Annotated in this window: 51 protein-coding genes, 1 tRNA gene and 1 pseudogene (1 of these 53 running past the window's edge); 27 read left to right on the forward strand and 26 right to left on the reverse strand. The window is 62.7% G+C overall.

The window, feature by feature from the left end; all coding sequences use genetic code 11:
• From AC0L2C_RS27225 to AC0L2C_RS27240, 4 genes are all read left to right on the forward strand, one after another.
• The coding region (locus AC0L2C_RS27225) for a DUF982 domain-containing protein (RefSeq protein ID WP_473524874.1) at positions 1–340 on the forward strand (340 nt) is incomplete at its 5' end.
• Positions 341–809: 469 nt separating this feature from the next.
• Positions 810–1109 carry a DUF1236 domain-containing protein gene (locus AC0L2C_RS27230; protein WP_473524875.1) on the forward strand — a complete coding sequence of 100 codons (300 nt, stop codon included), beginning with the start codon at positions 810–812 and terminating at the stop codon, positions 1107–1109.
• Positions 1110–1177: 68 nt separating this feature from the next.
• Positions 1178–1408, forward strand: a complete 231-nt coding sequence (locus tag AC0L2C_RS27235; RefSeq protein WP_287250089.1) for a hypothetical protein — start codon at positions 1178–1180, stop codon at positions 1406–1408.
• An 84-nt stretch (positions 1409–1492) separates the two neighbouring features.
• Positions 1493–1789, forward strand: coding sequence for a DUF982 domain-containing protein (locus AC0L2C_RS27240; RefSeq protein ID WP_473524876.1), 297 nt, complete (start codon positions 1493–1495; stop codon positions 1787–1789).
• Between the two features lie 65 nt (positions 1790–1854).
• On the opposite strand, the gene AC0L2C_RS27245 is transcribed toward AC0L2C_RS27240, so the two are convergent.
• Entirely contained in the window at positions 1855–2094 is a 240-nt protein-coding gene (locus tag AC0L2C_RS27245) for a hypothetical protein (protein WP_473524877.1), read from the reverse strand.
• A 473-nt stretch (positions 2095–2567) separates the two neighbouring features.
• Here AC0L2C_RS27245 and AC0L2C_RS27250 point away from each other — a divergent pair, with 473 nt between their 5' ends.
• Entirely contained in the window at positions 2568–3407 is an 840-nt protein-coding gene (locus tag AC0L2C_RS27250; protein ID WP_473524912.1) for an ATP-dependent DNA ligase, read from the forward strand.
• Positions 3408–3829: 422 nt separating this feature from the next.
• Here AC0L2C_RS27250 and AC0L2C_RS27255 read toward each other — a convergent pair whose 3' ends face one another.
• The 3 genes from AC0L2C_RS27255 to AC0L2C_RS27265 all read right to left on the reverse strand — a co-directional run bounded on the left by AC0L2C_RS27255 (position 3830) and on the right by AC0L2C_RS27265 (position 7239).
• Positions 3830–4294 carry a hypothetical protein gene (locus AC0L2C_RS27255; protein ID WP_473524878.1) on the reverse strand — a complete coding sequence of 155 codons (465 nt, stop codon included), beginning with the start codon at positions 4292–4294 and terminating at the stop codon, positions 3830–3832.
• A 1154-nt stretch (positions 4295–5448) separates the two neighbouring features.
• Entirely contained in the window at positions 5449–6288 is an 840-nt protein-coding gene (locus AC0L2C_RS27260; protein ID WP_473524879.1) for a universal stress protein, read from the reverse strand.
• Positions 6289–6435: 147 nt separating this feature from the next.
• Positions 6436–7239 carry a MipA/OmpV family protein gene (locus AC0L2C_RS27265; RefSeq protein ID WP_473524880.1) on the reverse strand — a complete coding sequence of 268 codons (804 nt, stop codon included), beginning with the start codon at positions 7237–7239 and terminating at the stop codon, positions 6436–6438.
• A gap of 461 nt (positions 7240–7700) precedes the next feature.
• Between AC0L2C_RS27265 and AC0L2C_RS27270 the strand changes: the two genes are divergently transcribed.
• A complete protein-coding gene (locus tag AC0L2C_RS27270; protein WP_473524881.1) occupies positions 7701–8048 on the forward strand; it encodes an ion channel in 348 nt (115 codons plus the stop codon).
• A gap of 439 nt (positions 8049–8487) precedes the next feature.
• Complete coding sequence (locus AC0L2C_RS27275; protein WP_473524882.1) at positions 8488–9381, forward strand: ankyrin repeat domain-containing protein; 894 nt, start codon at positions 8488–8490, stop codon at positions 9379–9381.
• A 935-nt stretch (positions 9382–10316) separates the two neighbouring features.
• Here AC0L2C_RS27275 and AC0L2C_RS27280 read toward each other — a convergent pair.
• A tRNA-Ala gene (locus tag AC0L2C_RS27280) sits at positions 10317–10392 on the reverse strand.
• Between the two features lie 161 nt (positions 10393–10553).
• Here AC0L2C_RS27280 and AC0L2C_RS27285 point away from each other — a divergent pair.
• A complete protein-coding gene (locus AC0L2C_RS27285; protein ID WP_023800489.1) occupies positions 10554–10844 on the forward strand; it encodes a YggT family protein in 291 nt (96 codons plus the stop codon).
• A 10-nt stretch (positions 10845–10854) separates the two neighbouring features.
• Positions 10855–11205, forward strand: coding sequence for a DUF167 family protein (locus AC0L2C_RS27290; RefSeq protein ID WP_473524883.1), 351 nt, complete (start codon positions 10855–10857; stop codon positions 11203–11205).
• A gap of 60 nt (positions 11206–11265) precedes the next feature.
• Here AC0L2C_RS27290 and AC0L2C_RS27295 read toward each other — a convergent pair whose 3' ends face one another.
• The 6 genes from AC0L2C_RS27295 to AC0L2C_RS27320 all read right to left on the reverse strand — a co-directional run bounded on the left by AC0L2C_RS27295 (position 11266) and on the right by AC0L2C_RS27320 (position 16521).
• Entirely contained in the window at positions 11266–13320 is a 2055-nt protein-coding gene (locus tag AC0L2C_RS27295; RefSeq protein ID WP_473524884.1) for a M3 family metallopeptidase, read from the reverse strand.
• A gap of 93 nt (positions 13321–13413) precedes the next feature.
• Positions 13414–13824 carry a nuclear transport factor 2 family protein gene (locus tag AC0L2C_RS27300; RefSeq protein ID WP_473524885.1) on the reverse strand — a complete coding sequence of 137 codons (411 nt, stop codon included), beginning with the start codon at positions 13822–13824 and terminating at the stop codon, positions 13414–13416.
• Between the two features lie 9 nt (positions 13825–13833).
• Entirely contained in the window at positions 13834–14478 is a 645-nt protein-coding gene (locus AC0L2C_RS27305; protein ID WP_023800486.1) for a carbonic anhydrase, read from the reverse strand.
• A 156-nt stretch (positions 14479–14634) separates the two neighbouring features.
• Positions 14635–15390: a DUF429 domain-containing protein gene (locus AC0L2C_RS27310; protein WP_473524886.1), complete on the reverse strand. Its 756-nt coding sequence runs from the start codon at positions 15388–15390 to the stop codon at positions 14635–14637.
• Complete coding sequence (pdxY, locus tag AC0L2C_RS27315; RefSeq protein ID WP_473524887.1) at positions 15387–16271, reverse strand: pyridoxal kinase PdxY; 885 nt, start codon at positions 16269–16271, stop codon at positions 15387–15389. Before pdxY ends, AC0L2C_RS27310 begins: the two co-directional genes overlap by 4 nt.
• Positions 16272–16278: 7 nt before the next feature.
• Positions 16279–16521, reverse strand: coding sequence for a hypothetical protein (locus AC0L2C_RS27320; protein WP_128248090.1), 243 nt, complete (start codon positions 16519–16521; stop codon positions 16279–16281).
• 162 nt (positions 16522–16683) lie between these two features.
• Between AC0L2C_RS27320 and AC0L2C_RS27325 the strand changes: the two genes are divergently transcribed.
• The 5 genes from AC0L2C_RS27325 to ppa all read left to right on the forward strand — a co-directional run bounded on the left by AC0L2C_RS27325 (position 16684) and on the right by ppa (position 20124).
• Positions 16684–17316 carry a LemA family protein gene (locus AC0L2C_RS27325; RefSeq protein WP_036263057.1) on the forward strand — a complete coding sequence of 211 codons (633 nt, stop codon included), beginning with the start codon at positions 16684–16686 and terminating at the stop codon, positions 17314–17316.
• An 85-nt stretch (positions 17317–17401) separates the two neighbouring features.
• On the forward strand, positions 17402–18208 hold the full coding sequence (locus tag AC0L2C_RS27330; RefSeq protein WP_473524888.1) for a TPM domain-containing protein: 807 nt from the start codon (positions 17402–17404) through the stop codon (positions 18206–18208).
• 8 nt (positions 18209–18216) lie between these two features.
• Positions 18217–18855, forward strand: a complete 639-nt coding sequence (locus tag AC0L2C_RS27335) for a TPM domain-containing protein (RefSeq protein WP_473524889.1) — start codon at positions 18217–18219, stop codon at positions 18853–18855.
• 116 nt (positions 18856–18971) lie between these two features.
• The gene (locus AC0L2C_RS27340) at positions 18972–19478 is read left to right on the forward strand and encodes a GNAT family N-acetyltransferase (protein ID WP_128168610.1); all 507 of its coding nucleotides are present in this window, start codon (positions 18972–18974) and stop codon (positions 19476–19478) included.
• A 112-nt stretch (positions 19479–19590) separates the two neighbouring features.
• Complete coding sequence (ppa, locus tag AC0L2C_RS27345) at positions 19591–20124, forward strand: inorganic diphosphatase (RefSeq protein WP_023800478.1); 534 nt, start codon at positions 19591–19593, stop codon at positions 20122–20124.
• Positions 20125–20369: 245 nt separating this feature from the next.
• On the opposite strand, the gene AC0L2C_RS27350 is transcribed toward ppa, so the two are convergent.
• Together AC0L2C_RS27350 and AC0L2C_RS27355 are read right to left on the reverse strand one after the other, a co-directional pair.
• Positions 20370–20963, reverse strand: a complete 594-nt coding sequence (locus AC0L2C_RS27350; protein ID WP_128248088.1) for a hypothetical protein — start codon at positions 20961–20963, stop codon at positions 20370–20372.
• A gap of 45 nt (positions 20964–21008) precedes the next feature.
• On the reverse strand, positions 21009–21608 hold the full coding sequence (locus AC0L2C_RS27355; protein ID WP_473524890.1) for a TetR/AcrR family transcriptional regulator: 600 nt from the start codon (positions 21606–21608) through the stop codon (positions 21009–21011).
• An 82-nt stretch (positions 21609–21690) separates the two neighbouring features.
• Here AC0L2C_RS27355 and AC0L2C_RS27360 point away from each other — a divergent pair, with 82 nt between their 5' ends.
• On the forward strand, positions 21691–22974 hold the full coding sequence (locus AC0L2C_RS27360) for an MFS transporter (protein ID WP_473524891.1): 1284 nt from the start codon (positions 21691–21693) through the stop codon (positions 22972–22974).
• 277 nt (positions 22975–23251) lie between these two features.
• Positions 23252–24820, forward strand: a complete 1569-nt coding sequence (locus AC0L2C_RS27365) for an alkaline phosphatase D family protein (protein WP_473524892.1) — start codon at positions 23252–23254, stop codon at positions 24818–24820.
• Between the two features lie 274 nt (positions 24821–25094).
• Here AC0L2C_RS27365 and AC0L2C_RS27370 read toward each other — a convergent pair whose 3' ends face one another.
• Positions 25095–25370 carry a hypothetical protein gene (locus tag AC0L2C_RS27370; protein WP_023800473.1) on the reverse strand — a complete coding sequence of 92 codons (276 nt, stop codon included), beginning with the start codon at positions 25368–25370 and terminating at the stop codon, positions 25095–25097.
• 200 nt (positions 25371–25570) lie between these two features.
• On the opposite strand from AC0L2C_RS27370, the gene typA reads away from it, so the two are divergent.
• Together typA and AC0L2C_RS27380 are read left to right on the forward strand one after the other, a co-directional pair.
• Positions 25571–27400 (forward strand): translational GTPase TypA, encoded by a 1830-nt coding sequence (gene typA / locus AC0L2C_RS27375; protein WP_027154593.1) that lies wholly within the window; start codon positions 25571–25573, stop codon positions 27398–27400.
• A gap of 434 nt (positions 27401–27834) precedes the next feature.
• Complete coding sequence (locus AC0L2C_RS27380; protein WP_473524893.1) at positions 27835–28449, forward strand: LysE family translocator; 615 nt, start codon at positions 27835–27837, stop codon at positions 28447–28449.
• Between the two features lie 9 nt (positions 28450–28458).
• Here the strand turns inward: AC0L2C_RS27380 and AC0L2C_RS27385 are convergent, their stop codons facing one another.
• Both AC0L2C_RS27385 and AC0L2C_RS27390 read right to left on the reverse strand, forming a co-directional pair.
• Positions 28459–28782 (reverse strand): YciI family protein, encoded by a 324-nt coding sequence (locus AC0L2C_RS27385; RefSeq protein WP_023800470.1) that lies wholly within the window; start codon positions 28780–28782, stop codon positions 28459–28461.
• A 187-nt stretch (positions 28783–28969) separates the two neighbouring features.
• Positions 28970–29086, reverse strand: a pseudogene (locus tag AC0L2C_RS27390) (peroxidase-related enzyme); the annotation flags it as partial.
• A 135-nt stretch (positions 29087–29221) separates the two neighbouring features.
• Here AC0L2C_RS27390 and AC0L2C_RS27395 point away from each other — a divergent pair.
• Together AC0L2C_RS27395 and AC0L2C_RS27400 are read left to right on the forward strand one after the other, a co-directional pair.
• A complete protein-coding gene (locus tag AC0L2C_RS27395; protein ID WP_473524894.1) occupies positions 29222–34030 on the forward strand; it encodes an NAD-glutamate dehydrogenase in 4809 nt (1602 codons plus the stop codon).
• A 282-nt stretch (positions 34031–34312) separates the two neighbouring features.
• Complete coding sequence (locus AC0L2C_RS27400; protein ID WP_473524895.1) at positions 34313–35689, forward strand: MFS transporter; 1377 nt, start codon at positions 34313–34315, stop codon at positions 35687–35689.
• Positions 35690–35844: 155 nt separating this feature from the next.
• Here the strand turns inward: AC0L2C_RS27400 and purH are convergent, their stop codons facing one another.
• The 4 genes from purH to htpX all read right to left on the reverse strand — a co-directional run bounded on the left by purH (position 35845) and on the right by htpX (position 41814).
• A complete protein-coding gene (gene purH, locus AC0L2C_RS27405) occupies positions 35845–37461 on the reverse strand; it encodes a bifunctional phosphoribosylaminoimidazolecarboxamide formyltransferase/IMP cyclohydrolase (protein ID WP_128248082.1) in 1617 nt (538 codons plus the stop codon).
• Positions 37462–37551: 90 nt separating this feature from the next.
• The gene (locus AC0L2C_RS27410; RefSeq protein ID WP_473524896.1) at positions 37552–39276 is read right to left on the reverse strand and encodes a heparinase II/III family protein; all 1725 of its coding nucleotides are present in this window, start codon (positions 39274–39276) and stop codon (positions 37552–37554) included.
• Positions 39277–39409: 133 nt separating this feature from the next.
• Positions 39410–40810, reverse strand: a complete 1401-nt coding sequence (locus tag AC0L2C_RS27415; RefSeq protein ID WP_473524897.1) for an RsmB/NOP family class I SAM-dependent RNA methyltransferase — start codon at positions 40808–40810, stop codon at positions 39410–39412.
• Positions 40801–41814, reverse strand: a complete 1014-nt coding sequence (htpX, locus tag AC0L2C_RS27420) for a zinc metalloprotease HtpX (protein ID WP_473524898.1) — start codon at positions 41812–41814, stop codon at positions 40801–40803. The genes AC0L2C_RS27415 and htpX overlap by 10 nt, the downstream gene beginning before the upstream one ends.
• Positions 41815–41937: 123 nt before the next feature.
• On the opposite strand from htpX, the gene AC0L2C_RS27425 reads away from it, so the two are divergent.
• Positions 41938–42177, forward strand: a complete 240-nt coding sequence (locus tag AC0L2C_RS27425) for a DUF1674 domain-containing protein (RefSeq protein ID WP_287063409.1) — start codon at positions 41938–41940, stop codon at positions 42175–42177.
• Positions 42178–42357: 180 nt separating this feature from the next.
• On the opposite strand, the gene AC0L2C_RS27430 is transcribed toward AC0L2C_RS27425, so the two are convergent.
• On the reverse strand, positions 42358–43023 hold the full coding sequence (locus AC0L2C_RS27430) for an HAD-IA family hydrolase (protein WP_128173621.1): 666 nt from the start codon (positions 43021–43023) through the stop codon (positions 42358–42360).
• 172 nt (positions 43024–43195) lie between these two features.
• Between AC0L2C_RS27430 and AC0L2C_RS27435 the strand changes: the two genes are divergently transcribed.
• The 3 genes from AC0L2C_RS27435 (at position 43196) to AC0L2C_RS27445 (ending at position 47469) form a co-directional block, all read left to right on the forward strand.
• A complete protein-coding gene (locus tag AC0L2C_RS27435) occupies positions 43196–44065 on the forward strand; it encodes a transglutaminase-like domain-containing protein (protein ID WP_473524899.1) in 870 nt (289 codons plus the stop codon).
• Positions 44066–44406: 341 nt separating this feature from the next.
• On the forward strand, positions 44407–45768 hold the full coding sequence (locus AC0L2C_RS27440) for a TadE/TadG family type IV pilus assembly protein (protein ID WP_473524900.1): 1362 nt from the start codon (positions 44407–44409) through the stop codon (positions 45766–45768).
• 432 nt (positions 45769–46200) lie between these two features.
• Positions 46201–47469 carry an SAM-dependent methyltransferase gene (locus tag AC0L2C_RS27445; protein ID WP_023800100.1) on the forward strand — a complete coding sequence of 423 codons (1269 nt, stop codon included), beginning with the start codon at positions 46201–46203 and terminating at the stop codon, positions 47467–47469.
• Between the two features lie 59 nt (positions 47470–47528).
• On the opposite strand, the gene acs is transcribed toward AC0L2C_RS27445, so the two are convergent.
• Entirely contained in the window at positions 47529–49484 is a 1956-nt protein-coding gene (acs, locus tag AC0L2C_RS27450) for an acetate--CoA ligase (RefSeq protein ID WP_128248075.1), read from the reverse strand.
• Positions 49485–49792: 308 nt separating this feature from the next.
• On the opposite strand from acs, the gene AC0L2C_RS27455 reads away from it, so the two are divergent.
• Positions 49793–50065: an usg protein gene (locus tag AC0L2C_RS27455; RefSeq protein ID WP_128248074.1), complete on the forward strand. Its 273-nt coding sequence runs from the start codon at positions 49793–49795 to the stop codon at positions 50063–50065.
• Between the two features lie 266 nt (positions 50066–50331).
• On the opposite strand, the gene AC0L2C_RS27460 is transcribed toward AC0L2C_RS27455, so the two are convergent.
• Entirely contained in the window at positions 50332–51366 is a 1035-nt protein-coding gene (locus AC0L2C_RS27460; RefSeq protein WP_287294801.1) for an aldo/keto reductase, read from the reverse strand.
• Between the two features lie 38 nt (positions 51367–51404).
• Positions 51405–52583: an MFS transporter gene (locus AC0L2C_RS27465; protein ID WP_128248072.1), complete on the reverse strand. Its 1179-nt coding sequence runs from the start codon at positions 52581–52583 to the stop codon at positions 51405–51407.
• 137 nt (positions 52584–52720) lie between these two features.
• Between AC0L2C_RS27465 and AC0L2C_RS27470 the strand changes: the two genes are divergently transcribed.
• Positions 52721–53629, forward strand: coding sequence for a LysR family transcriptional regulator (locus AC0L2C_RS27470; RefSeq protein ID WP_023800095.1), 909 nt, complete (start codon positions 52721–52723; stop codon positions 53627–53629).
• 49 nt (positions 53630–53678) lie between these two features.
• On the opposite strand, the gene AC0L2C_RS27475 is transcribed toward AC0L2C_RS27470, so the two are convergent.
• Together AC0L2C_RS27475 and AC0L2C_RS27480 are read right to left on the reverse strand one after the other, a co-directional pair.
• Positions 53679–54728 carry an aldo/keto reductase gene (locus AC0L2C_RS27475; protein WP_128248071.1) on the reverse strand — a complete coding sequence of 350 codons (1050 nt, stop codon included), beginning with the start codon at positions 54726–54728 and terminating at the stop codon, positions 53679–53681.
• Positions 54729–54833: 105 nt separating this feature from the next.
• Positions 54834–55496 carry a YggS family pyridoxal phosphate-dependent enzyme gene (locus AC0L2C_RS27480; RefSeq protein WP_023800093.1) on the reverse strand — a complete coding sequence of 221 codons (663 nt, stop codon included), beginning with the start codon at positions 55494–55496 and terminating at the stop codon, positions 54834–54836.
• A gap of 146 nt (positions 55497–55642) precedes the next feature.
• Between AC0L2C_RS27480 and leuS the strand changes: the two genes are divergently transcribed.
• Positions 55643–56912 carry the beginning of a leucine--tRNA ligase gene (gene leuS, locus AC0L2C_RS27485; protein ID WP_473524901.1) on the forward strand. 1355 nt of this gene lie beyond the right edge of the window, so only the first 1270 of its 2625 coding nucleotides appear in the window; it begins with the start codon at positions 55643–55645; the stop codon falls past the right edge of the window.

The following is a 56912-nucleotide window of genomic DNA, read 5'->3' on the forward strand; positions in this document are numbered from 1 at the left end:
TTGCTCAACCCGCGCCATACGGCGTAAAACCCGCCGAGGCTCTAACTGCAGCCGGATGAAAATTCAATGGCAGGTCACAATCTACCTGAATCACAGATCGATGCTTGTTGCGTCGATCCCTGATGCTGAGACGGCGCTTCAGCAACCATGGCCATTCATGGACAACCCGTCGCGACTTGAGGCAATCCGAATGGTTGGGGAATGCCTGGCCGGACATTGCAGTCACCAGGCTGCGTTCGCTGCATTCGAGGCGGCCGCATCTGAACAGGGCCTTCTCAAGCAAGAGCCTCCAAGCGTAGGCCTCAGGAAGTTCGACGGGGTTGCCGAAGACCTGCTGTGAGGTGATGCCGCCCTCGCGACCTTAATCGCTGACAGGCCTCGCCCACCCGGACTGGCCAGCCATAATTGATTGGCGGACCACCCGCCAATCGAGGAATGGCGGGTGGTCCCTTATCAGCGCAGGAAGGGACTTAGCTGCGCAGATCTCAAGTGGGGTGGCCCTACTTAGCTAACGATGATTCCTATCGCCAGGAACGTGATCGATACGGCGAACACCGGAGCGAGCAACCAGCGAGCTTGGTGGACACTATTCTCCATGGTCTCTCTCCTGTGAGCACATGGCGAGCAACGAGTGCTTGCAGTCCGGGTTCCGGGCTGCGCCCCGTCCTAGCCCTATGCGATAGCAAGGTCAGACTTAGGTCCGACCTTGGAGAAGACCGAAGCCCAATCAGGGAACGTTTGCGGCCGCCTGAGGTTGGGTGGGGCTGGCGCGACGAGCCGTTCAGCGGAACTCACGCAAGGAGCCCATTATGAGAATGCATCTTTCAACCTTCGCCGCGGGATTTCTGCTGCTGGCAGGCATCGGCGCCGTTGCTGCTCAGGACGTAATCATCGAGCCTGAACAGGAGACGGTCATCAGGGAATATGTGAAAAAGCAGCCGCTCGCGTCGGTGAAAATCCCTGGAGTGGAGCTCAATATCGGCTCAACCCTGCCCGAAACCGTCGAACTTCATGAAGTCCCCAACACAAAATACCGCACCGTTGTCGTCGACAACCGGACCGTTGTCGTTGACCCAGGCACACGCAAGATCATCAAAATTATCGAATGAGCTAAGCGACTGGACCCGCCGTGCCGAAAGGTGCGGCGGGAAGCCATCAAGGGAGGAATTTGATCATCATGTCGAACCGTGAGATTGGAGCGTCCCAGGCGCTGCGAATGCGCGTGGCCGACCTCAATGAGAGGATGCGCGGCGCCCGGATTACCGAAAGTGAACTGAAGACCTTTCAAAAGGTCGCAGCCGTCATGGAGGACGGCAAGGGCAGAATCCCTGCCGATGATTTGATTGCCGTATCCTTTGTCGTCGAGGCGCTGGACAACCAACCCGGCTTCAATCTCTCCAGAAAGTGACACGCTGCAATGTCCCTCTCTCTCAACCTATTCTCCCCTTCCCGTTTGCCGGCCAATGATAATTCAGGGGTAGGAGAGGTAGCCATGGCTGGCGATCCAACCGTTCTTAACTCAGGCGAAAATGGCGGTGGCACCCTCATGGGTATCCATTGGTTTCACCCTCCGGTCTACATCGGAACCGACCGACCTGAGTTCACCTACGTATGTACCAACGTCGAGGGCGCCGCGGCGGAACTCATGAAATGGACCAAGCGGGGACCTAAGTGGAAGGAGGCCATCGAGGCCTGCGTCGCTCTCATTAAAGGCGAGCGCGCGCCCGACGATGTAAGGAAGGCCTTCGAGGCTGCTGCCGAGGAGGAAGGCTTCCTTCGCTCCTCATGATGAGGCCGGCATTCCGCCTGCTATACGCGTCATCTATGATCGGCCAGAACGACCAAAAGAACATGCTAACGCTTGCGGCCAGGAGGACCAGAGTGGATGCGTTTCTTGCTGCCCCATCCATGTCCGGGACGTGCGCCATGCGATGCGGCAATAGCTTGCGAGTTCAAGCTCGTGCCAAGCAACAGAGCAATGGATGGAGGAGTTACAACAGCAAAACGCCCGGCATTCTTTAGAAATTCACGACGTGCCTGTTCTTCCGGGACAAGTTTATCTGTCTTTCCTTTGGAAGTCTTCCCGCTCTTCATCAAACGGACTCCAAGCCTGTGAATAAGAACTCTAACGCGATAGTCTGACGTATGCGTCTCGAGAAAACAAGGCGCCATCAAGGTACAATTCAGGAAATTAAGTATTACTACACTTTGACCCGAGATCGGCGTCAAGGAGGATGCTAGTGGCGCGGCGTCCAAAGTCGAGCGGACTCCGTCGGCCGAAGCCATCGCCTATTGGTTCTACCTCGGCTCAGGTCGGCCGCTACCGTGCGATTTTCTAGGGGACGGCCCGATAGCAGTTCGGGGTGACTATCGGGCCGCCTGGCCTAGCCAGCGGGCGGGGGCGTGGGGGTCGCCGGCCGGGCGAACTATATGGCACTACATGCATCATTGCTAATTTACTAAAATGGTCATGGTCCGTTCTCCTAGCCATCAAATCGGATGAGCCTAGAGTCAATTTGGTGCCTAAAAGAGTGAGTGCCGGCGTCCGGCTTGAGTTTATTCCTCCGATGATGCCGACCTTGGTAGCCAAGCCGCCCCAAGGCGATGACTGGATGCATGAAGCCAAATTTGACGGCTACCGCTCCCAAATCATCATCGACGCCGGCGGCGCTCGGATTTTCACCCGCCGCGGACTCGACTGGACCTCCAAATACCGCGATCTGGTCGAGGCAGCCAAAGCTCTCAACGTACAGAACGCCGTCATTGACGGCGAAGTCGTCGTCTTGAATGAGGCTGGCCTTTCGGATTTTGCCGCGCTGCGCAAGGCAATCACCAGGCGCCAGCACGACCTCTATTTCGTCGCGTTCGATCTGCTGCATCTCAACGGCCACGACTTGCGCGACATGACGCTTGAGGATCGGCGAGAAATCCTGGCCGGCCTTATAGGGTCTGACAGCCGCATCCAGTTCAGCGAGACGATGCCAGGCGAAGCCAAGGCGATCTATCATCTGATCGACACGGCCGGCCTGGAGGGGATGGTATCGAAGCGTCGAGACAGCAAATATCGCAGCGGCCCAACTACCAATTGGCTGAAGACAAAATGCTTCACCGAAAGCGAGTTTGAACTCCTCGGCGTCGAACGCGAGAGGGGCAAGCCGGCGTTTGCTCTGATGGCTGAGCCAGGCACCCGCAAATATGTCGGCAGTGCGTTCGTGAGCGTGAATCGCGAGATGCGGGAACGACTTTGGAAAAGGGTCCAGGAGCATGCCGGGTCACCGCCCAAGGACATGCCAAAGCGACCGGCAACGCAATGGGTCAAGCCGGGCATCAAGGCCCGCGTCAAGCACCTACGCGGCGAGGAAGACTTGCGCCACGCCTCGCTGCAGGATTTTTGGGATGAAAGCTAGCTTTCCGCGTTCTATGCGCTGCCGCTTGTCTCGCTTTCCTCGTCAAGTGCTGAGGCACCGGCAAATAGGCGTTGGCAATCAGCCAAATTGAGCGGGCTAACGGTTTCCAGCAAAGGACGCGCGGCGTGGTATACCATCACTATCCGGGGAAACATTGGATACGCAGCCGCTCAGAGCCATCAAAATCAACACCAAAAATAGTCGCATCTTTCCCTCCGAATTGGGGGCACTTAGCACGGATGTCATGCTGGTGCCTGGCCGCCGACCGAAAGCGAGGCCCGTTCAGAAACTTATGGAGACCGACATTCCCCGGATGAACCCGGTTTCATGCATGGCCCCCCAAGCCCGCAAGGGCTGCACAAGCGCAAGCTGGGCCCCCGCAAGGGGCGTGCTTGACGATTTCAGCAGGGGCATCCAGCTGGCTAGAACGACAGATAAATGCTCACTCCCGAGCCAGGGTAGTAGCCAGGATAGTAGCCAGGATAGTAGCCAGGGTAGTAGCCTGGGTAGTAGCCCGGATAGTATCCCGGATAGTACGGCTGATAGTAGCGCGGATAGTAGTTACGGTAGCCGTAGTAGCGGCGTGGATAACAAGAACCATAGTAGCCGCAATTTCGCCATGCGTACCGGTTGTTCCAGTGGCGGCCATTCCGCCTTGCGTACCGGTTGTTCCAGTGGCGGCCATTCCGCCTTGCGTACCGGTTGTTCCAGTGGCGGCCATTCCGCCAGTGACGATTACCGTGCCCCTTTTTCCATTTTTTGACGGGTTCGACCACGTTGGCCTGGGCTTGCTCGGGTTTCTGCATGAACATCGGCGCGGCGTTGACCGGCAAGGCGAAAGATACGGCCAAGATTGTGGCTGCTAGTGCTGATAAGAGCCTTTTCATCGCGGACTCCTCTGAATAGGAAGACGCAGTTGCTGGCTATCCAGTTTACGCCAAGGAGCCTGAACCGTCGATGAACGGCGGCGCGTCTACACGATGTCGGGTTTCAGCGGCGCCTCGTGTTTTTGGCCCGCTGCCTCAGGTCGCGGGCTTTTCATCGGGGGCGCTTGAGTTCTGTCGGAGGCGCTTATGCGAGATTCTCGCCAACTGCACTGCTATCAGAACGGACCGGCCTTATAGCGCGGCAATCTCTGCGGTTACCTTCATTCGCCGGCATGAGGCAACTTCTCAGTGAGTTGGCCGCTTTGGCAGATCCAGGTTTTTGGGTCGCGCTAGCGGTTGTTCTGGTTCCCTACGCCATCGGCGTCGCACTGCTGGTCTGGGTGGCTGGTTGACGGTTGGTGTGTCGTTCCCCCGGCCGCCGCCCCTTGCCCTTCTTCGACCGGTAAGATATGGCGCGAACAGCCTGGAGGAACTCAGGGCAGGGCTGGAGCCAGAAGAGCGTCACCGAGCCTAGGCATCACGGGTATCCTTACCCCGTCGCGGCTAGCCTTTCGACCGTCTCAATAATGGCCTTCGCAAGCGCTTCGCGACTGTCTCAGCGTCAACCGTGAAGGCGAGGCCCTGTTCCATCAAAGTCTAACGACTGGGAAAACGCACTGGAAAGCACGTGCGGTAACAGTTGATTCAACCACTACTGGTAGTTTGGAGGAGTGTGGTAGCGGCTCCGACAGTGACGCGGAAGAATCGCCGGAGCCGCCAGCGCAGCCCGTTTGGGGGTTTGACCGCGCCGTCCTATTTTGGGACAGCGCGGTCAACGATTCGTTAAAATTGGAACCTTTTGAGTGTTCGCCCTAGGACACCCATAGAAATTTTCGGCCGCTAATCGGGGCAAGAGGGCTGAAATGCCGTCCAATAAAATAACGGGCAAAAACCCGGCCCCGGCAGGCCCGAAGGGAAGCCCGACGAGGCTTGAATGGCGCGCGATTACGGACAGGCCGGAGAGCTTTGAGAGGGTGGTAAGGATGTCCTCGACGACCGAACTCCCGGGCAGTCCAAGGATCAGCGACTCCTTGAACCGCTTTCCGCAGCTATTTTCGCCATCGTTTCGCGGCCACTGTGCCTGGGCCAAGGCGGTCAACCCGCCAGGTACCGCCTCAAACCTCCAAAGCGGGCACCGCCAGCAGCGGAAGTCGGGCTTGCCGCAAAACTCGCTCGGTGGTGCTGCCTCGCAGCGCATCGAGGAATCCATGGCGGCCAAGGGTCGGCATCACGATTAACTCCGGGTTAAGCTCGTCGGCAAACTTGACGATCGCGTCCGTGACAATGCCTTGACGAGTGTGGCGTCGCAACCGCTGATCGCGTGCGGCGTCAATGGAGATCGCAGGGGCGCCATCGGACGCGCCGACATGCAACAAGTGCATAATCGCATCCGCGCAGCCGTAGGCGTCCGCTACTTCAAACGCCAAGGAAACCGCGGGCCCGGGGCGTGGCGCGCGATCAATCGGAATCAGCACATTGCGGATCAGGCTCGTCCCCGTGGCCGGATCGACGAACCCTGATGAGGACATGGGCAGGAACAGGGTGGGCAAGCGGGCATGATAGGCAAGATCGGCGGCGATCGACCCTTTTAACCAGCGGCCTACGCCTTCGCGAGCGTGGGTCCCCATCACGACCAGATCGCAGGAATGATCCTGGAGCCAGTGCAGCACACCACCGACCGGAGTAGCATCATGAAGTTCCGCCTTCGTGATGCGGACGCCAAGATGGGTGGCAACGGCACTTTGCGGAGCATCGGCATCAATTAGACCCCAGCGAACAAGAGCACTCCGCACGCCGGGGAATGAATGCCAGCCGGCATCCTCGTCCTCCCGCATGGGGGCCGAGTGGAGAATGGAGAAATCGCCTTTGATCGCGAGTGCAAGCCTCAATCCATGCAAGAACGCGGATTCGTTGCCCACACTCAGGTCGCTGGGGTGGAGAATTGAATGGATCATAGCAAGCTCCGGACTGGACTTGGCCACTCCCCCCTCGGAATGGGAACTGAAACAACCATGCTGGGCCGCTATGCCGGCTGTTAAGGAAGCCTGAAGAACAACCCCATTTGACCGCGCAATCACGCGGCCGGGCCCAGACGCCAGGTATTAGAACAAGTCGAACGAGAACCTCTTCGAAATACTCAAGCCGAAAGCGAATTGATCTTCGCTGCCAAACTTAACAATCGGCGAATCGGCGGCGTCGCCCACAAGCTTACTGTACGATGCCTTTGCGTTAAAAAACCAGGTCGGCCGAAATTCATATCTTGCAAGCCCCCTGATACCCACGCTCTTAAAGCCACCGCCTGGATCAAAGGCGTCAACTCTGAAGCCTGTGTTAGCGGATTCTCGAGCCGAAACTCCGAAATAGCTGTCCATATAGTCGGCTGAAGCAACTGTCGCGAAAGGTCCCAATTTGAGCTCGAGCTCAGGCGTAGGCCGGGCCACCGCGTTCACGCCGAATTCACCCACGACACCGTCAGCACCCCCGAAAGCATAGCGAGCCTCTCCCCAAACCTCCGCGTTGGTCCATTCATAGCTGGCCCGCAAACCAGCTTCGAATGTAGCGTCGACATCATCAAGCCCGGACAGGTCTGGATCATCGCTGACGTCCCGATCAGAGGTGTAGTTGAAGGACGGACCGATTGCGAATCCGCCTGCCTGAGCCTCTGGGCTACCGATTGCAAACGAACCGGGGATGGCGAGATAGCCGAAGCCGATCACTGGCCACGGCGAAATCTCATAATCCTTTGAACCTTCGTATTCAGGCTGAATTATTCCGCCAAGGCCGAGTTCAATGACAACGTCGACATCAGTCTGCGGCGCCTGATCCACTCCTGAATTGTCGGCTGACCAGGCGCGCGTCACAAGGAGTACGGTTGCAGCAACCACGCTGAGGCCAATTTTGATCAAAACCTTCCACCTTCGGACGCTAGATATCGTTCCACTGCATGGTGAAGTATCAACCAAGATGCTGCAAGCGAAATTGGCATAGTGAATATCAGCAACCGCGTCGTGTGGCCGAATTTTGGAGTTCGTGGGCGAACAGATCGAGGCATAGCTTAAACACAACCTCGGCCCGTCGTGAATATCACTGGGGCCGCGCCGACGCGGCCTATCTCAAAAGGGCTGGGTGGTGATCCGGCATGACCAAGGCAAAAGCTGTCTGAAATGGGTGTCAAAAGCCCCAAATCTCCTAAGCTGGTCGCCAAGCTGCCCGGAGGCGAGGACTGGATTCACGAGATCAAGCTCGACGGCTACCGCTAGGTGAAAGTCTGACACTTGGTACCGGTGGACGGCAAGAATCGACCCCTCTCTGCCTTTCCGCCGCAGAGCCTGAACCGGAAGTTCTGACCCTGAATATCGCCGGAACGATGAGGCGTCGTTTTTCACTTTCGATGCGGGTTGATCTGCTGCTCTTGGTCGTCGCAGCAATCATTGCTCACGTGGTGGGGATCTGTCTTTTCGCGCTCGCCTACGCCTGGATGAACCACCATCCAGACCTTGGAGGTCTCGCAGGCTTGTTTTCCGGAAGCGCAGCGGATTTCTTCTATTTCTCGGTTACCTGTTACACGACGATCGGCTTTGGCGAAGTCTATGCCACTGGGCCGATGCGAATCGTTGCTGCCTTAGAGGGTCTCAACGGACTCGTCCTGATCGCTTGGTCAGCATCGTTCGCATACGCATCGACTTCGGATCTGTGGAAGCGGAAGCAAGACTGACGCGCGTTGCAGAGGTCGTGTTCCTTCGTCATAGCTGTTCGTGCCGAAAAGGTGGCGGCGGGCTTTTTCGGTTCGGGCGCCAAGGAGCTTGTAACCGTTTACCTGAATGTTCCCCATAGGGGTTTATTCAAAATTCGCCACTGCACCGCTATCAGAACGGCCCGTTGCTATAGCGTGGTAATCGAGGCCATTACCCCCTATTGGGGAGGGTAATTCCGCGACCAGCACGCGCACGCGCGCGATGGGGAGCTAACCCGGCCAGGTGTCGCAACATGCGCTTCATGACCCGGATGAATGGGACCTTACGGCCCGTTACAAGACGGCTAGTAAGGACAATCATTGAGCCATCGATGGTCGCTGTCACGATCAGGGACTTTGAGGTAGACTTTGCCGTCTTAAAATCGTGCCTCGTCCTCCAGTATGACACAGGGATTGCGGAATGCGCGTTTTGCTTTTCATTCTGTTGGTGCTTGGACACGTTCCGACTGTATCGCATGCCGCCGCCATCCACGACGCCGCGAAAACGGGCGATGTCGCAGCGATTACGGCAGCGCTCGACGCAGGCGCCAATGTCGATGAGAGCGATGGGCAAGCGACACCACTCTATCTCGCGGTCAGGGGCGGGCATTTTGCGGCGGCAAAACTGCTCATGGAACGCGGTGCCGACGTCAACGCTGCCCCCGATCCGCGTTTAGGTCCTGCCCTCATGCCGGCTCTGGCAAAACGCAGGATCGATTTGATCGAGCTGCTGCTAGACGGTGGCGCAAATCCAAATGCGCGCCGCAACCGAGAAGCCGTCCTTCACATCGCTGTCAGATCCGGTTGCCTCGATTGCGTGAAGGCACTGGTCGAGGCCGGGGCGGACGTGAATGCGAAGACAAAGGATGGCAAGACACCGCTCCACATGGCGGAATTGAAGGGGCAACGCGAAGTTGCCGAGTATCTCTTGTCGCACGGCGTCGTCTTGCCAACGCCAGCCCCGATCTCGATGAAGCTGGCTTCTGCCGATGTCGAGAAAGGCAGAACCCGGTTCACCGGCTTGTGTTCCAGTTGCCACAGCGTGGAGCCACACGGAGGGATCAGGACTGGACCGAACCTGTGGAACATTGTCGGTCGCGACAAGGCATCCATGGCAAACATGCGTTACTCCGATGCTTTGCTCGGCTGGGAAGGGGTATGGACGCTCGAGGACCTGAACAAATTTCTGTATGAGCCCATGCTCACGACGCCGGGCGTTTACATGGAAGTGCCTGGTGTTCCGGACGAGACTGAACGAACAAACATAATTGCCTACTTGCGCACACTCAGTGACAAGCCGATCCCGCTCCCCTGAATCCATGACGTCTCGTAAAACTACTGCTACGAGCCTGCGCCGCCGCGGAAGCTGAATACCTTTTGAACCTTTTGAGTGTTCCCTATAGGGGCCTATGCAAAAAATTCGCCACTGCACCGCTATCAAAACGGCCCGTTGCTATAGCGTAGTAATCGCGGCCATTACCCCCTATTTGGGAGGGTAATTTCGCGCATGCTCCCGAGGGGTTAGTTCAAGAAGCCTTATAAGATCCAATGGCTTAGGCCACTTAAAATTAACAGATTTACGGTTAATCCACTGCCGCTGATAAAACAGCAGGGAAACAGCGAGAAGGGGGCAAGAGGGCTGACCTGTCCAGCAAAGTAGTGGAATCTGGTGGCGCGAGGGCCATGCGGCCCAGACCTTTTGAACCTTTTGAGTGTTCGCCCTAGGACACCCATAGAAATTTTCGGCCGCTAATCGGGGCAAGAGGGCTGAAATGCCGTCCAATAAAATAACGGGCAAAAACCCGGCCCCGGCAGGCCCGAAGGGAAGCCCGAACCTCTCAAAGCCGAGCAACAATGTCCCGAAGGCCAGTTAATGTGCGGGAGCAGTCGGCCTACGGGGCAAGAGGGCTGATGTGTCAAAAGTAGATGGTGAGTAGATGGCTGCTGGACAGAAATCCGCAGTCGCGAGCCGCACCGCAAAGTCTGGTCGGCCAGGCCACGGGCTCGCTGTCCGACGCTTGCCAAGGTTTTGGTGATGCCACATCGCGCGCGAAAGGATCTGACTTTCCGCAAGTCTGCCGGGAGCCGGGCAAAAAGCCATTCCCCTGGCCGGCCAAATAGGGAAAACTGTTTCATTCCGTCCCACGCTGCTTTCAGGCACTCGCAACGCGCGGAAGTGGGAATAGAAGTGGGGATGAAAGGGAAAGAGAAGTAAATACCACGTCTTATCAGATGCTTATGGTCTCCCGCTGGTGGAGCTGAGGAGGATCGAACTCCTGACCTCGTCATTGCGAACGACGCGCTCTCCCAGCTGAGCTACAGCCCCGTCCAGCGGAATGGGCGCATTTATCGGGCGCGGCGGTTTCCTGTCAAGACGGCGTTTTGCCCAAAAGCCGGGCGGCCAGCCACCGGCCTGCCGTGCCGCGAAGCTGGCTCTTGCCGCCTCCGCCTGCAATGGCTACATGTCGGCAACAATCGGAGACCGGCATGATAGCCCTCATTCAGACCATTGTCCTGGCGCTTGACATTTATTGGTGGATCATCATCGCTTCGGCGATTTTCTCCTGGCTCTACGCCTTCAACGTCGTCAACTCGCGCAACCAGTTCGTCGATAGCGTCAGCAACATGCTGTTCCGGCTGACCGAGCCGGCGCTGCGGCCGATCCGCCGCTTCCTGCCCGATCTCGGCGGCATCGATATTTCGCCGATCATCCTGCTTCTGATCCTGTTCTTCCTGCGGCAGTTCCTGCTCACCACGGTGGCGCCGCTGGTCGTCTGACGGCGGTTCCATGACCGGGCCGTTTCTCCCGCGTAACGACGGCGTCGACCTGTTCGTCCGGCTGACGCCGAAAGCGGCGATGGACAGGCTCGAAGGCATCGAGATCTCGGCAGACGGGCGAAGCCATCTGAAGGCCCGCGTCCGTGCCGTGCCGGAAAACGGCGCCGCCAACCAGGCGCTCGAACGGCTTGTCGCCAAGGCGCTGAGCGTGCCGCGGTCGGCCGTCTCGGTCGTCGCCGGCGGCACGGCGCGGCTGAAGACGCTGCGCATATCAGGCGATCCGGCTGCGCTGGCGAAAGCCATCGAGGCGCTGGATGGCCGCCCAAGCGCGGTGAGGTGGCCTGCTGCGAGGTGCTTTTGATCAGACATCGTCGGTCCGCGGCGCCGAGGTTGGCGATTGGTCCTCCGTTGGCCCCTCGCTCTACACCAGCCCGCGCTTGGCCATCATCGCTTCGGGCGAAGGCATCTTGCCGCGGAAGGCGGTGTAGAGCTCTTCCGGGTCTTTCGAGCCGCCGGCGGCATAGATGTTTTTCCTGAGCAGCTCGGCCAGCGCCGGATTGAACGGGTCGCCCGTCTCCTCGAAGGCGGCGAAGGCGTCGGCGTCGAGGACCTCCGACCACATGTAGGAATAGTAGCCGGCCGAATAGCCGTCACCGGCAAAGATGTGGCCGAAATGCGGGGTGCGGTGGCGCATGGCGATGGTGTCAGGCATTTTGAGCTTCTTGAGCGTTTCGGCTTCGAAACGAAGCGGCTCGTCCGGCGCATCCGGCCGCGCGTGGTAGGCCATATCGACCAGCGCCGAGGCGGTGAACTCGACCGTGGCGAAGCCGGCGCCGAAAGTGCGCGCCGCCAGCATCTTGTCGACCAGCGCCTTCGGCATCGGTTTGCCGGTCGTCACGTGCAGCGCATGCTTTTCCAGCACCGCCGGCACCGTCAGCCAGTGCTCGTAGAGTTGCGAGGGCAGTTCGACGAAATCGCGGCTGACCGAGGTGCCGGCGACCGATGGCCAGGTGACTTCGGTCAGCATGCCATGCAGGGCATGACCGAATTCGTGGAACAGGGTTTTGGCCTCATCGACCGACAAAAGCGCTGCCTCGCCCTCCGGCGGCTTGGCGAAATTCATGATGTTGTAGATGACCGGCCTGGAGCCGTCGCCAAGCTTGTAGCCGGATTTCAGCGCGCTCATCCAGGCGCCGGAGCGCTTTGAGGGCCGCGCGAAATAGTCGGCCAGGAACAGCCCGCGCTCGCTGCCGTCGGCATTCCTGACGACGAAAACGCGCGCGTCCGGGTGCCACGTGGCAATGCCTTGCTTCTCCTCGAAGCTGATGCCGAACAATTTTGTCGCCACGTCGAAACAGGCGTCGATGATGCGGTCGAGCTGCAGATAGGGCTTCAGCTCGGCCTCGTCGAAGGCGAATTTCTCGGCGCGCAGCTTCTCCTGATAGAAGCGCCAGTCCCAGGCGGCGAATTCTTCGTTGCTGCCGGCCTCGGCCGCCAGCCGCTGCAATTCGATCTGATCGCTTGCGGCCTTTTCCACCGCCTTTCCCCAGACCGGGTCGAGCAGCGTATGCACCGCCTCCGGCGTCTTTGCCATGGTGTCGTCGAGCTTCAGCGCGGCGTAGGAAGCGTAGCCGAGCAGCTTCGCCTTTTCGGCACGCAGGCGCAGCATATCGCGCACCACGGCGGTGTTGTCGGTGGCGCCGCCGTTCTGGCCGCGCATGGTGAAGGCGCGGAAGGCGATCTCCCGCAGGTCACGGCGCTCGGAGAAGGTCGAGAACGGCTCGTAGATCGAGCGCGACAGGGTGACGGCATAGCGGCCCTTCTGGCCGCGCATCTCGGCGGCCTCGGCCATCGCGCTTTTCAGGAATTCCGGCAGGCCGGCAAGGTCGGCCGCGTCGAGGAACAGCGCCCAGTCGCGCTCGTCGGCAAGCAGATTCTGGCCGAAATTCGTGCCGAGCGACGACAGCTCCTCATTGATCGCCGCCAGCCGTTTCTTGCCCTCGGCGTCGAGCTTGGCGCCGGAGCGGACGAAATTTTTCCAGGTCTTTTCCAGCACCCGCAGTGTTTCGGCGTCGAGCTTCAGGGCGTCGCGGCGCTGGTAGAGATCGTCGATGCGGGCAAACAGCCTCTCGTTCATCGAGATCGCCGAGAAATGCCGCGACATCTTTGGCGAGATGTCGCGCTCCAGCGCCTGGATCGCCTCGTTGGTGTGGGCGCCGGCCCGGCACCAGAAGATCGACGAGACATGGTCGAGCGCCTCGCCGCCAAGCTCGAGTGCCGCAAGCGTGTTCTCGATGGTCGGAGTCTCGGTATTGCCTGATATCGCCTCGATCTCGGCCTCATGCGCCGCCAATGCCGCATCGAAAACCCCGGAAAAATCGCCGTCGCCGATGCGGGTGAAATCGGGCAGGCCGAGCGGCCCTTGCCAGGTGGTCAGCGGATGGGCGGCGAGGTCGACGGCGGACGGCATGGGCAATCTTTCGTAAGTGAGGGGCTCGCTGAGTGGCGGGATGAGGCGGATCGTCACCGATGTAAGGCGCTGGCTTGCCGCACGCAATATCGCGGCTGGTCAGTAGCTGTCGCAGTTTTCGGCGATCGCCGCCTGCGAGCTGGCAGTGATGCGGTTGTCGGCGATCGCGAAGGTTTCCTGTATCAGCACGTCGTTGTTGGGGAAATCATAACAGGCGATCACCGTGATGACGCCGCCTTCGGTCTTCTCGATCCGATGGCGGATTTCAGCCCCGGCGACTGCGCCCTCCCAGTCGTCAATGGAGGCGATGAATTCCTGCTTGGTCTGGACGACGCCGAGATCGTCGAGTTTTATCCGGACGTCGTCGGCAAGCAGATCCGATAATTCCGTGCGATCGGCGACCAGCAGCGCCGCATACCAGCGGCCGATGAGCGCGCCGTCGTCGGCGCCGGCGGATATGACTGAAAACAGCAGCGCCGCTGCGGCCAAAGCGATCGAACGGCATGCCATGCAACCCTCCTATGTCATCTCCGGCCGCTCGAAGTCGCCGGTGTCCTTGTTCATCACCCAGAGTTCGCCGGTCGAGATGTCGAACCAGGCGCCGTGCAGCGACAGCCGTCCCTTGCCTTCCAGGATCGAGACGCAGGGAAAGGTCCTGAGATTGGCGATCGAATAGCGGATCGAAATGCGCTCGAGCGCGGTCTGCCGCTCGGTCGCCGTCATGAAGGTGCTGGACGACACGGTCTCGGCCGCCGGCGCAATCAGGCTCATCCACTTGCCGATGAAGTCGCCGGGCGACAAGGGCGCGGCCGTACTGTCGAGTGCCGCGCGGATGCCGCCGCAGCGGCCATGGCCCATCACCACGATGTTCTTCACCTTGAGGCTCTGCACGGCGAACTCGAGTGCCGCCGAGGTCGAATGGAACTGGTCGTCGGGCGCATAGGGCGGCACCAGATTGCCGACATTGCGCAGCACGAAGAGTTCGCCGGGACCAGCGTCGAAGATCGCCTCGGGAGCAGCGCGGGAGTCGCAGCAAGCAATGATCATCGTTTCGGGGGCCTGGCCCTCGCGAGCAAGCGAGCGATAGCGACCGCTTTCGGCGAGATAGCGGCCACTCATGAAATTGCGGTAGCCGGTGAGCAGATGGTCAGGGAGATGAGGCATTGGCGGCGTCTGGAGCCTTTCGGGGTTAGGCGGCAGCTCTTTTAGGTCAGGAAGGCTCTAACGGCAAAAGCCGGTCGCGAGCAATGCCGAATCGCAGAAGGACGTGGTTGCCATTCGCCAATGCGATTGGCTCGCCGATAGATGGGCCGAGGAGATTCACGCCCAAATGGCGACAGGGATACCAAAACGGTCGGCGAGCGGCGGATCCGGAAACGGCCTTGCCTCGCCGCTGGCGATGCGGCCGGCGATCAGCATCATCGCTGCGGCGTCGAGAAAGTCGTCGGCAGCAGCGCCTCGCGGCGGCGTCCGGTCGAGAAAGCCCCTGACATAACCGTGCCGGCAAAGCAGCGCCTTGCGTTCCGCCATGCCGGCTGGGTTGACGGCGCCCTTGATCTTCTTCGGCAGGCGCATCGCCTGGTCTTCGTCCAGCCGGCAGAAGGCGACTTCCGGATGCGATTCGAAGACGCGGCGGCGCAGTTCGGGACGCGCGATCAGAACCGCATCGACCTCGCGGATCTTGGCAAAGATGCCAAAAGCCTGGATCGACACGCCGCGCGGCGGATTGGAGGTCGCCTTGGCCACTTCGCTTGCCTGGCGATGCGCGGCATGCCAGGCCTCAATCGTGGTGAAGCCATCCGTATGCGTGTAAAGCGCCGCACGCGAGGGGATGGCGAAGACACTGGATTGCCTGTTGCCAAGCAGCGGCCGCACCAGAGCTTCTGGCCCGCGGCCGCCCTTTTGCGAAACATCGGGCAGGCCGATCGGCATGTCGACGGCGACGGTCGCATCGGCCGGCAATGCGTCGAGCAGTGCTGCGAAGCTTGGAAAAACGGCTGCCGAAGGTGCTGCGCCCGGATCGCGGCGAACGGCGATCCAGCCGGCCTTGCAGCCATCGACGCCGACGACAGTCACGCTCTTTTGTCCCGCCCCGGATGCAGGAGATGGCGAAGCTGCACCATCGCCATCGGGTGCGACAGGCTCTGTGCATCGGTTTCGAGCTGCAATTCGTCGCCGCCGCGCTTGGCGGTGCGCGCCAGGATCTCGTAGACCGCCGCCGTGGTCGACTGCAGTGCCTTGACCGCCGGCTGGCCGGACAGGATGCGCGCCAGATAGACGGCCGCCGTCAGGTCGCCAAGCCCATTGGGCGGCTTGTCGATGAGGCGATGCTCGGCGAGCAGCGCCTGGTTGCCGTTGAGCAGCAGATTGCCGGTGCCGCCGGCCATCATCGCCGGCGCCGAAGTGACCAGCATGGTCGACGGCCCGGCATGAAGGGCGGCCGCCATCACCGCCTTGAGGTCGGGCAGCGGCGCTCCCGCCATCCATTCCAGCTCGTAGCGGTTGGGCGTGGCGATGTCGGCGGTCGGCATCAGCCGGTCGCGCATCGCAATGGCGGTCGTCTCCGGCACATAGAGCCCGCCCGAATCGCCCATCACCGGGTCGCAGATATAGACGGCGTCCGGCGTCTTCGCCTTGACCGCGCCGACCAGCGAGGCGACGGCGTCGGCCTGGCCGCCTTCGCCGAGATAGCCGGACAGCACCGCGCCGACCTCGCCCAGCCATGGCGCGCGCTCGAGATCGGCCATCAGCGCCCTGAATTGATCGAGCGGCGGCACGATGCGCGTCGCCCGTCCATGGCCCGGATGCCAGGGCAGGATGACGGTCGGCACCGCCCACACCGGAAAGCCCAGCGTCTCCAGCGCAAAGACCGCGGCGCGGTTGCCGACCGAGCCGCGCGCGACATGGCTGGAAATGACGATGACCGCGCGCGGCGCGTCGTGTTCTTCGGTGCTCACGAGGTTCCTAACCCTGGATGATGAAAAGCACGAGCCAGATCAACAGGCCAATGCCGACAATGAGCCCCAGTGCCCGGCCGATGCGTGTGCCCCAATATTCGATCGGGTCCGCCCGGTCGGCATCTGCAGCAGTGACGTCATCGCGCGCGCCCTTCGCGGTCCGCGCAACGGACGAGGCCGGGTCGGTTTCACTTGCCACGCGCTCGATGATGCGGCGCGATTCGTCGTCGCTGTCCTGGCGTCCCGCCATGGCTATACCCTGTTTTCGCAGCGACTTTAACCTGTTCGCCCGGCCAGTTACAGGGCCTGAGAGTGAATGCCAAAGCACCAGCAGCACCCCAGGTTGAAGTCATGTTCTTGCGCGCGGATTGTGGTAATGCTTCGCCCGTCAGTCTTGTTGAGGGATTTTTCCATGCCTGCCCTTTCCTCCCCTTTCGTCTTCCGCAACCTGCCAGCCTTGCTGATGATGGCGATCGTGCTGCCGCTGCTGGCCGGCTGCGGCTACAACACCATTCCGACGGCGGAGGAAAACGCCAAGGCCGCATGGAGCCAGGTGCTGAACCAGTACCAGCGCCGCGCCGATCTCATTCCCAACCTGGTCGAGACGGTCAAGGGCTATGCCGCGCACGAGAAGGATACGCTCGATGCCGTGGTCGAGGCGCGCGCCAAGGCGACGCAGGTGACGGTGACGCCCGAGACGCTGAGCGATCCGGAAGCGGTCAAGAGATTCCAGGACAGTCAAGCCGGCCTGACCAGCGCGCTGTCGCGGTTGCTGGCAGTGGTGGAGAATTATCCCGACCTCAAGGCCAACCAGAATTTCCTGGCGCTGCAGGCGCAGCTCGAAGGCACCGAGAACCGCATCTCGGTCGCCCGCCGCGACTATATCGAGGCGGTGCGGGAGTATAATCTGACGCTGCGGACCTTCCCGTCGGTGATTTGGGCGACCCTGTGGTTCCGCGACAATCAGCCATTCGCCAATTTCACCATCGAGGAAGACAAGATGCAGACGCCGAAGGTCGATTTCGGCACGCAGCAGGGCGGGTGATCGGCGCTTAGCGAGCGCAGTTCCATTGACCTTGTACTCCGTCCCACCCCCCTCTGTCCTGCCGGACATCTCCCCCTCAAGGGGGGTGGAACGGAACGCAAGCCTTGCGTTCCGTTCGGTTGCTCTAGCCCTTCTCTACTTAGCCCTCTTCCTCCCCCTCGCCACCCTTGCCGCCGAATTGCCTGCCCTGACCGGGCGGGTCGTCGACAATGCCGGCATCATCGATGCCGCAACCGAAGCGGCGCTGACCCGCAAGCTTGCGGATTTCGAGGCCAAGAACTCTGACCAGATCGTCGTCGCGACGCTTCCTGGCCTCGACGGCGAGGAAATCGAGCCCTACGCCAACCGGCTGTTCCGCGCCTGGAAGCTCGGCCAGGCCGGCGAGGACAATGGCGTGCTTTTGCTGGTCGCCAAGGACGACCGCAAGATGCGCATCGAGGTCGGCTACGGGCTGGAAGGCACGCTGACCGACCTGCACACCAGGCTGATCATCGAAAACGACATGGTGCCGGCCTTCCGCGCCGGCGATTTCTCCGGCGGCATAATGAAGGCCGTCGACGACATGGTCATGGTGCTGGAAGGCAATCCGGAAGTGCTGGAAGCGCGCGGGACCCGCAACCAGCAGCCGCCGTTCAACACCGACGATCTGTTCTTTGCGATCTTCATAAGCATCTGGGCGATCATCTTCTTCGGCAGCATCGCCGCCTCCATCCTGCCGCCGATCTTCGGCCGGAAGATCGGCCCCGGTCGCTATCGCTGGCTGGGCATGATTTTCGAGCCGGGCCGGCAATCTTCTGGCGGCTGGTCGTCGGGCGGAGGCGGCTCAGGCGGTGGCGGGTTTTCGGGCGGCGGCGGCTCGTCCGGTGGCGGCGGATCTTCAGGAAGCTGGTGAGACACGACATGGCAACTCGACCGATCAGCCCCGAGGATCATGACCGCATCGCGAAAGCGATCCGCGTCGCCGAATCGAAGACCGACGGCGAAATCTACTGCGTGGTCGCCTATGCCAGCGACGGCTATTTCTTTCCGGCGGCCTTCATGGCGACGCTGGCGATGCTCGTCGTCAGCCTCGCCGTCAGCTACGGGCTGGAAGCGTGGTGGCTGTCGATCCGCTTGCCGCATTTCGTCATCGCCCAGCTTCTGGCGATGGCCTCGGTGCTTGTGCTGTTGTGGGCGCTGCCCGGCTTGCGCATCCACCTGGTGCCGAGACGGCTGCGTTACCAGACCGCGCACGCCAATGCGATAAAGCAGTTCCTCGCCCGCAACGTCCACCGCACCACGGCGCGCACCGGTGTGCTGGTGTTCGTTTCGATCGCCGAGCACTACGCCGAAGTGATCGCCGACAGCGGCATCGACAGCCGTGTCGGCCAGCATGTCTGGGACGGCGTCGTCCGCGACCTTACCGCGCATGCCCGCGACCATCGTCTCGCCGACGGCTTTATCAAGGCGATCGAAGCGACGGGTGCGGTGCTGGCCGAGCATTTCCCGGTTTCTTCCGGCGACAGCAACGAACTCGACGACCATCTGGTCGAAATCTGAGTCGCTACGAACGGTTTTTTCAGCACTCAACGGCACGTCTATCGTCTGTGCGAAAGCTTGGGAGCGGCTGACCGGACTCTTGCAATCGGGCGGTGCGGGTTTATGGTTAACCAATCATGAAGACGCTGAGCATCGACATCAGGAAAGCCGAGCCGCGCGACGCAGGCGCCATCGCCGACGTGCACCTGCTGGCCTGGCGCGGCGCCTACTCCGGCATCATCCCGCATCGCACGCTGACATCGATGATCAACCGCCGCGGCGCCGACTGGTGGGCGAACGCCATTCGCCGCGCCGCCACCGTCCTGGTCGTCGAGATCGGCGGCAAGGTTGCCGGCTACGCCACGATCGGCAAGAACCGCGCCCGCGAGCTCAAGCAGCAGGGCGAGATCTACGAACTTTACGTGCGCCCGGAATATCAGGGCATCGGGCTCGGCAGCCGGCTATTCTCGGCAGCACGGGCGCGACTGGCAGACCATGGGCTGAAAGGCATGGTGGTGTGGGCGCTGGAGGACAACCAGAACGCGCTCACCTTCTATGCCGGCGCCGGCGGCCGCGACGTCGCCGAGGGAGTCGAGGTTTTCGAGCAGAAGGCTCTGAAGAAGGTCGCCTTCGTCTGGGAATGACGGCTCGACACGCCTCTCGCCAACACCCTCAGCCGATTTCAGTACCATTCGCCGCATTGCACCATGCGCCGCTGCCCGCTATCGGTTTCCAATCGAAAGAGGGACAAAAGCCATGCGCATCGAAGCCATCGCCATCGGAAAGAACCCGCCGGAGGACATCAACGTCATCATCGAGGTGCCGATCGGCGGCGAGCCGATCAAGTACGAGATGGACAAGGAGGCCGGCACGCTGTTCGTCGACCGCTTCCTGCACACCTCGATGCGCTATCCCGGCAATTACGGCTTCGTGCCGCACACGCTGTCGGGTGACGGCGACCCGATCGACGTACTGGTCTGCAACACGCGCGCGCTGGTGCCGGGTTGCGTCATCAATGTGCGGCCGATCGGCGTGCTGGTGATGGAGGACAATTCCGGCCTCGACGAAAAGATCATCGCGGTGCCGTCGCCCAAGCTTACGCTGCGCTACGAGAACGTCACCGAATACACGCACCTGCCCGACATCACCCGCCAGCAGGTGCAGCACTTCTTCGAGCACTACAAGGATCTCGAACCCGGCAAATGGGTCAAGATCGAGGGCTGGCACGACGCCGCCTACGCCAAGAAGATGATCGTCGAGGCGATCGAACGGGCCAAGGCAAGCAAGTAGCCCAGCGCCTGAATTTGCGGGCAAACTGCTGGCGTAGCGCCGCCCCTCATCCGCCTGCCGGCACCTTCTCCCCGTGAACGGGGAGAAGCCCGCTGACCTCGACCTTGGCGCCCATTCAGCAACGGTGGTAATTGGCGAAACCATTGATGGCTGCGTCTTTCTCCCCGTCACTATACGGGGAGAAATGCCCGGCAGGGCAATGAGGGGCAGCGCTGACCGACGTTACTTTTCAATGCGACGCGCTCCTAATTGTCGACGCGGCCGAAAGCGGGCGCGTTGCCGATAACCACGCGCTTGTCCTTGCCGCAGGCAAAGGTCCGCGCCTTCTCGTCGGCGAGCTTGCGTGCCTGGTCGTTGGCGCCGGGGTTGCCGGTGGCCAGCACCAGGCCGACGGTGCAGCCTTCATAGGTCTCCGGCTGGGCGACCTTGGCGACGATCAGCACGTCGGTCGGCTTGTTCTCCACCTCGGGATTGCTGATCGAGCGCCGATGGATGACCGCAAACGGGACGGCGCGATCGCCGTTCGTCTCGATGCGCCACTCGAGTTTGGATGCGGCCGTGTTGAAGGCGACAAAACTTTCCCAGACTGCGGTCATGTCGCTGGGCGGAAAACCATAAAACAGCGATTCGCGGGCGTCGTCGTAGGCGATCAGCACCGGGTAGCCGCGATAGCCCGAACAGGCGAGACTGGCCCAGTCGCCGTCGCCTTCCTCCGCCTGCGCGTAGGTCACGCAGTCCTTCTTCCAGTCGAGATCGGTGTAGGCACTGGAAATGTCGCCGGCCCGGGCAGGCTGGCAGAGGCCGGCGAGGGCAAGCGGGATCAGCAAAAGAGCACGCATCGCGGGCAACTCCGTTTCGGGGCTGCCGCACGGTATCGTCAAACGCTATTTCTTCAAGCTCGCTTCGATCAGCAGGTCGGCATTGTGGGCCACAGACTTCGCCGGTCCGCCGGCCCCGAACAGCTGGCCACTGATATAGGCGCCTTCGATCAGGAGCAGCAGCCCGTCGCCCAGCGTCTCGGCGTCGCCGGCACCCATTGCCGCCGCCATGGCGCGCAGGCGTCGGCGCAATTCCTGCTTGTTGGCCTCGCTCACCACGCGGGCCGGGTGGCCACGTTCGGGATATTCGACGGCCGCATTGGTCATGCCGCAGCCGCGATAGTCGGGCTTTTGCGTGCGCTTGCCGATGCGGGTCAGGAAGGCGGCGATCTGCGCGCGCGGATTGCCGGGATGGGCAGCCACCGCCGCGTCGAAGTGGGCCCAGAACTCGAGGTCGTATTGCCGCAGATAGGACGCGGCCAATTCGTCCTTGGACGGAAAGCTGCGATAGAGGCTGGGCTTGGTGACGCCGGCGCGCCGCACGATCTCGTCGACGCCGATCGCCCTGATGCCTTGCCGGTAGAACAGGTCGCGGGCAACGCGAAGGATTTTTTCGCCCGCGCGGGGCCGTTCATCCGCTTTGATCGTTGGCTCAATGCTTTTCATTCTTGGACGTGCCGTTGCCTGCTTGACAATGTTACCGATCGGTACGTATGCTCCCATGCATTGCAACGTACCGGTCAGTAACATGATAGCTCGATCCCGCCCGTTTGGCCAGCGCTATGCTTTCGTCGTGGTGGCCGTCATTTTCCTGTGCCTGCTGATCGCGGCGGGCCTGCGGTCGGCGCCGGCCGTCATGATGCTGCCGCTGGAGGAGAGTTTCGGCTGGCGGCGCGATGTCGTCTCGCTCGCCGCGGCCATCGGCATCTTCCTCTACGGCCTGACCGGGCCGTTTGCCGCGGCACTGATGGAACGGATCGGGCTGCGCCGCACGCTGCTGGCGTCGCTGGTGCTGATGTCGGGCTCGACGGCGCTCAGCCTGTTGATGACCCAGCCCTGGCACCTGCTTCTCACCTGGGGCGTATTCTCCGGCGTCGGTTCCGGCGCGGTCGCCACGGTGCTCGGCGCCACCATCGTCAATCGCTGGTTCAAGACCAATCGCGGCCTGGTGATGGGGCTGATGTCGGCCTCGGCCGCCACCGGCCTGCTGGTGTTCCTGCCGTTGCTCGCCGCGCTCGCCCAGTCGGGCGGCTGGAAGCCTGTCGCCATCGCCATTGCGGTCGCCACCGCCTGCCTGGTGCCGCTGGTCTGGCTGCTGGTGCCGGAACGGCCGTCCGCGATCGGCATGGTGCGCTACGGCGCGGACGTCGACGACGTGCCGCCGGTTCCGCCGGCCTCGCAGGGCAATTTCCTCACCCACACGTTCAGCACGCTGCGTCGTGCCGCCGGCACGCGGGTGTTCTGGTATCTGTTCGCCACCTTCTTCATCTGTGGCTTCACCACCAACGGACTGGTCGGAACGCACCTGATCGCGTTTTGCGGCGACATGGGCATCGGCCAGGTGCAAGCCGCCGGCCTGCTGTCGCTGATGGGCATCTTCGACCTGATCGGCACGACGCTGTCGGGCTGGCTCACCGACCGTTTCGACCCGCGCAAGCTGCTCGGCGTCTATTATGGCATCCGCGGCCTGTCGCTGATCTATCTGCCTTATTCCGGCTTTTCGTCGACCAGCTTGATCATCTTCGCCGTGCTCTACGGATTGGACTGGATCGCCACCGTGCCGCCGACGCTCAGGCTGTCGAACGAGGCGTTCGGCGACCGCAGCGGGCCGATCGTCTTCGGCTGGGTCGTCGCCGGCCATCAGGTGGGTGCAGCGGCGGCCGCCTTCTTCGGCGGCACCATGCGTGAATTGCAGGGCAATTACGAACTTGCCTTCCTCATCGCCGGCATGACGGCAATAGCCGCAGCCTGCATCTCGCTGTTGATCAACACCAGCCGTCCGGCCTTCGAGCCGAACCCGCAGGCGGCTTGAGCTGTGACGGCCGAGCGCTAATCTCCCCCCTTGAGGGAGATGGCCGCGAAGCGGCCAGAGGGGGTCGGTCCGACCGGGCTCGGCCCCTTATCGCCGACGCAGGAGGTTGGCGCTCCACGCGACACGACCCCCTCTGTCGCCTTCGGCGACATCTCCCCCTCGAGGGGGGAGATTCGCCAGCCTGTTGATCGTCAGAAAACCTTCATGGTTTCGAGATGTGCGTGAAACATTGAGGCTGGACCTTGGCGGCGACGTTTAAGCCATCCAGGAGACAGCCATGAACAAGATTTCGCGCCGCGCTTTTGTCACGTCGGCGAGCGCCGCCGGCCTCGTCGGCGTATCGGGCCTCGCGCTTCCCTATTATTCGCGCGCCAATCAGCGGCCCGCCTTCACCCATGGCATCCAGTCGGGCGATGTCGACGCAACCAGTGGCGTGGTGTGGACGCGGACCGACCGCCCTTCGCGCGTCATGTTCGAAGTCTCGTCGACGGAGAATTTCGCCAATCCCTTGCGCCTTGCGCCGCTCGATACGTCGCCGGCCAGCGATTACACCGTAAAGCGGCTGCTCACCGACCTCACCTCCGACCAGGACATCTTCTATCGCATGGTCGCGGCCGATCTTGCCGACATCAACGCCGTCTCCGAGCCGATCGTCGGCCGCTTCCGCACGGCGCCGGCCTCGAAACGCGACATCCGCTTCGCCTGGTCGGGCGATACCGCCGGCCAGGGCTGGGGCATCGACGACACCGGCATGAAGACCTATGCCACGATCGGCAAGCATACGCCCGACTTCTTCCTGCATTCCGGCGACACCATCTATGCCGACGGCCCGATGAAGGACGAGGTCGAGCTGCCCGGCGGCAGCAAGTGGAAGAACAAGGTCCTCATCGACGAAAAGCGCAAGGTTGCCGAGACGCTGGACGAGTACCGCGGCCAGTGGAAGTACAACATGATGGATAAGAACGTGCTGGGGCTAAACGCCATCTGCCCGACCTTCTACCAGTGGGACGATCACGAGGTGGTCAACAACTGGTCGGATTCGAAGAACCTGAGCGCCGATGACCGCTACTCGGAAAAAAACATCCATGTGCTGGCGGCTCGCGCGGCACGTGCCTTCCACGAGATGACGACGATCCGCTACGAGCCGTCGGAACCGGGCCGCGTCTATCGCAAGATCGCCTACGGGCCGCTGCTCGACGTGTTCTTCCTCGACATGCGCTCCTATCGCGGCGCCAACGGTCCTGGCATGCAGGATACGGTGACGCCGCAATCGCGCATCCTCGGCGAACAGCAGATGAAGTGGCTGAAGCGCGAACTGGCAAACTCCAACGCGACCTGGAAAATCATCGCCGCCGACATGCCGCTTGGTCTCGTCGTCTGGAACGACGCCACCAACAAGGCCGGCGCCGAGGCCGTCAGCAATGGCGACAATGGCCCGGCCAAGGGCCGCGAACTGGAAACTGCCGACCTCCTTCGCTACATAAAGAATGCCGGCATCACCAACACCGTCTGGCTGACCGCCGACGTGCACTACACGGCGGCGCATTACTACAATCCCGACAAGGCGCAGTTCCAGGACTTCAATCCGTTCTGGGAATTCGTCTCGGGTCCGCTCCATGCCGGCACCTATGGACCCAATGATTTCGACATGACCTTCGGCCCGGAGCTGAAATTCATCAAGGCGCCAACCGCCGAGCAGGGGCAGAACCTGCCACCCTCGGCCGGCCTGCAGTTCTTCGGCCTCGTCGACATCGATGGCGCCACTGAACAGATGACGGTGCGGCTGATGGATCGCGACGACAATGAACTCTACAAGGTCACGCTCGACCCGGTGCATTCGGCGTGAGGGGACTGGGTCACGTTGTATCAATCCTGGGTGACGTCCCGCTGCCCCTCATTGCCCTGCCGGGCATTTCTCCCCGTAAACGGGGAGAAAGTGGCCCGCATCGAAGATTTCGCTAATCGCGAACGTTGCAGAAGGAGAGCCGACATTTCGCGCAGCGGGCTTCTCCCCGTTTACGGGGAGAAGGTGCCGGCAGGCGGATGGGGGGCTGCGCCGGCGTTGGCAAGACTTCAGGAAGGGTCGATCTGACCTTTCCGACAATGTGCGGAAAGCAGTCCTAATCCGGATAGCAAACGGTCGGAATATTGGGCCAAACAGCGCTGTCGCAGTTGGCGGCCTCCTGCCTTTGCTTGAAGGCGGCGCTGACCGGCCCGGTCACCACCGGGTCGACGCCATCGGGAGCGTCGGCAAACAACTGCTCCGCCGTTCGGGTGTCGGACGGCAGGGCAGGCTCCGTCGACGTCGCGGCCGACTGTGCCACCCCTGCCGCAAGCAGGACGGCGAGCGCAGCCCATGCAAGGATTGGCCGGTATCTGATGCCCGTTTTGCTCATGAAATTTGAACTGTCCCGACCGTGAAAGGTTCCGCTTTGGTTAATAATTCAATTTCACACCAAGACGCTTAAGATTTGGTGACCATCTATTTGGTGGCACGCCTCCTCTTTCGCAATTGCGAAAAACCCTGTATGAGCCGCCCAACCGAAAGAGGCAGCGCCTTTTGGCCTGCTGCCTGCAACGCTCCCGAGACCACAACATGAAAATTCGTAATATCGCGATCATCGCGCACGTCGACCATGGGAAAACCACCCTCGTCGACCAGCTCCTGAAACAGTCCGGCTCGTTCCGCGACAACCAGCGCGTTGCCGAACGCGCCATGGATTCGAACGACCTCGAAAAGGAACGCGGCATCACCATCCTGGCCAAGGCGACCTCGGTCGACTGGAAGGACACCCGCATCAACATCGTCGACACCCCCGGCCACGCCGATTTCGGCGGTGAAGTCGAGCGCATCCTGTCGATGGTGGATTCAGCCATCGTGCTGGTCGACGCCGCCGAAGGGCCGATGCCGCAGACAAAATTCGTCGTCGGCAAGGCGCTCAAGGTCGGATTGAAGCCGATCGTCGTCATCAACAAGATCGACCGGCCGGACGCCCGCCACGTCGAGGTGGTCAACGAAGTGTTCGACTTGTTTGCAGCGCTCGACGCGACCGACGAGCAGCTCGACTTCCCTATCCTTTACGGTTCGGGCCGCGACGGCTGGGTGTCGGAAAACCCCGAAGGTCCGAAGGACCAGGGTCTGGCGCCGCTGTTCGACCTCGTCATCAAGCATGTGCCGGCGCCGACCGTCCACCCCGGCCCGTTCCGGATGATCGGCACCATCCTGGAAGCCAATCCGTTCCTTGGCCGCATCATCACCGGCCGCATCGAATCCGGCACGCTGAAGTCCAACCAGGCGGTCAAGGTGCTGCATCATGACGGCACCCAGGTCGAAACCGGCCGTATCTCGAAGATCCTGGCTTTCCGCGGGCTCGAGCGCCAGCCGATCGACGAGGCGCAGGCGGGTGACATCGTCGCCATCGCCGGCCTGTCGAAGGGCACCGTCGCCGACACGTTCTGCGACCTGTCGGTGACCGAGCCGCTGCATGCGCAGCCGATCGATCCGCCGACCGTGACGATGTCGTTCCTCGTCAACGATAGCCCGCTGGCCGGCACCGAGGGCGACAAGGTGACCAGCCGCGTCATCCGTGACCGCCTGCTGCGCGAGGCCGAAGGCAATGTCGCGCTGAAAATCGAGGAATCGCCTGACAAGGATTCGTTTTTCGTCTCCGGCCGCGGCGAATTGCAGCTTGCCGTGCTGATCGAGACGATGCGCCGCGAAGGGTTCGAGATTGCCGTGTCGCGGCCGCGCGTCGTCATGCAGAAGGGCGAGAACGGCGAGTTGCTCGAGCCGGTCGAGGAAGTCGTCATCGACGTCGACGAAGAGCATGCCGGCGTCGTCGTGCAAAAAATGTCGGAGCGCAAGGCCGAGATGGTCGAATTGCGCCCGTCGGGCGGCAACCGCCAGCGTATCGTCTTCCACGCGCCGACGCGCGGCCTGATCGGCTACCAGTCGGAACTGCTGACCGACACCCGCGGCACAGCAGTCATGAACCGGCTGTTCCATGCCTACGAGCCTTACAAGGGCGAGCTGCCGGGCCGCACCAATGGCGTGCTGATCTCCAACGAGCAGGGTGAATCAGTGGCCTATGCGATGTGGAACCTGGAAGACCGCGGCCCGATGGTCATCGATCCAGGCGTCAAGGTCTATCAGGGCATGATCATCGGCATCCATTCACGCGACAACGACCTCGAGGTGAACGTGCTGAAGGGCAAGAAGCTGACCAACATCCGCGCTGCCGGCAAGGATGAAGCGGTGAAGCTGACGCCGCCGATCCGCATGACGCTGGAACGCGCGCTGGCCTGGATCCAGGACGACGAGCTGGTCGAAGTGACGCCGAAGACCATTCGTCTGCGCAAGCTCTATCTCGACCCGAACGAGCGCAAGCGTTTTGAGAAATCGGCGAAAGTGGTCGGCGCGGCGTAAGCGGATGTCGAGAGATCTGCGGCAAACTCGTCACGGCTGTCGCATACGGCAATCGACCCGAGGCTGAAGTTTGCGTCTCGATGCTTAGTGCGTAAGGGATCTATGCTCTCGCGACGCATATTTCCGACATAGACGGGCTTAGCCTGATCCATGGAGGTCGGCGCTTTCCCTCATCCGCCTGCCGGCACCTTCTCCCCGTGGACGGGGAGAAGACCGCTGACCGCACCCTCGGCGTTCATTTTTTGCAACGCTGGTAATTGGTGGAACCGTCGATGACGGCGCCCTTCTCCCCGTTCACGGGGAGAAGATGGCGGCAGCCAAATGAGGGGCAGCGCTGGCGCCTCTTCAGAGGGCAAAGTTCTCCGCAAGCTGCAGGGGTGCCAAATCGCCGCCGATCGGATATCTTTAGCTTTCTGACGTTCGAAGGCACTCACATGCACCTCACCTCTCTCCTCATTTTCGCCGCCGCCCTTTTCGTCGCCGCGGGCTCGCCCGGCCCGTCGATTGCCGCCCTGGTGGCGCGGGTCATCGCAAAGGGCTTTCGCGACGTGTTTCCATTCCTGCTCGCCATGTGGATCGGCGAGGCCATCTGGCTGTCGCTGGCGGTGTTCGGGCTGGCGGTGGTGGCGCAGACCTTCCATCTCGCCTTCGTCGTGCTGAAATGGGTCGGCGTCGCCTATCTCGCCTACGTCGCCTGGAAGATGTGGACGGCCCCGGTCGAGGCGCGCGAAGGCGAGATGCCGCGCGAGGAGTCAGCCGTCAAACTGTTCTTTGCCGGCATGGCGGTGACACTCGGCAATCCCAAGATCATGATGTTCTACCTGGCGCTGCTGCCGACCATCATCGATCTCGCCTCAGTGACGGTCGTCGGCTGGATCGAGCTGACGCTGACCATGGCCGTGGTTCTGGTCGCCATCGATCTGGCCTGGGTGCTGGCGGCAGCGCAGGCGCGAAAACTCTTGAAGAGCAGGCGGGCGATGAAGATCGCCAACCGCGTCAGCGCCACCACCATGGCCGGTGCCGCGGCGGCGATTGCGGCTCGATCCTGAGCCGGTGCGTCAGCCCATTTCGATGATCGGCGCGATCTCGACGCTGAAACCCGGGTCCTTCAGGATAGGACAATCCTTGGCCTTGGCGACGGCATCGTCGATGTCGTTCGCTTCGATGATTGTGTAACCGGCGGTCGGATTGCTGCCGCCATTGTTCTCGACTTTGCCGCCGGGCAGCACGGTCTTCGACATGCCGACCGGATTGCCACCGTCGACCACGGCCGAGCCAAGCTTGCCGTACCAGCCGTTCCAGGCATCCATCGCCGCTTGCCGTTCGGCGTCGTCGGTCGGCATCTTGCCGGAGCCGTGATAGACATAGAGAAATTTCGCCATGTTCTCCTCCGTTGATCTTCCGTTGATCGGCGGGCGTCGAACCGACATGCGGTCACGCCGCAGGGCGATCATCGGACCAAACCGAAAAACAAGCAACGAGAATGCGAATCACTAATGTGAGGTCCAGTTGGCTCGCAATCGCCATGCTCTCACCGCGCCATCGCCTGGTATGTCGGTGAAGGCGCGCAGCCAAAAGCACATTGGGAACGAGGCCGAGCTTCTCCTCGCATTTGGCGAAATAGGCTTTCGTCGCTTCGCTCAGTTCCGCAGGCGCGAGGTCAAGTGCGACGATTTTGTCTTTTATGGCGGATTTCTCCTCATTTTCGGTGACCCACCGGCGAATCCCGACATTTCGTCGCAAGCGGTCAAACCTTTGTCGCCAAATATCGGTCATCTGCTACCATAGTCGCAAAACATATGACGGGAGGGATTTAGCGACATGGCCGGCCTGAAATCTGCAAGCCAGTTGAAAAAGATAAGCACGGCCAAGGGCAGCGAGAAACCCGGCAGGCTTGCCGATTACCTGCTGGCCCGTGCGCCGGCCGAAGATGTCGCCGCCTATGAGGTCACCGCACTCGAACGTGCCGCCGATCTCGCCGGACGCGCCGTCGCCAGGCACAAGAAGGGCGATTGCGTCGTCGCCATAGACGTCGATTCCGGTGTCGTGCGCCAGGGCAGGCCGATGACGGTGATCACCGTCGTCAACGACAACATGCCGTTCCTGTTCGATTCCATCCTCGGCGAGATCACCGAGAGCGCCGGCGAACCGCTGCTGGTTACCCATCCGGTCATCGTCGTCAGGCACGGCAAGAGCGGCGTCGACGAAATCCTCGGCGATGGCGGCTTCGCCAAGGGCGATTACAGTCATGAACGGCTGAGCGTCATCCACGTCCATATCGGCCGTCTTTCGTCCGAGCAGGCCGAGGCATTGGCTGACCGGCTGAAGAAAATATTGGGCCAGGTGCGCGCCGCCGTCACCGACTGGAAGCCGATGCTGGCCCGCCTCGACCAGGCAATCTCCGAGTTCCGCTACGCTCCGGTGCCGCTCGACAAGGCCAACGTCACCGAAGCGATCGCCCTCCTCGAATGGCTGCGCGACGACAATTTCACCTTCCTCGGCATGCGCGAGTTCAAATATACCGGCGGCGAGAAGAGCGGCACCCTGGAGCGCACCGAAAAGCCCGGCCTCGGCATCCTCTCCGATCCCGACGTGCTGGTGCTGCGGCGCGGCACCGAAGCGGTGTCGACGACGCCGGAAATCCGCGCCTTTCTGCACGGGCCGGAACCGCTGATCGTCACCAAGGCCAACGCCAAATCGTCGGTGCACCGCCGCATCTATCTCGATTACATCGGCGTCAAGACCTACACCGCCAAGGGCGTGCTCGCCGGCGAGCTGCGCATCGTCGGCCTGTTCACCTCGACCGCCTACACGCGCTCGGTGATGAAGATCCCCTATCTCAGGTCGAAAGCCGAAACCATCATCGCCAAATCCGGTTTCAACCCTGAAGATCACTCCGGCAAGGCACTGATCAACGTGCTGGAGAGCTATCCGCGCGACGAACTGTTCCAGGTTCCGGTGCCGATCCTGCGCAAGCACGCCGAAGCCATTCTGGGGCTGATCGAGCGGCCGCGCGTCAGAGCGCTGGTGCGCGCCGATCAGTTCGACCGCTTCGTCTCGATCCTCATCTTCGTGCCGCGCGACCGGTACGACAGCGTCGTGCGCGAGAAGATCGGCACCTATCTGAGGACGGTGTTCCAGGGCCGGCTTTCGGCCTACTACCCGGCCTTCCCGGAAGGCGGGCTGGCTCGTGTCCACTTCATCATCGGCCGTTCCGGCGGCAGGACGCCGAAGGTCGACCAGGCGACGATCGAGGCAGCGATCCGCGCCATCGTGCGGACCTGGGACGACATTCTGCGCGAGACCGCCGAAGAGACCGGCGCCGATGCGGCGCTCACGGCGATCGCCTCGCGCTTCTCGGGAAGCTATCGCGACAGCTTCTCACCGGCGGAGGCGCTGGCCGATGCCGGGCGCATCGCCAGGATCAGCGCGGCCAATCCGATCGCCATCGACTATTATCGTCATGCCAACCAGGAACCGCATCAGGCGGCGCTGAAGATCTATCACCATGGCAGCCCGGTGGCGCTGTCGCGACGGGTGCCGGTGCTGGAGAACATCGGTTTCCGCGTTATCAGCGAGCGCACCTTCGAGGTCGGGGACGAAGCTTCCGACATGATCAATACTGATCAGCCGGGCATGGTCTTCATCCACGACATGGAACTCGAAAACAGCTACGGCAAGCCAATCGACCTTGGCGACCGCGGCGCGCTGTTCGAAGACGCGTTCCTTTCCGTCTGGCGCGGCGACATCGACAATGACGGCTATAACGGCCTTGCCCAGACCGCCGGCCTGTGGTCGGCCGAGATTTCCATCCTGCGCGCCTACGGCCGCTATCTGCAGCAGGCCGGCATCCCACAGAGCCAGGATTTCATTGCCGCCGCGCTCAACCGCTATCCGGAGATCGCGCGTGGCCTGCATGAGCTGTTCGTCGCCCGCCTCGGACCGACGGCGCAGACGGGCGGGGCGGTCGCGGCCAGGCACCTCAAGGCCAAGATCAGGGATGCGCTGGAAGAGGTTCCCAACATCGACGACGACACCATCGTCCGTCGCTACCTCAACCTGATCGAAGCCTCGCTGCGCACCAATCATTTCGTTCCCGATCTGAAGGAGAAGGGCCAGTCGTTGACGATCAAGCTCGATTCGCAAGCGGTCGACGGCCTGCCGGCGCCGCGGCCGTGGCGGGAGATCTTCGTCTACGGCTCCGAGGTCGAGGGCGTGCATCTGCGCTTCGGCCCGGTCGCGCGCGGCGGCCTGCGCTGGTCGGACCGCGCCCAGGACTACCGCACCGAGGTGCTCGGTTTGGTCAAGGCGCAGCAGGTCAAGAACGCGGTGATCGTGCCGGTTGGCGCCAAGGGCGGTTTCTATCCGAAGAAGCTGCCGATGGGCGCCGGCCGCGACGCCATCTTCGAAGCCGGCGCGTCCGCCTACAAGAATTACGTCTCCAGCCTGTTGTCGATCACCGACAATATCGGCCTGGACGGCGTCATTCCGCCGGCTCAGGTCGTGCGGCGCGACCAGGACGACCCCTATTTCGTCGTCGCCGCAGACAAGGGCACGGCGACCTTCTCCGACACCGCCAACGCCATCAGCGAGAAGCATGGCTTCTGGCTCGACGACGCCTTCGCCAGCGGCGGCTCGGCCGGCTACGACCACAAGAAGATGGGCATCACCGCCAAGGGCGCCTGGGAAGCGGTCAAGCGACATTTCCGCGAGATGAACCGCGATATCCAGACCACACCCTTCACCGTTGTCGGCGTCGGCGACATGTCGGGCGACGTGTTCGGCAACGGCATGCTCCTGTCCGAGCAGACCCGGCTGATCGCCGCCTTCGACCATCGTGACATCTTCATCGATCCCGCTCCCGACATAGCGGTTTCGATGGCCGAGCGCCGGCGCATGTTCGCCCTCGCCCGTTCGAGCTGGCAGGACTACGACAAGACAAAACTGTCCGAAGGCGGCATCATCGTCTCGCGCAGCCAGAAATCGATCACGCTGCCGCCGGCCGCGGCCGCGGCGATCGGCCTCGGCAAGACGACCGCCTCGCCGGTCGAGATCATGAGCGCCATCCTCAAGGCGCCGGCCGACCTTTTGTGGTTCGGCGGCATCGGCACTTATCTCAGGGCATCGACGGAAAGCAACCAGGACGCTGGCGATCGCGCCAACGATGCCATTCGGGTGACTGCGCTCGAAGTGCGCGCCAAGGTCATCGGCGAGGGCGCCAATCTTGGCGCGACGCAGCGGGCCCGCATCGAATTCGGGCTGAATGGCGGGCGCTGCAATTCCGACGCCATCGACAATTCGGGCGGCGTCAACTGCTCCGACGTCGAGGTCAACATCAAGATCGCGCTGGCTTCCGCCATGCGCAAGGGGGCGCTGACCCGCCCAGCGCGCAACAAGCTTCTCGCCGAAATGACCCACGAGGTGAGCGCGCTGGTGCTGTCCAACAATTACGAGCAGACGCTGGCGCTGTCCCTTGCCCGCAAGCGTGGCCTTGCCGATATCGCCCATCAGAGCCGTTTCATGGCAGCGCTCGAGGCGCGCGGCCTGCTCGACCGCAATGTCGAAGCTCTGCCGTCGCCGGCAGGCCTTGCCGAGCGCGAGGCGCGCGGCGAGCCGTTGACCAGGGCCGAGCTCGGCGTGCTGCTGGCCTATGCCAAGATCGTGCTGTTTTCCGACATCGTCGCCAGCGACGTGCCGGACGATCCGCATTTCGACCGTGACCTGATGGGCTATTTTCCGGACCGGATGACGAAGAAATTCGCGGCCGAAATCCATGGCCATCGCCTGCGCCGCGAAATCATCGCCCGTGTCGTCGCCAACGATCTGGTCAATCGCGGCGGCCCACCCTTCGTCAACAGGCTGCAGGAAGCAACCGGTCGCAGCGCGGCCGACGTGGTCCGGACCTTCGCTGTGGTGCGCGACGGCTTTGGCTTGCCGGCGCTCTATCGCCAGATCGACGCGCTCGACAACCAGATCGACGGGCAGGTGCAGCTCGACCTTTATCAAGCCGTCAGTCGGCTTACCTATGTCGCCAGCGGCTGGTATCTCAAGAATGATACCAGCACCGCTCCGCTGGGCCAACGGATCGCCGAATTGCAGAACGCCCGCAAGGCACTGGAGCCGAAGCTCCCTTCGCTGCTTCCGGCCTTCTCGCGCGAGCGGATAGAGGAGCGGCGGCATGGTTTGGCCAAGGGCGGCGCGCCCGAACAGCTGGCAGAACATCTGGCGCTGACCGATGTGGCCGGCGTCGTGCCTGACATCGCGCTGACGGCCCGAACGGCGAATGCCGACATCATCGCCGCCGCGAAGGCGTTTTTCGCGGTCAGCGATGCCTTCCGCATTCCGCGCGTCGAAGATGCGGCGCGCTCGATCGCGCCGTCCGACTACTACGATCAATTGGCGCTTTTCCGCGCCACCGACACGATCGGCGCAGCCAGGCGCGGCATCGCCGTGGCGGCGCTCACCGGCCATGCCGGGGCGGCGGACCCGGTGGCGGCATGGCTGGAGGCCGGCGGCGAGAGGGTCGGGCGCATCCGCGAGCGGCTGCAGGCGCTGACCGAGGGCGGCGACATCACCGTGTCGCGGCTGTCGGTGGCATCGGGGCTGATCAGCGACCTGACGGCGCTGTGAACTGTTCGCTTCACAAGGCCGGCGCTGCCCCTCATCCGGCTGCCGCCACATTCTCCCCGTATAGTGACGGGGAGAAGGAACTTGCTGCAACGCCAGCGCCTTTTCTGCAACGGCAGCCGTTCGCGAAACCGCCGATCACAATGTCTTTCTCCCCGTCCCTATACGGGGAGAAATGCCCGGCAGGGCAATGAGGGGCGGCGCGACCCCTGTCATTTGCGTGAGCACCGGAAACATGCAGACATGGCGCCGGTCGCGGGCCAAGCGAACGGGGCAGGAGGGCATATGGCCGAGGTAGCAGTGCAGCGAGCGCCGGAACGCGGCATCTGGGGATGGATGCTGTTCGACTGGGCGGCACAGCCGTTCTTCACCGTCATCACCACCTTCATCTTCGGTCCCTACTTCGTCTCGCGCATGGCGAGCGATCCGGAAACGGGCCAGGCGGCATGGGGTTACGGCATCGCCGCGGCGGGTCTGGCCATTGCCGTGCTATCGCCGATCCTCGGCTCGATCGCCGACCAGACCGGCCCGCGAAAACCGTGGATCGCACTCTTCGCCGCGGTCAAGATCACCAGTCTTTGCCTGCTATGGTTCGCTGCTCCCGGTTCGAACCTTTTCCTGGTCGTGCTGTTCTTCTCGCTGGCTTCGGTCGCGGCGGAATTCTCGACCGTGTTCAATGATTCGATGATGCCGCGCCTGGTGCCGAAGAGCGAAATCGGCCGAATCTCGAATATGGCCTGGGGTCTTGGTTATCTCGGCGGGATGATTGCGCTGATCTTCGTCGTCGCCTTCATGGCCAGTTCGCTGGAAACCGGCAAGACGATTGTCGGCCTCGACCCGCTCTTCGGCCTCGACCCGAAGCTCGGCGAGGACGCGCGCGCCACCGGACCCCTCTCGGCGGCCTGGTATTTGCTGTTCATCCTGCCAATGTTCTTTTTCACACCGGATACGGTGAAGGGCATTCCGCTTGGACCGGCGGTGCGCGAGGGACTGTCGGAACTGAAATCGACGCTGGGCGAAATACGCAAACGCAGCGGCATCTTCCGCTTCCTCGTCGCCCGCATGATCTATCAGGACGGCGTCAATGCGTTGCTTGCCCTGGGCGGTGCCTTTGCGGCGGCGATGTTCCACTGGTCGATCACCGAGATCGGCCTGTTCGGCATCATCCTCAACGTCGTGGCCATCGTCGGCTGCCTGGTTGCCGCACGCCTCGACTTGGCGCTCGGCTCCAAGACCATAGTGATGATTGCGCTTGTCCTGCTCAGCCTCGCCACGATCGGCATCGTCTCGACCGGGCCGGGCTACACGCTGTTCGGTGCCTGGATGCTGCCCGGAGCCGACAACGGCGGATTGTTCGGTACGCCGGCGGAAAAAGCCTACATCTTCTTTGGTCTGCTGATCGGGCTTGGCTTCGGGCCGGTGCAGGCATCGTCGCGCTCCTACATGGCGCGCAGCGTCACCGCGGCCGAATCGGGCCGCTATTTCGGCATCTACGCGCTGGCCGGACGGGCGACCAGTTTTGCTGCGCCATTCCTGGTGGCCACGATCACCTTGGCCAGCGGCTCGTCGCGGCTGGGCATGGCGGCAATCGTGCTGTTCCTCGGCGTCGGCCTGGCGATCCTGATCCGCACGCCGTATCCGGCGGACCAGCCGGCGGAGTAGGAGCGCCTTTTCCTTCTTGTGGGAGAAGGTGTCGCCGAAGGCGACGGACGAGGGGTGCTCCAGCTGGCACCAAAAGCACTCCGTCCAGCACCCCTCAACCGTCTTGGCGCTGCGCGCCAATCCACCTTCACAAGAAGGGGAGAAGGCAAGAGGCGCTAATGCCTGAAATGCCTGACGCCAGTAAACACCATGGCGATGCCGTGGGCGTCGGCGGCGGCGATGACATCGTCGTCGCGCATCGAGCCGCCCGGCTGGATGACGGCGGTGGCGCCGGCTTCGATCGCCGACAGCAGCCCGTCGGCGAACGGGAAAAAGGCATCCGAGGCGACGACAGAATTCTTGGTCAGCGGCTCGGCCAGGTCGGCTGCCTCGGCCGCGTCGAGCGCCTTGCGCGCGGCGATGCGCGACGAATCGACGCGGCTCATCTGGCCGGCGCCGATGCCGACGGTGGCACCGTCTCTGACATAGACGATGGCGTTCGACTTGACGTGCTTTGCGACGCGGAAAGCGAATTTGAGATCGGCCATTTCGGCCGGCGTCGGCGCCCGCCGGGTCACCACTTTCAGGTCGAGGTCGTCGACCACCGCATTGTCGCGGCCCTGGACGAGCAACCCGCCGGAAACGGATTTCACAGTGGAGCCGGCCGCGCGCGGATCGGGCAAGCCGCCGGTGACCAGCAAGCGCAGGTTCTTCTTGGCGGCGACGATGCGGATTGCTTCGTCCGAGGCGCCCGGCGCGATGATGACCTCGGTGAAGGTTTTGACTATCTCTTCGGCGGCCTCGGCATCGAGGGTGCGGTTCATCGCGACAATGCCGCCAAAGGCCGAGACCGGATCGCAGGCAAGCGCCTTGGCATAGGCCGCCTTCAGCGAAGCGCCCTCGGCGACGCCGCATGGGTTGGCGTGCTTGATGATGGCGACGGTGGCGGAGCGGGCCGGATCGAACTCGCCGACCAGTTCGAAGGCGGCGTCGGTGTCGTTGATGTTGTTGTAGGAAAGCTGCTTGCCCTGAAGCTGGCGCGCCGTCGCGACGCCCGGTCGCTTGTCGCGATCGACGTAGAAGCCGGCGCTCTGGTGCGGGTTCTCGCCGTAGCGCATCACCTGGTCGAGCCTGCCGCCGAAGGCGCGCCAGGTGGGATGCTCGATCTCCAGCGCTTCGGCGAACCAGCCGGAAATCGCCGCATCATAGGTCGCGGTGCGGGCGAAGGCCTTGGCCGCCAGCTTCTTGCGGAAATCCAGCGAGAGCGAGCCGAAATTCATCTCCAGCGCGTTGAGCACCGAGGCATAGTCCTCGGGATCGGTGACGATGGCGACGTAAGCGTGGTTCTTGGCCGAAGCGCGGATCATCGCCGGGCCGCCTATGTCGATGTTCTCGACGATCGAGGCGTAAGCGGCGCCGGAGCGGCGGACATCCTCGAAAGGGTAGAGATTGGAGACGACGAGATCGATCGGCTCAATACCATGATCGCGCATCGCCGCGGCGTGTTCGGGATCGTCGCGCACGCAAAGCAGCGCGCCGTGCACGGACGGATGCAGGGTCTTGACGCGGCCGTCCATGATCTCGGGAAAGCCGGTGAGTTCGGAGACGTCGCGCACAGCCATGCCTGCCTCGGCGATCGCCTTTGCCGTGCCGCCGGTGGAGACCAGCTCGACGCCGGCCGCGGCCAGCGCCCTGGCGAAATCGATGAGCCCGGTCTTGTCGAAAACGGAAAGCAGCGCGCGACGAACGGGAACGAGGTCGGGCGCGGGAATGTTCTTGGCGGCGACGGCCATGGGCTGGCGGCCTTTCACGGCTGGTTGGGACAGTGTCCGCGCGCCGTAGCACATGAGGCCTGGAAATCAAACTGCGGGGCTACCGCAGTCTCAGCTTTTTGCCGGATGACCGGCGATGGCCGTCCGTGTCAGTTGCCAATGGACTTCGGAAATCTCTGACGCCTTGAAGGCCAGCACGATCTGCCGGCTGCGGCGCGGGCCGCCAAGACCGGCGAAATAAATGGATTCTTCGACCTCGGGCGCCACCTCGGTGCAGGTGAACACCCATGTGTCGGCTTCATCGGCGGTCAGCACCAGACGGTCGTGCTCGTCCTTGAGCAGGCCTATGTCGGGATGGATGTGGAAGCGCACGGTGACGAAATCGCGGCCGTTGTTGCGGATCGCAGCATTGCCCGGCCGCAGAAGGCGATCCCTGCCGGCGAGCACATTGCCGTTCGTCGACAATTTCAGTTCGCGCTCATGCAGCAAGCCGAAGCGCGCGACATAGCCGTCATGGCGAGCCAGAAAACCCTGTGTGCCTTGCTGGTCGGTGCGCTTGCAAGGCACATGCTGCGGGCCGCCGATCAACGGCGTGCCGAGCAGATCGTTGACGCGCAGCGAGTGGCTGAAACGCGCCGACGAGGTGTCGTTGATGGTGGCTGTCGAATGGGCGGCCGTGGCGCGGGCAAGCGGCCGGAATTCGGCGGCGCCATAGGTGTCCACGCCGGCGTTGACGACATAGTGGCGGCGGCCGGAAGACAGCTCGAAGGAAAGGCATCCGGCGTGCGCCGCGTTGGAAACATCGATGCGCGGTGGCGGGCCGGTATCGGCGATCACGGTGACGCCGCCCATGGAGAGGCGCTCGTAGCCCGAATGCGGTGCGTGCAGCAATGGCGCGCCGGCGGTGTCGTCGTGGCGCAGAATGGTGGCGATGCGGTTGTGGATGGTCGCGCCCATGCCGTTGAAGCGGGCGAGGCTGCCGTCCTGGTGGCGAAAGAAACGCAGCGCCGGCAGCATGCGATCGATGGCGCCCATCAGCGCCGCCGGCGGCGTTTCGGCCTGATTGGCATAGGTCTGGCGCAGCGGCAGAAGGTCGGCGAGGATTTCAAGCACGGCCATCGGATTGCGCGAAATATGGCCGCCATCCGGCAGAATCTGACGGTCGAGTTCCTCGGCGAGGTTGCGGGTTGCGCCTCGCAGCACCGACGCCGGCGCCGGTAGCGACAGAGCGGCAAAGGCAAGCGCGATGCGGGCGCGCAGCCTGTCCTTGCCGTCCGGCATCTCGCGTGCCATCGCCCTGAGATAGCGGATCTGCATGGCCAGCGATTTCAGGAACGCCCGGTAGAAGGGAAATTCAGCACCCTGCAGCACCACCGAGGAATGCTGCAGCCAGGCAATGACGCGCTTGGCCGTCGTGCCGGGCTCCCAGGCGACACCGGAAATATTGCTGCCATGAATGGCGACCCAGTCGGAGACCAGCGCGCGGGCATTGGCGGCGGCAAGCTCGGTACCGGCGGCGCGCATATGGCGCAGCCAGCGAAAGCCGTGCAGGGCCTTTTGCCAGCCGGGATTGGCCACGGCGATCTGGAAGGGCGACTTGCCGCCGGTTTCGACCAGATGTCCCGACAGCGGATAGCGGCCATAATAAATCTCGAGCGCGATCTGCCGGTCGGCCAGGCGCAGGTCCGGCGGCGCGATCAACACGCGTTCCGGTGTGCGGCCGGAGTAGCGCCAGCGATGGATCGGCCCGCCACGCAGGCGCCGGCGCGTCTTGCGCCAAAACTCCTTCGCGGCAAGCGTCCATAGACGCGTCGTGCTGCCGGCAGCGATCGCCAAAAGCCCTCCTCGTAGCGCCCAATCCGAAGACAAGCTTATGTGATTCAAGAACTTATGCGAAGGCGAATTCCACGGAGGCCTTGGAATTCAGCCTGTTTTCCGCAGGATTCTTCCTAAAACAGTCTTCAAACTTTCAGCGTTGGCCGGGTCTGCGCATGCGGGCGGCGAAGAAGCCATCCAGGCCGGACCGTTCCGGTGAGCCGAGCTCCAGATCTGCGGGCGTGGTGCGCAGCGTGCCCTGCGGCGTCAGGAACGGATCAATGCCGGCGATCTCGCCCGGGCGGAGCGGATCGTCGACAATGTCAGCCGTCCCGGCGAGGAAGGCGCGGTGAAGCGCCTCGCCTTCGAGCGGGTCGAGCGAGCAGTTGGAAAAGACGATGCGCCCGCCAGGCTTGACCAGGCTGACGGCGCGGGCGAGCAGGCTGCGTTGCAGATTGGCGAGCTTTTCGATGTCGGCCGCCGTCTTCGTCCACGGCACGTCGGGATGCCGCCGCACCGTGCCGGTCGAGGAGCAGGGCGCGTCGAGGAGGACGGCGTCGAACAGTTGTTCCGGCTCGTATTTGAGCAGATCGGCCTGGACAACCTCTGCGTACAAACCGAGCCGTTCGAGATTTTGCGAGAGCCGCGCCAACCGGTTCTTCGAGGAATCGATCGCGGTGACCGTGGCGCCGCCGAGAATGAGCTGAGCGGTCTTGCCGCCGGGGGCGGCGCAGAGATCGGCGACGCGCAAACCCCTCACGTCGCCGAAAAGCCGGGCCGGAAGGCTGGCGGCGGCATCCTGGACCCACCAGGCGCCGTCTTCAAAGCCGGGCAGTTCAGTGACCGAGGCGCTGAGTTTCTCCACGCGCACAGCGCCGGTCGGCAGCACGATGCCGCCGAGCCGCTCGGCCCACAGCGCAGGATCGGTCTTGACCGTGAAGTCGACCGGCGCCTCGTACCTGTGGGCGGCGAGGATTTGCCTGGCTTTCTCAGTGCCATAGGCGGCTTTCAGCCGGTCGGAAAACCATTTCGGCGCTTCGTCGGTGGCGGCAAGCGCTGCAGCCAGTTCGGCCTGCTTGGATCGCGCCAGCGTGCGCAGCACGCCATTGACGAGACCGGAGAAGCGCACCGTGCGCGGATCGGACTTGGCGTGGGTCACGGCAAGGTCGACTGCGGCGCTGTCGGGAATATCGAGGAACAGGATCTGCGCCGCTGCTACATGCAGAATATGCGAAAGCGCGGTGGCGTTGGGTGGCAGCGGCTTTTCCAGGCGGCGGGCCAGCAACCCTGATATGGTCATGCGGAAGCGAAGCGCAGTGACCAGTATGGCGCGCACCAGCGCCCGGTCACGCAGGTCGAGCGCCTTGTATTGCGGATGGCCGTTCTCATGGTCGGTCAGCCCGTCCAGCGGCGTCCTCGCATCGATGACGGCGGCCAGCAATCGTGCCGCGGCCTTGCGCGCGGCCAGGCCGGCAACAGGTTCGCCGGGGCTCGCTGCATTGTTTTCATGATCGCCTGAAATTCGGTGCCGGCGTTTCGCTTCGCTCACGACCACGGACCCTTGGGTCCGGTCGGATTGCGGCCCCAGGGATTGGACTTTGGCCTGGCCGGTTCAGCCGGCTGCTCAGCTCTCTCCCACGGGCCCGAAGGCCGCTGTTCGTCTGCCTGCCGCGACATCGGCGTTTGCGGCTGCGCGGAGGCGGATGCGCCACCGGCCATGTCCTGCGTCATCGCCTGCAGGGCGGCGATGCGGTTGTCGGTGCTCGGGTGGGTCGAAAACAGGCTGTCCATGCGCTCGCCGGAAAGAGGATTGATGATGAAGAGGTGGGCAGTTGCCGGATTGCGCTCGGCATCCGGGTTGCGGATGCGTTCGGCGCCGCGAGCGATCTTGTCAAGGGCCGAGGCAAGCCAGAGCGGCTGTCCACAGATCTCGGCGCCGCGCCGGTCGGCCTCGTATTCGCGGGTGCGGCTGACCGCCATCTGCACGATCATCGCGGCAAAGGGCGCCACGATCATCGCCACCAGCACACCGATAATGCCAAGGGAATTGTTGTTGTCCCGGTTGCCGCCGAAAAAGAAGGCGAAATTGCCGAGCATCGAGATCGCGCCGGCAAGCGTGGCGACGATCGTCATGGTCAGCGTGTCGCGGTGCTGCACATGGGCGAGCTCGTGCGCCATCACCGCCGCGACTTCCTCGTGCGATAGTTGCTGCAACAGTCCGGTGGTGGCGGCGACCGCGGCATTCTGCGGGTTGCGGCCGGTGGCGAAAGCGTTGGGCTGCGGGTTGTCGATCAGATAGGTTTTCGGCATCGGCAGGCCGGCCTGTCTGGCGAGGCTCTGCACGATGGCGTAATATTCCGGGGCGTTCCTTTCGTCGACCTCGACGGCGCGGTTCATCGACAGCACCATCTTGTCGGCGTTCCAATAGCTGAACAGGTTCATCGCGGCGGCAATCAGCAAGGCGATCACCATGCCGCCCGATCCGCCGATCAGATAGCCGACGCCCATGAACAGCGCGGTCATCGCTGCCAAAAGCATGGCGGTGCGAAGTGTGTTCATTGTCTGCTCCGTTTCTGCCGGCCTTTCGGAAAAAGGGTCGATCCTTGTCGGCTCATCGCTATATGATGGGAAACGTGTGGCCCTGTTTCAATTGGGGCCGGTTTCAATCGCCGGGAATATCGCATGATCGACGAAGCCAATATATCAGGCGAAACCAGCAATGCAGACGCCGGCCCCGGTCACGACGTGCCGCAAAGGACGCTGACACCGGCAGCCCGCCGCGCTTTGGCGGAAGCGGAAGCACGGCGCGAACACTATCGCCAGCAGGAAGCCGCGATGCCCCGGGAACTCGGCGGCCGTGGCGGCAGGGAACCCGGCCGCTATGGCGATTGGGAAGTGAAGGGCCTGACCAGCGATTTCTAAGAGCCAGCGATTTCTAAGGGTATGTCGATATTCAGGTGATGCCGGCCTGCGAACAGCGGATTCCTGCGCTTCTCACGGACCTGAAAGTCCGCTCCGTTCCGGTTCTCGGAACCCACCTAGTCTGGTCGCTTCGCGCCCGTCTTCGACTCCGGCTCGGCCTGACCTGAATCTCAACATACCCTAAGCCGCAGCGCGCTCCGCGCCGAGGACAATCCAGCCGCGGTCGTCGACGGTGACGCCGATCCCCTCATAACCGGCGATCGCAGCATGCGGCGTTTGCAACGGATGCTGGTGCGTGGCGCTGATCACCACGACGGTGGCTCCCGCGGCCTCGGCCGCCGCTATCCCGGCGGGCGCATCTTCGAAAACGAGGCAGTCGCGCGCGTCGACGCCCAGCCGCTCGGCCGCCAGCCGGAAGCAATCCGGCGCCGGCTTGCCGCGGGAAACGTCCTCGGCCGCGACAAGGGTGGCGGGAAGCGGGATGCCGGCGGCCGCGATGCGCAGCAGAGCCAGCTCGCGCGGCGCCGAAGTGACGATTGCCCAGCGCTCGGGTGGCAGCGACGCCAGAAACGCCGCGGCGCCGGCGATTGGAAGGATGCCGTCGATATCGGCCACCTCGGCCTGCAGAAGCGCATCGGCTTCACGCATCGGGTCAACGCCTGGAAGCGCCAGCCGAGCGATGGTCTCGATCGCCCGCACGCCGTGGATCGTTGGCAGGAATGCGGCAACGTCGAGATCTTGCCGGCGTGCCCAGTCTGCCCAGACCCTTTCTGCCGCGGCAATCGAATTGACCACCGTGCCGTCCATATCGAACAGCAAGGCTGCGAATTTTCTGCCTGCGAACATCTGCTATCCCAAGTTGTTTCGGAAGGGACCAAAGCCTGTCGATCGACCGTAACGTCGCACCGGCGGCATGGGAAGGCACGAGATCGCCTTTTTCGACAGACCAGGGAACCACGGCCGGCCCTCTCGCGTTAATACAATCGTCTTCCACGACACTCACAAGAGGGGAACCGCAATGCTGATTCGGCTCGGCTACGAAATCGCCATCGACTGTGCTGAATCCACCCCGGTGATTTCGCTGCTCGAGATCCACAAGCAGCGCCAGGCCGACATCAAGCGGCAAACGCGCGTGCTGACCTCGCCTTCCGTCCCAACCAGGCTCTATCACGATCTTTATGGCAACACCTGCCGCCGCTTCACCGCGCCTGGCGGAGGCTTTCGCATTCTTTACGACGCCGTCGTCGAGGACAGCGGCGAGACCGACGAGGTCAACACGCTGGCCAGGGAAGTGCCGGTGGCGGAGTTGCCCGACGAGGTGCTGTGTTATCTGCTCGGCAGTCGCTATTGCGAAACCGATCATCTCAGCGATCTGGCCTGGCAGGTTTTCGGGCCTGTTCCATCCGGCTGGGCCCGGGTGCAGGCGATCGTCGACTATGTCCACAACCGTCTGTCGTTCGGCTACGGCTATGCGCGCCCGACCCGCACGGCGGCGCAGGCGCATGAGGAGCGCGTCGGCGTCTGCCGCGACTTCGCTCATCTGGCGATCACGCTCTGCCGCTGCATGAACATCCCAGCCCGCTACGTGAACGGTTATCTCGGCGACATCGGCGTGCCGGTCGACCTGGCACCGATGGATTTTTCGGCGTGGCTGGAAGTGTTCCTCGACGGCAAGTGGTACACGTTCGACCCCCGCCACAACATGCCGAGGATCGGCCGCGTCGTCATCGCGCGCGGCCGCGACGCGACCGACGTGCCGCTGCTGCACAGTTTCGGCCCGCACCGGCTCAGCCTGTTCAAGGTCTGGACCTACGAGCAGGAAAGCAATCTGTTCAACCCGCCTCATCGCGGGGTCGACAGGACGGCCAGCGCGCAGATGCTGACATAGCGGCGCAGCGCGTCCAGCGCGTCCGGCTGTTACGATCATCGGGCTGTCCTACGGATATGATGCGCCTGATCCGCTTCGGCACAGACCCTCTGTGCCGGATCGGGATCGGGCCGTTGTGCTCCACGGCAGACGTCGGGATCATGGTAAGCGCTTGGTAAACGAAACTGCCGCAGCGGCTTGTCGTTTACCAGTTGTTTACATTGCCGCATTTCGAAACTAAGCAAAAACAATGGTTTGACGATGAGCCGCTGGCTTTTGCTGCGTTGACGACGCCGTCCGGCCGGAATCCTGCAATGCGGCCTTCACACGGCTTCGAGGTCGTGGCGAATGGAGGCGAAAGCATGCGGCGTTTTGGGGGTCTTGTTCACGCGATCGGCGGCTTTGCCCGAGATCGAAGCGGAAATTTGGCGGTTCTGTTCGGCATGGTCGCGTCGGTGCTGGCGCTTGGCGTTGGCTTTGCCGTCAATGTTTCCCAGCTCTACAACACCAAATCGAGCTTACAGGGCGTGGTCGATGCGGCGGTGACCTCGACGGCACGCGACCTGACCACCGGCGTCATCAACGAGGCGGACGCCAACAAGTCGGTGCAGGCGTTTCTCGATGCCAACAGCCGAGCGGGCATGCTGCAGGCTGATCGGATCGTCCTCGACAAATTGACCATCGACAAAATCGCCAAGACGGTTCAGGCGGAGATCCATGTCGATCTTGGCCTCTATTTTCCAATCTTCGGCATGGGGGACATGAAGCGCATTGCCGCATCGACCACGGCAGTCTATTCGGACAAGACGATCGAAGTGGCGATGATGCTCGACGTCACAGGTTCAATGGCCGGCCAGAAAATAATCGACCTGAGGACGGCCGCAGCGAACGCGGTCGACAGCTTCCTGGGCGGTCAGGACCCCTCCAGCCCCCGAGTGCGAGTCTCCATCGTGCCCTACGCCAATTCGGTGAATGCCGGCGCGCTTGCCGGCAGCAGCGTCTACGTCGAAGCCTCGACCAGCCAGCGCAAGCAGGCGCCCGGCAATGGCGCTATACAGTATGTCTCCGGCTTAACGCGTCCGGACAATTGCGCCACTGAGCGCAAGGGCACCTATCAATATTCGGATGCAGGTCCCGACATCAGCATGATCAATCGCGATTACCTGTTGTCGTTCTTCGCCTGGCCGACCGGCACGGCTGCCTGCCCGGTCGCCGCGTTGAAGCCGCTGACGGCGGACGCCGTGGCGCTCAAGAACGTCATCAAGAACTTTGTCGCATCGGGCGGCACCGCGGGCCATATCGGCGTGCAGTGGACCTGGTACATGCTTTCGGAAAACTGGGGCAGTGTGATGAACGCGTCGCAGCGGCCGGCCAAGGCGGATCCGAAAAAGGTCGCCAAAATCGCGATCCTGATGACCGACGGCGAGTTCAACCTGTCCTATTTCGATGCCAGCACTGTCGGTGAGGTCTACAATGATGCCGGCAAGGAACCGACCCGCACGGCAGCCAAGACGCTCTGTACCGCCATGCGCGACAAGGGCATCGAAATCTTCACCATCGGTTTCGATCTCAACGAGGAGAATGCCCAGGCGACACTGCAGAATTGCGCGAGCCCGGATACCGGCAAGATCAAGCACTTCTATCAGGCCGCGAACGGGACGGAGCTCAACCAGGCTTTCCAGGATATAGCGCGCAACATCGAAAGCCTGGCATTGACCAAATAGAGGGCATTGACCAGGCAGGATCCGGACAAGGAAAAGGCCGCCGCTTCTTTCGAAGCCGGCGGCCTTCCGTGTTTCCGTCCATGGCGCGGCTCATGGCAGCGACGTGACTTAAAGTGCTGGAGCGTCCTTTGCGCATCCAAAGGACGCGCGGCGCTCCAGGCGTCGCCAGCCGCGCATCTCGCGCCTTAACGGGAAGACTGCTTCCCGAAAGTGCAATCCGCTGAGGCCACGTTCTGGAAAACGAAATCACTCGACATCGGATCACCTCCTTTCGATTTGTTGAACACGCCCTCATGATGGGGTGTCGATCTGCAAATGGCAAGGCGCCATCGTGAAAATGCGGTACGCGTTTGCCGCTAACTGCTTGCGGCTATCCGATCGGACAGGCAATGTCGCTGCCGGACCGCCAGGGGCTGAGCAGGAGGAACGCGGATGGAGGCAGCCGAGAGAGCCGCACGGATCGTTCGAACGGTTATCGAGACGTTGAAGCCGGGTTTCGCGGTCAAGCTGTGGAACGGCGAGCGGATCGGCCCCGCCACCGGCCCCGTGGTCACCATCAACGACCAGGACATCGTCTGGCAGGTGATGCGGCGGCCCAACCTCTCGACGCTGATCGAAATGTGGATTTCCAAGACCATCGACGTGGAAGACGGGTCGCTGTTCGATTTCTACGCTCTGCCTGCGCAGGGCAAGCTCAGGGCGAAGCTCAAGTCGTTGCCCAAGCTCGCGGTCCTGCGCGACCTGCCAGCCGTGCTGTTTTCGCGAAAACAGATGACGGCGCGGACCGACCTTTCCGGGCGCAACCCCTTCGTCAGCGGGTCGAACAGGCAGGCAATCCAGCACCACTACGACATTTCGAACGCCTTCTACCGGCTCTTCCTCGACGAACGCATGGTCTATAGCTGCGGCTATTTCACCGATTTCGCCAATGGCATCGACCAAGCGCAGAAGGACAAGCTCGATCATATCTGCCGCAAGCTGCGGCTGAAGCCCGGCGAAAGGCTGCTCGACATCGGCTGCGGCTGGGGAGCCATGCTCATCCATGCCGCGAAAAATTACGGCGTCGTCGGCCATGGCGTCTCGCTGTCGGAAGCCCAGACCCAGCTCGCCCGCGAGCGCATCCGTGCTGAGGGACTGGAGGATCGCATCACCATCGAGATAAAGTCCTATGCCGAGCTGTCCGGCTCCTTCGACAAGATCTCGTCGATCGGGATGTTCGAGCATCTGGGGCTGGCCAACCACGCCGCCTATTTCTCGACCATTCGTCGCCTGCTCAAGCCGGGCGGCATCTATCTGCATCACGCCATCACCCGGCGCGACAAGGGCAGCATCAAGAAGACCTTGCGCAAGGGCCCGGAATTCAAAGCGCTGATCAAATACATCTTTCCCGGCGGCGAACTCGACACGATCGGCATGACGCTCGGCAATCTCGAAGCGCACGGCTTTCTTGTCTACGATGTCGAGAATTTGCGCGAGCACTACGCCCGCACCTGCCGTCTGTGGGCCGAGCGCCTCCACGCACGCTTCGATGAAGCGATCGCCGAGGTCGGCGAAGCCAAGGCGCGCCTCTGGCTGCTTTATCTCACCGGCTGTTCGATCACTTTCGAACGCGCCTCGGCGCAGATTTTCCAGACCGTCGTCACCAAGCGCGCGCGGGGCCCGAGCGGACTGCCGCCGACGCGGGCGGACCTTTATCGGTAGAGCGGGAGCGAGCCGATCTCATCCGATCGGGTTTCCGCCGAACGTCGACCGGATGTTTCTTATGCCCGCTTGTTCTGCCGGTTGGCGATGAGGTCGTCGACGACCGCCGGGTCGGCCAGCGTCGAGGTATCGCCGAGCGCGGCAAAATCGTCCTCGGCGATCTTGCGCAGGATGCGACGCATAATCTTGCCCGAGCGGGTTTTCGGCAGGCCCGGAGCGAACTGAATCTTGTCGGGCGTGGCGATGGCGCCGATGTCCTTGCGGACGTGGGCGACAAGTTCCTTGCGCAACTCCTCGTTCGGCTTCTCGCCAGCCATCAATGTGACGTAGCAGTAGATGCCCTGGCCCTTGATGTCGTGGGGGTAGCCGACGACGGCGGCTTCGGAGACTTTCTCGTGCGAAACCAGCGCGGATTCGACCTCGGCCGTGCCCATGCGGTGGCCGGAGACGTTGATGACGTCGTCGACGCGGCCGGTGATCCAGTAGTAGCCGTCGGCGTCGCGGCGGCAGCCGTCGCCGGTAAAATACTTGCCCTTGTAAGTCGAAAAATAGGTCTGCACGAAGCGCTCGTGATCGCCATAGACGGTACGCATCTGGCCCGGCCACGAATCGGCGATGCAGAGATTGCCGCTGGCAACGCCTTCCAGCACCTTGCCGTCGCCGTCGACCAGTTGCGGCTTGACGCCGAAGAACGGCTGCGTCGCGGAACCTGCCTTGAGCGGGGTGGCGCCGGGCAGCGGCGTGATCAGGATGCCGCCGGTCTCGGTCTGCCACCAGGTGTCGACAATCGGCACCTTGCCGTTGCCGACGACATCGAAATACCACTCCCAGGCTTCCGGGTTGATCGGCTCGCCGACCGTGCCGAGCACGCGCAGCGATTTGCGCGAGGTTTTGGTGACATGGGCGTCGCCGGCACCCATCAGCGCGCGCAAAGCCGTCGGCGCGGTGTAGAAGATGTTGACCTTGTGCTTGTCGATGACCTCCCAGAAGCGGGATTGCGACGGATAGTTCGGCACGCCTTCGAACATCAGTGTGGTGGCGCCGTTGGCGAGCGGCCCGTAGACGATATAGCTGTGGCCGGTGACCCAGCCGACATCGGCGGTGCACCAGTAGATGTCGCCGTCGTGGTAGTCGAAGACATATTGGTGGGTCATCGAGACATAGACGAGATAGCCGGCGGTGGTGTGCAGCACGCCCTTCGGCTTGCCCGTCGAGCCCGATGTGTAAAGGATGAACAGCGGGTCCTCTGCCTTCATCTTCTCCGGCTTGCATTCCGCCTCAACTGTCGCGATCTCGTCATGGTACCAGACGTCGCGCCCCGGAGCCCAACCAACCTTGGCGCCGGTGCGGCGCACGACCACGACCTTGTTGACCATCACGAAGTTCTTCGCGGCGATGTCGATCGCCTTGTCCGTGTTCTCCTTCAAGGGAATGGACTTGCCGCCGCGCAGGCCTTCATCGGCGGTGATGACGAAAGTCGATTCGCAGTCGACGATGCGGCCGGCCAGCGCGTCCGGCGAAAAGCCGCCAAAGACCACCGAATGGATGGCGCCGATCCGCGTGCAGGCGAGCATCGCATAGGCGGCTTCCGGGATCATCGGCATGTAGATGGTGACGCGGTCGCCTTTCCTAACGCCGTGCTTCTTCATCACATTGGCGAGCCGGCAGACATGCCTGTAGAGCTCGTTATAGGTGATCTTCCTGTCGTCGTAGGGATTGTCGCCTTCCCAGATGATGGCGGTCTGGTCGCCGCGCTTCTTCAGATGCCGGTCGATGCAGTTCCAGGAAACATTGGTCTGGCCGTCCTCGAACCATTTGATCGAGACCTTGCCGTCGAAGGAGGTGTTCTTGACCTTGCTGTAGGGCTTAAACCAGTCGATGCGCTTGCCGTGTTTGCCCCAGAACTTGTCCGGGTTCTTCACGCTGTCGGCGTACCATTTCAGGTAGGTGTCATTATCGATCAGCGCATTCTTCTTCCACGCCGGCTGGACGCGATGGACATGAACCTCGGACATATCTTTGCCTTCCTCCCGAAACCAGGCCGCCCGACTTGCTCGCCGAGCGGCATCGCGGCGAAGCGGCCGCGAATTCGCGCGCATTATTAACAGTTCCGCGGTGACGGCAACATTAGACGTTGGATTCGCGCGGCGGGATGCCGCAGAGGTCGTTTTCGCCGCTATCAGCACTCGACAACGATCGCTGCTAACTGCATGTTTTTGTGTCGTAAATCCGGCCTTTAACTACGAAATATCAATAGACGATTAAGCAAATAGCGCGCACAATTTCAAATTGGGAGGAAAGGAGAATCAACCAGGGGACCGCGATGCGCGACCATTCCGAAATGGACCTGATGCTCAAGGGCTACGGCTTGACCACGGCCAAGATCCTTTATCATTTTCCCGATCACCCGCATCTGCTGCAGAGCTTCATCTGGCAGGACTATGACATCGCTCCGAAATTTCCGGTGCTGATCCGGTTCATCGAATTCTGGCAGGCCAAGCTCGATGGTCCGCTGCATTCGGTGAGCTATTCGCACCAGAAGCTGATCGCGCCCAATGAGTGGCGGAAGCTCGATGGCGAGTTCGTGCTGCATTAGTTTAGGGCAACGGCGCAGGATGTCAGCTTGCAGTTGTATGGCTGTTGAGGTCCGCGTTTTCCGGCGCCCCCCTCTGTCCTGCCCTCTTTGCCAAAACTTGGCATCTCCCCCACAAGGGGGAGATCGGACGTTGCAGCGGCTTTCGCCAGATCTCCAGCGTTGTGAAAGAGTGGCACGATCAGCGAAGCTGCCGATCTCCCCCTTGTGGGGGAGATGTCCGGCAGGCCATAGGGGGCGCTGTCCCGCGGCCTGGCGGCCCGCGCGCATTAAACCGCAGGCGGGCTCAGCCGGGCAAAACCCTCCTGCCGGCGATACGGAAAATACGGATAGGCTGCGGTCACCGCGCTTGCTGCGTCGAGCGTCTTGATCTGGTCTGATGTCAATGACCAACCGACGGCACCAAGATTCTGGCGCAGCTGTTCCTCGGTGCGCGCGCCGATAATCACAGAGGCGACGGTCGGCCGCTGCAGCAACCAGTTGATGGCGATCTGCGGCACGGTCTTGCCGGTTTCCCTGGCCACGGCTTCGAGCGCATCGACAACCCTGTAGAGCAGCTCGTCTTCGACCGGCGGCCCGAAGCTTGCGGTGTCGTGCAGCCGGCTTTTTTCCGGCAGTGGCTCGCCGCGGCGGATCTTGCCGGTCAGGCGGCCCCAGCCGAGCGGGCTCCACACCAGCGCGCCAACGCCCTGGTCGAGGCCGAGCGGCATCAACTCCCATTCATAGTCGCGCCCGACCAGCGAATAGTAGACCTGATGGGCGACGTAGCGCGGGTAGCCGTGCTTGTCCGCCAGCCCGAGCGATTTCATCACTTGCCAGCCGGAAAAGTTGGAGACGCCGACATAGCGCAGCTTGCCGGCGCGCACGAGACTGTCCAGCGTCGACAGCACTTCCTCGATCGGCGTTGCGGCGTCGAAAGCATGCAGCTGCAGCAGGTCGATGTAATCGGTGCCGAGACGCTTGAGCGCGTCCTCGACCGCGTTGATGAGGCGCGAACGGGAGGACCCGGCATCATTGGGTCCGTCGCCCATCGGCAGCGAGGTCTTGGTCGAAATCAGCACGGCATCGCGGCGGCCCTTGACGGCCGCGCCGAGCACTTCCTCGGAGGCTCCGTTCGAATAGACGTCGGCGGTGTCGAATAGGTTGACGCCGGCCTCCAGGCAGATGTCGACCAGCCGCCGCGCTTCCGTCGCATCGCTGTTGCCCCAGGCGCCGAACAGCGGCCCCGAGCCGCCGAAGGTTCCAGCGCCGAACGAGAGCGCCGGAACCTTCAGGCCCGAGGCGCCAAGACGTCGATAATCCATCTTTTTCTCCTGTGATGTCTAAGGGGTTCGTCGGGTTGCTACGAGCGGGCAGATGCCGGTTCTCCAAGCGTCGGGCGATCGAGGCGCAGCGCCAGCCACGCCACGGCGAGCGCCGAGAGCGGCAGCAGGGCGGCGACCCAGGTGACGGCGCCGAGGCCGGGGCCATGCGCGATGACCATGCCGCCGAGCCAGGCGCCGGCGGCGTTGCCGAGGTTGAAGGCGGCGATGTTGAAGGACGAGGCGAGGCTCTGGCCGGCGCCTTCAGCCTTTTCCAGCACCCACATCTGCAGCGGCGCTACGGTGGCGAAGGCGGCGGCGCCGAGCAGGCCGACATGGATGACGGCCATCGCCCGGCTGTGCAGGGCGAAGGTCATCGTGCCGAGCACCAGCGCCAGCACAACGAGACTGCCGAGGACGGAAGGCACCAGCCAGCGGTCGGCGAACTTGCCGCCGGCGAGATTGCCGGCGATGAGGCCGCCGCCGAAGACAAGCAGGATCGGCGACACCGCCGCTTCCGCAAAACCGGTGATCTCGGTCAGCAGGGGGGCGATATAGGTGAAGACGGCGAAGACGCCGGCATAACCAAGCACGGTGGTGGCGAAGCCAAGCAGAACCGGGGCGCGGCCGAGCACGGCGAGATCGCCGCGCAGGTCGCTCTTTTCCAGCGCTGCCGGGCTGCGCGGCACCAGCAGGAGAATGATGGCGAAGGCGACGATGCCGACCAGGGTTACCGCCCAGAAGGTCGCCCGCCAGCCGAAGGCCTGGCCGAGCCAGGTGCCGAAGGGCACGCCGAGGATGTTGGCGATGGTCAGGCCGGTGAACATCAGGGCGATCGCCGAGGCCTTCCTGTTGGGCGCCACCAGCCCGGTCGCAACCACCGAACCAACGCCGAAGAAGGTGCCGTGGGCGAAGGCGGTGAGCACGCGGGCAGCCATCAGCGTCCAGTAGTCGGGGGCCAGCGCGCAGGCGAGGTTGCCCAGCGTGAAGACCGCCATCAGCGCCAGAAGCACGGTCTTGCGCGGCCAGCGGCCGGTGGCGATCGTCAGCAGCGGCGCGCCGATGACGACGCCCAGCGCATAGCCGGAGATCAACTGGCCGGCGGCCGAGATCGAGACGCCGAGATCGGCGCTGACGTCGAGCAGCAGGCCCATGATGACGAATTCGGTGACACCGATGCCGAACGCACCAGCGGCGAGAGCATAAAGTGCAAGAGGCATTGCGGTTCCCACTCCGATGACAGCAGTTTTGACGACAGGACGCCGTGTCCTCCTGCGCCCCGACCCGGAAGATCGTGTTGCCATGTGCTGTGAACCAGCCTTGCGTCGGGCACATTGTCTGTGAAATAGATTCACGAATGGCGAGGCCTGACATCAACCGCTCCGGCGAGATCGAAGTGTTTGTCCGTGTCGTCGAAGCGGGCAGTTTTTCTGCTGCGGCGCGGATGCTGCGGATGACGCCGTCGGCGGTGAGCAAGCTGATTGCGCGGCTGGAGGCGCGGCTTGGCGCGCGGCTGATCAGCCGTTCGACGCGCAAGCTGCAACTGACACCGGAAGGCGCGGCGTTCTTCGACAGCGGCGTGCGCATCCTGGCCGACATGGCGGCAGCCGAGCGCGAGGCGGCGGCTGGTGCTGCGCCGCGCGGCCGGCTAAGGGTCAACAGCTACGTGCCGTTCGGGCAGCACCGGCTGATCCCGCTCTTGCCGCGCTTTCTCGAACGCTATCCGGAAATCGCCATCGATCTGGTTTTGACCGACAATGTCATCGACCTGATGGAGGAGCGCGCCGATGTCGCCATCCGCGCCGGGCCGCTCGGCGAATCACGTTTGGTGGCGCGCAAGCTCGGGCAGAGCCGGCTGGTCGTCGTCGCCGCGCCATCGTACATCAGGACGCATGGCGCGCTCCAAACGCCGGCCGATCTCGATCATCACAACCGGATGGGTTTCTGCTTCGTGCGCCATGTCGACGGCTGGCCCTTCGTCGCTGCGGCCGGCGACGCCTTCATCGTCCCGATCACCGGAAACGCGCTGGTCAGCGACGGCGAGGCGATGCGGCTGATGGCGCTTTCGGGCACTGGCATCGCCCGGCTGGCGCGCTGGCATGTCGAGCCCGACATCGCCGCCGGCCGGCTGGTCCCGCTTCTGGAGGACTTCAACCCCGGCGACGAGGAGCTTACCCACGCTGTTTACGTCGGCCAGGGCAAACATTTGCCGGCCCGAGTGCGGGCCTTTCTCGACTTTCTGGTCGAGACGGTCCGGCTGAGCTGAGCCCAAGAAAGATCGGGAGCCCGCCGGCTCCCGAAATCGAAGATGAGATTTACTTCTTCTCCGCAAAGGGCGCCGGACGCCGGCCAGCCGCTTGGCGCTCGAGCATCCAGCCCGGATATTCGGATGGCAGCGCGCTGACTTCGTCGAGACGAGCAAGATCGTCGCTGTCGAGCTTCAACTCGGTGGCGGCAAGGTTCTGTTCGAGCTGCTCCATGCGGCTGGCGCCGATGATCACGCTCATCACGAAAGGCTTGGCCAAGACATAGCCAAGTGCCACCGTGGCGACGCTGACGCCGTGCTTGCCGGCGATCTCGCGCATGACGGCGACCGCCGCCCAGGCGCGGTCTTCATTGACCGGCGGGAAATTGAAGCTGGCGCGGCGGCCCTCGCCATTGCCAGGCGCGCCGGGTCCGTATTTGCCGGAAAGCAGCCCGCCCGCCATCGGCGACCAGACCATCAGCCCAAGCTTCTCCTCGTTGAGCAGCGGCACGATCTCGCGCTCCAGATCGCGGCCGGCGATCGAATAGTAGGACTGGACCGTCTCAAAACGGGCAAAGCCCTTGCGTTCGGCGATGCCCAATGCCTTGGCGATGCGCCAGGCCGCCCAGTTCGAGACGCCGACATAGCGGACCTTACCGCTGGCAACCAGATCGTCGAGCGCCCTGAGCGTCTCGTCGATCGGCGTTACCGCGTCGGTGCCGTGCAGCTGATAGAGATCGATATGGTCCAGTTGCAGCCGTTCGAGACTGCCGTCGACCGAATCTATGATGTGGCCGCGCGAGGAGCCGCGCTGGTTGGGGCCGTCGCCCATGGCGCCATGGACTTTGGTGGCGATGATCACGTCCTGCCGCTCGATGCCGAGATTGCGCAGCGACTGGCCGAGAAACCGTTCCGATGCGCCGAAGGAATAGACATCGGCCGTGTCGAAGAAATTGATGCCGGCGGCGAGCGAGCGCTGGACGATCCTGTCGACGCCATCCTGGTCGAGGCTGGCGATCAGGCCCCATTGGTTGTTTTGGTCGGCGGCGCCGAAGGTCATGGTGCCGAGACACAGTTCGGAGACAAACATCCCCGTGTTTCCAAGTTGACTGTAGCGCATGGTGCGGCTCCGGAAAGTTTTGGAATGACCCGGTCGATATAGGAACGATACGTTTCGTTTCTACTTGTTGGCGTAACGGCCGGGTGGCTCTGGACCAACTGTCCGCTAGCGGCTGCCGAAGATCGCCGAGCCGACCCTGATGCTGGTTGCACCGAAGGCGATCGCGGTTTCATAGTCGCCGGACATGCCCATCGAAAGCGCCTCCACCCCTGCCTCCGTGCTGAGCTTTTCCAGCAGCGCGAAATGCGGGCCGGGATTCTCATCGGCCGGCGGAATGCACATCAGGCCTTCGATGGCGAGACCATGGACCTCGCGGCAGCGCGTAACGAAGGGTACGGCTTCGCGCGGCTCGATCCCTGCCTTTTGCGGTTCCGAGCCGGTGTTGACCTGAACGTAGAGTTTTGGTGACCGGCCTTGCCTGGCGATTTCCTTGGCGAGTTCGGCGGCGATCTTCTCGCGATCGACCGTCTCGATGACGTCGAACAGGGCGACTGCTTCCTTCGCCTTGTTCGATTGCAGCGGACCGATCAGGTGCAGCTCGATGTCGGGGAAGGCTTGCTTCAGCGCTGGCCATTTGGCTTGTGCTTCCTGGACGCGGTTCTCGCCGAAGACGCGCTGGCCGGCGTCGATGACCGGGCGGATATCGTCGGCGCTGAAGGTCTTCGAGACCGCGACCAGCGTCACCGCGCCGGCTTGCCGTCCTGCCTCGCGCTCGGCGGCGGCGATCCTCGCCTTGACCGTGAAAAACTGTTCGACGGCGCTCGCCATGCCTATATCCTGACTCTGGTTTTTGTTCTGGCCGGGGCGTCGCAGTTGACGGGTCCGGCAATCCATGGTGAACACCGCGACGACATTTCCTGAGCCGCCGGGCATGTCCGGCTGTTCGCGCATGCTTTTTAAGTGAAAAACATCCAATGGCAACCGAACGATACAATCCGCGCGCATCAGAGCCCAAATGGCAGAAGGCCTGGGACGCCAAGAAGCTGTTCGAGGCTGACAACGACGACCCGCGTCCGAAATACTACGTGCTCGAGATGTTTCCGTATCCGTCGGGGCGCATCCATATCGGCCATACCCGCAACTACACGATGGGCGACGTGGTGGCGCGCTACAAGCGGGCCAAGGGTTTCAACGTGCTGCACCCGATGGGCTGGGACGCCTTCGGCATGCCGGCCGAGAACGCGGCGATGCAGAACAAGGTCCATCCCAAGGACTGGACCTATCAGAACATTGCCGCCATGCGCGAGCAGCTCAAGGTCATGGGCCTGTCGCTCGACTGGGCGCGCGAATTCGCCACCTGCGATGTCGACTACTACCACCGCCAGCAGATGCTGTTCCTCGATTTCGTCGAGAAGGGGCTGGTGACGCGCAAATCCTCCAAGGTCAACTGGGATCCGGAGGACATGACGGTGCTTGCCAACGAGCAGGTCATCGAGGGACGCGGCTGGCGCTCCGGTGCGCTGGTCGAACAGCGCGAGCTGACGCAGTGGTTCTTCAAGATCACCGACTATGCGCAGGACCTGCTGGACTCGCTGGAGGGCCTCGACGAGTGGCCAGAAAAAGTCAAGCTGATGCAGGCGAACTGGATCGGCCGTTCGGAAGGCCTGCTGATCCGCTGGCCGCTGGCCGCGCCGATTGCTGGCGAGGGTGAGCTGGAGGTCTACACGACGCGGCCTGACACCATCTTCGGCGCCTCCTTCATGGCGGTCGCAGTTGACCATCCACTGGCCAAGAAGGCGGCCGAAGACAATCCGGCGCTGGCCAAGTTCATCGACGAGGTTCGCCACATGGGCACTTCGGTGGCGGCGCTGGATACGGCCGAAAAAAAGGGCATGGATACCGGTATACGAGTCGTCCATCCGTTCGACGCGAACTGGACGCTGCCTGTCTATGTCGCCAATTTCGTGCTGATGGAGTACGGCACCGGCGCCATATTCGGTTGCCCGTCCGGTGACCAGCGCGACCTCGACTTCGCTAACCGATATGGCCTGCCGGTCATTCCGGTGGTGATGCCGGAAGGCGAGATCCAGGGAAACTTCCAGATCATCGACGAGGCCTATGTCGGCGACGGCGTGATGATCAATTCGCGCTTCCTCGACGGCATGAAGCCTGATCAGGCGTTCGACGAAGTGGCCAAGCTGCTGGAACAAAAGACCATCGGCAACCGGCCGATGGCCGAGCGCA

The sequence above is a fragment of the Mesorhizobium sp. WSM4845 genome, from assembly GCF_055811455.1.

What these genes read in the sequence shown, in the direction of transcription:
- AC0L2C_RS27370 (WP_023800473.1), bottom strand. Translation starts at nt 25,370, where the DNA reads ATGAGCAAAACGGGCATCAGATACCGGCCAATCCTTGCATGGGCTGCG.
- AC0L2C_RS27255 (WP_473524878.1), bottom strand. Translation starts at nt 4,294, where the DNA reads ATGAAAAGGCTCTTATCAGCACTAGCAGCCACAATCTTGGCCGTATCT.
- AC0L2C_RS27270 (WP_473524881.1), top strand. Translation starts at nt 7,701, where the DNA reads ATGAGGCGTCGTTTTTCACTTTCGATGCGGGTTGATCTGCTGCTCTTG.
- AC0L2C_RS27360 (WP_473524891.1), top strand. Translation starts at nt 21,691, where the DNA reads ATGATAGCTCGATCCCGCCCGTTTGGCCAGCGCTATGCTTTCGTCGTG.
- AC0L2C_RS27475 (WP_128248071.1), bottom strand. Translation starts at nt 54,728, where the DNA reads ATGCGCTACAGTCAACTTGGAAACACGGGGATGTTTGTCTCCGAACTG.
- AC0L2C_RS27480 (WP_023800093.1), bottom strand. Translation starts at nt 55,496, where the DNA reads ATGGCGAGCGCCGTCGAACAGTTTTTCACGGTCAAGGCGAGGATCGCC.
- AC0L2C_RS27365 (WP_473524892.1), top strand. Translation starts at nt 23,252, where the DNA reads ATGAACAAGATTTCGCGCCGCGCTTTTGTCACGTCGGCGAGCGCCGCC.
- ppa (WP_023800478.1), top strand. Translation starts at nt 19,591, where the DNA reads ATGCGCATCGAAGCCATCGCCATCGGAAAGAACCCGCCGGAGGACATC.
- AC0L2C_RS27275 (WP_473524882.1), top strand. Translation starts at nt 8,488, where the DNA reads ATGCGCGTTTTGCTTTTCATTCTGTTGGTGCTTGGACACGTTCCGACT.
- acs (WP_128248075.1), bottom strand. Translation starts at nt 49,484, where the DNA reads ATGTCCGAGGTTCATGTCCATCGCGTCCAGCCGGCGTGGAAGAAGAAT.
- AC0L2C_RS27250 (WP_473524912.1), top strand. Translation starts at nt 2,568, where the DNA reads ATGATGCCGACCTTGGTAGCCAAGCCGCCCCAAGGCGATGACTGGATG.
- AC0L2C_RS27440 (WP_473524900.1), top strand. Translation starts at nt 44,407, where the DNA reads ATGCGGCGTTTTGGGGGTCTTGTTCACGCGATCGGCGGCTTTGCCCGA.
- AC0L2C_RS27435 (WP_473524899.1), top strand. Translation starts at nt 43,196, where the DNA reads ATGCTGATTCGGCTCGGCTACGAAATCGCCATCGACTGTGCTGAATCC.
- AC0L2C_RS27340 (WP_128168610.1), top strand. Translation starts at nt 18,972, where the DNA reads ATGAAGACGCTGAGCATCGACATCAGGAAAGCCGAGCCGCGCGACGCA.
- AC0L2C_RS27455 (WP_128248074.1), top strand. Translation starts at nt 49,793, where the DNA reads ATGCGCGACCATTCCGAAATGGACCTGATGCTCAAGGGCTACGGCTTG.
- AC0L2C_RS27350 (WP_128248088.1), bottom strand. Translation starts at nt 20,963, where the DNA reads ATGCGTGCTCTTTTGCTGATCCCGCTTGCCCTCGCCGGCCTCTGCCAG.
- AC0L2C_RS27240 (WP_473524876.1), top strand. Translation starts at nt 1,493, where the DNA reads ATGGCTGGCGATCCAACCGTTCTTAACTCAGGCGAAAATGGCGGTGGC.
- AC0L2C_RS27305 (WP_023800486.1), bottom strand. Translation starts at nt 14,478, where the DNA reads ATGCCTCATCTCCCTGACCATCTGCTCACCGGCTACCGCAATTTCATG.
- AC0L2C_RS27285 (WP_023800489.1), top strand. Translation starts at nt 10,554, where the DNA reads ATGATAGCCCTCATTCAGACCATTGTCCTGGCGCTTGACATTTATTGG.
- AC0L2C_RS27230 (WP_473524875.1), top strand. Translation starts at nt 810, where the DNA reads ATGAGAATGCATCTTTCAACCTTCGCCGCGGGATTTCTGCTGCTGGCA.
- AC0L2C_RS27380 (WP_473524893.1), top strand. Translation starts at nt 27,835, where the DNA reads ATGCACCTCACCTCTCTCCTCATTTTCGCCGCCGCCCTTTTCGTCGCC.
- AC0L2C_RS27430 (WP_128173621.1), bottom strand. Translation starts at nt 43,023, where the DNA reads ATGTTCGCAGGCAGAAAATTCGCAGCCTTGCTGTTCGATATGGACGGC.
- AC0L2C_RS27245 (WP_473524877.1), bottom strand. Translation starts at nt 2,094, where the DNA reads ATGAAGAGCGGGAAGACTTCCAAAGGAAAGACAGATAAACTTGTCCCG.
- AC0L2C_RS27235 (WP_287250089.1), top strand. Translation starts at nt 1,178, where the DNA reads ATGTCGAACCGTGAGATTGGAGCGTCCCAGGCGCTGCGAATGCGCGTG.
- AC0L2C_RS27385 (WP_023800470.1), bottom strand. Translation starts at nt 28,782, where the DNA reads ATGGCGAAATTTCTCTATGTCTATCACGGCTCCGGCAAGATGCCGACC.
- AC0L2C_RS27335 (WP_473524889.1), top strand. Translation starts at nt 18,217, where the DNA reads ATGGCAACTCGACCGATCAGCCCCGAGGATCATGACCGCATCGCGAAA.
- AC0L2C_RS27300 (WP_473524885.1), bottom strand. Translation starts at nt 13,824, where the DNA reads ATGGCATGCCGTTCGATCGCTTTGGCCGCAGCGGCGCTGCTGTTTTCA.
- AC0L2C_RS27355 (WP_473524890.1), bottom strand. Translation starts at nt 21,608, where the DNA reads ATGAAAAGCATTGAGCCAACGATCAAAGCGGATGAACGGCCCCGCGCG.
- AC0L2C_RS27445 (WP_023800100.1), top strand. Translation starts at nt 46,201, where the DNA reads ATGGAGGCAGCCGAGAGAGCCGCACGGATCGTTCGAACGGTTATCGAG.
- htpX (WP_473524898.1), bottom strand. Translation starts at nt 41,814, where the DNA reads ATGAACACACTTCGCACCGCCATGCTTTTGGCAGCGATGACCGCGCTG.
- AC0L2C_RS27465 (WP_128248072.1), bottom strand. Translation starts at nt 52,583, where the DNA reads ATGCCTCTTGCACTTTATGCTCTCGCCGCTGGTGCGTTCGGCATCGGT.
- purH (WP_128248082.1), bottom strand. Translation starts at nt 37,461, where the DNA reads ATGGCCGTCGCCGCCAAGAACATTCCCGCGCCCGACCTCGTTCCCGTT.
- AC0L2C_RS27320 (WP_128248090.1), bottom strand. Translation starts at nt 16,521, where the DNA reads ATGGCGGGACGCCAGGACAGCGACGACGAATCGCGCCGCATCATCGAG.
- AC0L2C_RS27400 (WP_473524895.1), top strand. Translation starts at nt 34,313, where the DNA reads ATGGCCGAGGTAGCAGTGCAGCGAGCGCCGGAACGCGGCATCTGGGGA.
- AC0L2C_RS27460 (WP_287294801.1), bottom strand. Translation starts at nt 51,366, where the DNA reads ATGGATTATCGACGTCTTGGCGCCTCGGGCCTGAAGGTTCCGGCGCTC.
- AC0L2C_RS27395 (WP_473524894.1), top strand. Translation starts at nt 29,222, where the DNA reads ATGGCCGGCCTGAAATCTGCAAGCCAGTTGAAAAAGATAAGCACGGCC.
- AC0L2C_RS27425 (WP_287063409.1), top strand. Translation starts at nt 41,938, where the DNA reads ATGATCGACGAAGCCAATATATCAGGCGAAACCAGCAATGCAGACGCC.
- AC0L2C_RS27290 (WP_473524883.1), top strand. Translation starts at nt 10,855, where the DNA reads ATGACCGGGCCGTTTCTCCCGCGTAACGACGGCGTCGACCTGTTCGTC.
- typA (WP_027154593.1), top strand. Translation starts at nt 25,571, where the DNA reads ATGAAAATTCGTAATATCGCGATCATCGCGCACGTCGACCATGGGAAA.
- AC0L2C_RS27260 (WP_473524879.1), bottom strand. Translation starts at nt 6,288, where the DNA reads ATGATCCATTCAATTCTCCACCCCAGCGACCTGAGTGTGGGCAACGAA.
- AC0L2C_RS27470 (WP_023800095.1), top strand. Translation starts at nt 52,721, where the DNA reads ATGGCGAGGCCTGACATCAACCGCTCCGGCGAGATCGAAGTGTTTGTC.
- AC0L2C_RS27325 (WP_036263057.1), top strand. Translation starts at nt 16,684, where the DNA reads ATGCCTGCCCTTTCCTCCCCTTTCGTCTTCCGCAACCTGCCAGCCTTG.